We start from the raw sequence: 54,513 nt of genomic DNA, 5'->3' as shown, positions 1-54,513 counted from the left end.
AGGTCTATGCCATTTTCAGACATCGGTAGATGTTCATTCGAGCACCACAGCCTTTCGATGCGCGCGCCGGAATTCCCCACATATGGGCTAAAGCGTATCCGGCACCGCGCAGCTTAGGAGTGGTCGCCGGGCGTCACGTTGGCGAACTGCGAGATAATTGCCCATTTTCAGCCGCCTAACCGGGATCGCGTCACTCCGACACTCCCTGCGCCGCCGGCTGTCCACCACGACTGCGGCAGGACGTCGATGCTAAAGCTAGAACAAATCATCAAGAATTCAATGATCGCGGGAGTCGAGCCGGGACAGATCGCGCGCATCGTCAACGTCGAGCCAGCGGGGCCGGATTGCCTGAGCATCATTTACCGGACACAAGACGGCAGGTTGGGCGATCGGCAGGTGTTTCGCCATGAGGAGGCGACCCTATCGATCGCCGATGAGGGGCGGCCATGGGCGTTCGATGCGCCCGGCGCAGACTTCAAGCTGGCCGCCGAAGCGGGAAGGATCAGCCTCGCACACTTGTTTGATCCCATGATGGCCGTGCACACGTCTAACGTGGTGCCCCTCCCACATCAGATCACGGCTGTCTACGAGTCGATGTTGCCGCGCCAGCCCCTGCGGTACGTGCTGGCCGATGACCCCGGCGCCGGAAAAACCATTATGGCCGGACTCTTGATTCGCGAGTTGCTCATGCGTGCCGACGCACGCCGCGTCTTGATCGTCTCTCCCGGCAGCTTGGTCGAACAGTGGCGCGACGAGCTTGACGAGAAGTTCGGCCTGCAGTTCTCGATTTTTTCTCGCGAATTTGAGCAGTCCAGCCGCGGACCCAATCCATTTGAAGAAACCGAGCTGATGATCGCTCGGCTCGACATGCTTTCGCGCAGCGACGAGCTTCAAGAAAAGTTGGCGCTTACGCGCTGGGACTTGGTGGTGGTCGACGAAGCCCACAAGCTGTCGGCCACCTGGTATGGAATGAAGGTCAACGAAACGCGACGCTTCAAGCTCGGGAAACTGTTAGGTGAAGTGTCGCGACATTTCCTCTTGATGACGGCCACGCCGCACAACGGCAAGGAGGAAGACTTCCAACTCTTTATGTCGCTCCTCGACTCTGACCGCTTTTACGGGAAATTCCGAAATGGCGCGATGAAAGTCGATGTTTCCGACCTGATGCGGCGAATGGTCAAAGAAGAGTTGCTGAAATTCGACGGCACGCCACTGTTTCCCGAGCGACGAGCCTATACCGTCAACTACAAGTTGTCGCAGGATGAGGCGGCCCTTTATCACGACGTGAGCGCGTATGTGAAGGAGGAAATGAATCGGGCCGACCAACTGGTCGACGGCAACCGCAAGGGCACGGTGGGCTTCGCCTTGACGGCTCTGCAGCGCCGTCTCGCATCGAGTCCTGCGGCGATCTACCACTCACTCAAGCGTCGGCGCGAGAAGCTGCTGCGGCGCGTCGAAGAAGAGAAGATGAACCAGCGAGGCGAAGGCGTCCGCAAGGTGGGCGGGCCACTGGTTTCGGGTGATATCTGGGAGAGTGCAGAGGACCTTGACGCTGACAGTTACGAGAACTTCGAAGAAGAAGTCGTCGATCAAGCGACGGCCGCGCAGACCATCCAGGAGTTGGAAGCCGAAATTCTCACGCTCGCTCACCTCGAAGAGCAAGCGCGCACTTTGGCTCATTCGGAACGCGACCGCAAATGGGAAGAGCTGTCACAGCTTCTGCAAAATAATCCCGCGATGCGGACCGCTGACGGACGGCGGCGCAAGCTCATCATCTTTACGGAACATCGAGACACGCTTAACTATCTGGCCAGCAAAATCGGTGGCTTGTTGGGCAGCGAGGACGCTGTTGTTCAAATCCACGGCGGCGTCAAACGCGAAGATCGGCTGCGAGTTCAGGGCCTCTTTCGAAGCGATGCCAACACCTTGGTGCTGTTGGCGACAGATGCGGCGGGCGAGGGCGTTAACCTGCAGAACGCCAATTTGATGGTCAATTATGACCTACCGTGGAACCCCAATCGCCTCGAACAACGCTTCGGGCGCATCCACCGGATCGGGCAAACCGAGGTGTGCCACTTGTGGAATATGGTCGCCGCCGAAACGCGCGAGGGCGATGTGTTCCAGCGTTTGTTTGCTAAGTTGGAAGTGGAGCGACAGGCCCTAGGCGGCCGCGTTTTCGACATCCTCGGCGAGGTGTTTGACGAGCGCAGCTTGCGCGACTTGCTCATCGAAGCCATCCGTTACGGCGAGGACCCGGCGATCCGCGCGCGGCTTTTGAAAAAAGTCGAGGGCGCGCTCGACACGCAGCATTTGCAGGACATTATCAGCCGCAATGCATTGGCCGAGGAGATCATGGATGAAAAGCGTCTCTTCGCGGTCAAGGAGGAAATGGACAAGGCCGAGGCTCGCAAACTCCAACCGTATTTCATCCGCTCTTTTTTCAGTCAGGCCTTCGATCAATATGGCGGAGAGTTGAAAACGAGGGAAGTTGGGCGCTCGGAGATACGGTTCGTGCCTGCGGCCATCCGGGAACATGGACGCCTGCTCGCGCAGCGCAGCGCGCGCGTGAGCGATCCAGTCCTGCGTAGCTACGAGCGCGTGTGCTTTGACAAAGAGGGGGTGCGGTTGTTGGACCGGCCGGAGGCGCCAATGGCGGCTCTCATTCACCCCGGGCACCCACTGATGCAGGCGCTGGTCGATCTCACGCTGCACGATCACCGCGCGAAGTTGAAACAGGGCACCGTTTTTGTCGATCCGAACGACGAGGGCATGACCGCGAAAATCCTGTTTATCCTAGACCACTCAGTGAAGGAGGCGGGTGCGGCCGATCGCGTCATTTCCCGCCGGATGCACTTCGTCTCCTTGGATGCCGAAGGCCGGGCGATCAACGCCGGCTGGGCGCCTCACCTGGACTTGATCCCCGTGGACGCGGTAGATCGTCCACTGTTGCGCGATGTGTTGGAGTCGGCGTGGATTCAGCGCGATCTGGAGAACATCGCGCTTACATATGCGTCGACCGAACTGGTGCCCGAGCATCTGATGGAAGTCAAAGTCCGGCGCGAGCGCCAAGTCGACAAAACGCTCGCAGCGGTGCACGAGCGCTTGATCAAAGAGATTGACTACTGGTCGGAACGCTACGCCAAACTGAAGGACGACCTCGCAGCTGGCAAGGACGTGCGTCTGACGATCGAAAACATTCGCCGCACCATTGATGAATTGACCGCCCGTCGTGAGAGCCGCGAGAAAGAACTTCGCGCGATGCGGCAAGTGATCTCGGCGACGCCCGTAGTGGTCGGGGGCGCGCTTGTCATTCCGGCAGGCCTCTGGGCGCAGCGGAAGGGCAGCCAGGAGGCGACGACCTGGGCGGTGGATGCCGTCGCGCGAAGCCGCATTGAGCGAATTGCGATGCAGGCAGTGTTTGATGCCGAGCGAGCGATGGGGCACGTAGCCCTAGACGTTTCGGCACAGAAAATCGGTTGGGACATAACGTCCCTTCCTCCCACCATCGGCGACGCGTCGCCCGAGCCTAGACACATCGAAGTAAAGGGGCGGGCCAAGGGGCAAACGACAATCACCGTCACGCGTAACGAAATAATTGAAGGTCTAAACCAGGGCGACAAATTCTTCTTAGCAGTCGTAATGGTGGATGGCGATCAAGCGGGCGAGCCGCTTTACATCCGAAGACCATTTCAGCGCGAGCCGGATTGGGGCTCGACGAGCGTGAACTATGATATTGCCAAACTGCTGGAAAACTCAACGGGCAACGCATGATTGAAGCTCGCAAGAGCGCTTTGGGTTCGGTTTTGGGCAAAGCCGAGGCGACCCCGAACAGGCTGTCGCAGAAAAAAATGACACACCCTACGAACCGAATTAGAAATTTTAGATGACCACGACCATTAAATCGCCCAAAAAGCTTATCGAAGTGGCATTGCCCCTCGATGATATAAACGCCGCATGCGCTCGCGAGAAGTCAATTCGCCAAGGACATCCGTCCGCGCTTCACCTATGGTGGGCGCGTCGGCCCTTGGCCGCCGCTCGTGCGGTGATCTTTTCTCAGCTGGTCAATGATCCGGGCTATGAGCGATCGCTGGGCCGTGGTGTCAACAAGGAAAAGGCGCGGATTGAGCGAGAGCGTCTTTTTGACATCATCAGGAAATTAGTTCTATGGGAGAACATCAACAACGAAGCACTGCTGCGAGAGGCGCGCGAGGAAATCAAGCGTAGTTGGAGAGAGACGTGCGAGCTCAATCGCAACCATCCCCAAGCCGCGGAATTGTTCAACCCGGATAAGATGCCGGCTTTTCACGATCCGTTCGCCGGCGGAGGCGCAATTCCTATTGAGGCGCAACGACTCGGCCTTGATAGCACAGCATCCGACCTCAACCCCGTTGCGGTCATCTTGAACAAAGCCACGATCGAAATTCCTGGGCGGTTCGCCGGGAAGGAACCGATCGGCCCGGTTGAGGTCGGTCAAAGCACCGATCGCGTCGGTGACTGGAGACAGGCGCAAGGCCTCGCCGAGGATCTTCGTCGTTATGGCGCTTGGCTGCGCGCGGAAGCGCTGAAGAAGATCGGCCATCTTTACCCCAGCGTCGAGGTGCCACGAAGTATTGGTGGCGGAAAAGCGACGCCGATTGCATATCTTTGGGCGAGGACGGTCAAAAGTCCGAATCCGGCTTTTTCGCATTTGGAGGTTCCGCTCGCGTCCACGTTTGTCTTGTCCAGCCGCGAGGGCAAGGAGGTTTATGTGGAACCGGTCGTGTCGAAAGAGGGTTACACGTTCGCCGTCCATCGCGGAACGCCGCCGGATTCCGCCAAAATGGGCACAAAGCTCGCCCGGGGCGCGAATTTCCGCTGTGTAATGTCGGACACGCCCATCAATGGCGACTACATCAAAGCGGAAGGAGTTGCCGGGCGCATGGGCACAAGGCTCTTGGCCGTCATAGCTGATGGGGAAAAACAACGCGTTTATCTGGCGCCCACCCCAGAGATTGAGGCGACAGCAAGAACCGCGATTCCGGAATGGGTCCCTAGCGGTGAAGTACCGTCGCGCTTGACGGGTGGCACTTGCGTGCCATATGGGCTTACAGAGTGGGGGAATCTCTTCACAGCGCGGCAACTCGTTGCTCTGAATACTTTTTCCGACCTTGTGGCGGAGGCTCGCGAAAAAGTCTTGGCCGATACCGCTACCAAAGGCTGGGGCGATGATGGTGTTCGGCTTGCCGATGGGGGGCGCGGCGCAACCGCATATGCTGATGCCATCGCGCTTTATCTCGGCGTCGCTGTGAGCCGAACGACAAACACCATCAACGCATTGGCGGTGTGGTCGCAAAGTCGTGAGCAAAGCGTCAACTTGTTCAGTCGGCAAGCTATTCCAATGGCTTGGGACTTTCCGGAGGTCAACCCATTTGCTGGGGCCGCTGGGGATTTCGGATTGACTACGAAGTCAATGGCCAAGGCGTTGGATGCCGTTTGCGCGAGCGAGGGAACGGCCGTTCAGGCGGACGCCCAGACACAAAGCCTAAGCTCCGGCAAGGTGATTTCCACGGATCCTCCCTATTATGACAACATCGCATACGCCGACCTGTCGGATTTCTTCTACGTCTGGTTGAGGCGGTCACTGCGTCCGATTTTCCCGGACCTCTTCGCGACCATGGCGGCTCCCAAGGCGCCAGAATTGGTTGCAGCTGCCTACCGCCACGGCGGCAAGGCAGCCGCCGAGTCGTTTTTCCTGAACGGAATGACCAACGCGATGCATAGGCTTGCCGAGCAAGCCCATCCGGCGTTTCCAACAACGATTTACTACGCCTTCAAACAATCGGAAACGTCGGATGTCGGGACATCCAACACTGGCTGGGAAACGTTTCTCGCAGCGGTCATTAGTGCAGGTTTTTCAATTTGCGGGACTTGGCCCTTGCGCACCGAGCGGCCCACCGGCGTGAAAGTCGGCAAGAACGCGCTCGCGTCGAGCATTGTTCTTGTTTGTCGCAAACGCGAGGCCACGGCGGCAACCATTTCCCGACGCGAATTTCTGCGCGAACTGAAAGAGGAAATGACCGAGGCGGTTGAGGCGATGATCGGGGGTGTCGAGGGTGTGTCTCCCGTGGCGCCGGTGGACTTGGCGCAAGCGGCCATTGGCCCCGGCATGGCCATTTTTTCAAAATACTCGGCGGTGTTGGAAGCGGACGGGAGTCGCATGTCCGTGCACACAGCGCTCACTCTCATCAATCGCATGTTAACGGAGGGTGGAGACGAGTTTGATGCCGATACCCATTTTTGCCTAGGATGGTTTGACGAAATGGGATGGGGCGCTGGCGAATTTGGCAAGGCTGACGTTTTGGCTCGTGCCAAGGGAACGTCGGTGGACGGCGTCCGTGACGCCGGGGTGATCGAGGCGGCCAGCGGCAAGGTCCGTCTGTTGAAACCCGTCGAATACCCGGGAGACTGGTCTCCGGAGACGGACGCGCGCACGCCGGTGTGGGAAGCTTTGCATCAACTGATTCGTGCGTTGCAATCGATTGGCGAAAGCGCTGCGGGCGAATTGCTCGCTCGCTTGCCGCAAATGTCGGAACCCATCCGTAGTTTGGCCTATCGGCTCTACACGCTCTGTGAGCGCAAAGGGTGGGCCGATGAAGCCCGCGGTTATAACGAACTGATCACCTCTTGGCTTGGCATCGAGATGGCCTCCCACGAAGCGGGGCCGGTGGGGTCGCAAACACAACTGGACATCTGAGCGAGTAGACCATGAGTTTGAAGAATTGGCGCGCCATTGCAGTCCCGCACGAAGACGTGTTGAAGGGCACTTTCCAGCAAGCTGAGTTTGCTGCGGATATTTCTCGGGTCCATGAGGGTACGGCGACACCCGAATACCAAGATCCAACGTTATTCTTCCAGCGCACCTTCGTGACCGAAGGTATGCGTTTGCTGCTCGACTCGGTGGTCAAGCGGCTAACCGGCAAGGGTGGGGATCCCGTTATTCAACTGCAGACGGCGTTCGGCGGCGGCAAGACCCATACGATGCTGGCGGTTTATCACCTGGCCAAGGGCGAGAAGACTGCGAGCACGCTGCAAGGGATCCCACCGATTCTCGACGCGGCGCACATCACCGAATTGCCGCGCGCGCGCATCGCGGTGCTCGACGGGATCCGCTTGTCGCCCAACCAGCCGCAGCGACGCGGAACGGAAGACAATGGCGTCAAAGTCAATACCATGTGGGGAGAATTAGCGTGGCAGTTGGGCGGCTCTGACGCTTATGCGCGCGTGCGGGGCGCCGATGAGTCGGGCACGTCGCCCGGCAAGGAGGTGCTCGCACAGCTTCTCGCCGAGCACGCGCCGTGCGTCGTGCTCATCGACGAGTTGGTCGCCTATATCCGGCAGTTTGAAGAAGGGCGGTCGGTCTCGGGCGGCACCTTCGATTCCAACTTGTCCTTTGTCCAAGCGCTGACGGAAGCGGTGAAAGCCGTCCCGAACGCGGTGCTGCTCGCGTCGTTGCCGGAGTCCGACAAAGAGGCGGGCAGCCAGAAGGGCGTCGCGGCGCTGGCCGCGCTGTCGCATTACTTCGGACGCGTACAAGCCCTCTGGAAGCCGGTGGCAACTGAAGAGGCTTTTGAAATTGTGCGCCGTCGTTTGTTCGCGGACATCAACGATCGGCTGGCCGCGGAAGAAGTGTGCCGCGCCTATGCGGACCTCTACGCGGACAACAACTCGGAGTTTCCGCCAGAAACTCGCGACAGCCACTATTTCGAGCGCCTCAAACGCGCCTACCCCATTCATCCGGAAGTGTTCGATCGGCTCTATGAGGACTGGTCTTCGCTGGACAATTTCCAGCGCACGCGGGGCGTTTTGAAGCTGATGGCCAAAGTGATCCACCGGCTGTGGAAGGACGGCAACAATGACCTGTTGATCCAACCGGCGAGCCTACCGCTCTACGACCCGGACACCCGTAATGAGGCCATTTATTACCTGCCGCAGGGCTGGGATCCGGTGTTGGAGCGCGACATCGACGGCGAGCGGGCGGCCACGACCGAACTCGACAGTGTCAAGCCGATTCTCGGCGCCATTCAAGCCTGCCGGCGCCTCGCACGCACAATATTCCTTGGCAGTGCGCCAGATGCGGGAACGGTGGGGGGGGCGAAACATCACCGAGGACTGGAGCTTGAACGGCTGTTGCTGGGCGCCGTGCAGCCGGGACAAGTACTCGGGCACTACAAGGACGGCGTCCGGGCCATTGTCGACCGCTTGCAATATTTGAACAATGCGAACAATCGGTATTGGTTTGACACGCGCCCCAACCTGCGCCGCGAAATGGAAGACCGCAAGCGCCGCTTCGACGACCAAGAAGATGTGTTTCCGCTGATCCGGGAAAAGCTGCGTTTCGCGCCCGGCCTCTTCGAAGGTGTGCACGTATTCACGCACAGCGCCGACATCCCCGACGATTGGGCGTTGCGCTTGGTTGTCTTACCGCCTGTGGCCCCATTCAGTCGAACCACCGATCGACTGGCCATTGAGCGCGCAACGGCAATTCTCAAGCACCGCGGCGAACAGCCGCGCCAAAAGCAAAATCGCCTGATCTTTTTGGCTGCCGACGCAGACAGCCTGGGGCGGTTAAAGGACCAGGTCCGATCGGTGTTGGCGTGGCAATCGATCGTCGCCGACGTCAAGGAAGCGCGCCTCAATCTCGACCAGTTGCAATCCAAGCAAGCCAGCAAGAGCTTGGACGATACCAACGAGGCGTTGGGACGCATGATCAAAGAGTGCTACAAATGGCTGCTGGCCCCGATGCAACAGGCGAAACCGGGCAGTGGCGTGGGCGAAGTGGAGTGGGAGCACTTTCAGGTCAATCCGGCCGCAGCCAACCGCACGCAGGAGATCGAGCGGATTCTTAAAGAGAATGAGCTCTTGATCACGGAGTGGTCTCCCATTCATCTGTCCACGCTAATGCGTAACTGGTTCTGGAAGGACGACTGCAATGCGGTCGGCGCGCTCGAGGTATGGCAGAAGTCCTGCGCTTACCTTTATCTGCCAAGGCTGCGCGACGCAGATGTGTTGCGCATGACGGTGGCCGCCGGCGCGTCCTCGCGCGACTTTTTCGGGCTGGCTTACGGCCGCGACGGCGATGGGTTCGTAGGGTTCACGTTTGGCAAGGGCACCTCGCCCATTCTGGACGATTCGTTGCTCGTAGTGGAGCCGCAGGCCGCAGCGGCGTTTGCCGCCGTGCTGCTTGAAGAGGAGCGCGCTCGCTCGGTGCCTCAGGGCGCTGGCAGCGACGACACTTCATCCGGTGGCACCAGCGCGCAGACCGGAACACAATTCCCGGGGAAACCGTCCGGTGGCGCGTCGAATGGCGCAAACCTCGGCGCAGGTGCGACGGCCGTGTCCGGAGTGAGCGTCACATCGTCAGCCCCTGCGAAGCGCCTGTTCTTTGGCACGGTGGACATCGATCCCGCACGGGCAAAGTTCGATTTTGGGGAAATCGTCGACGAGGTGTTGATGCTCTTCGCGAGACGAGCGGATACGAAAATCCGCGTGTCCATCGAGATCAACGCGGAGACGGACGGGGCGTTCGATGAGAACCTGCAACGCGCAGTGCGCGAAAACTGCGCACATCTAGGATTCAAGGACAGCAGCGGGTTCGAGAGCTAAACAGGCCAGCTTAGCGCTCGAAAAACGATGGCGCGCTCGTTTATCAGCCAACACTGCCGCACGGGCTCGACTTCTCGGTAAAAGCCGCACGAAACAGGAGCGCTGCCTAGTCCGTGCAGGGCACCAAACGGTAATGTGTCAGCTGATAGCAGTGATGATCTACGCTTAAAGGAGATGCCATGGCCCCAGCTGCAACCCTGCGCCTGACCTTGGTGAGGTCAGAAGACGATCAAGCCGCCTTCAGCCCTGGATACCAAGCCGAACTGCGGCAGTTCTACCATCTGGTGCGGGCTGATGGCACTCGGGTCAGCGCCGTAGCGTTCACGATGGATACTGTCGGTGCCAGCGGAGGTTTGGTGGGCGAGTTCGTCATTCCGCTCGCGCAGGTGATCGGTCCAGTACTCGGGAGCGCTGCGGTCGCCTGGCTGCAGGGGCGTGCCGGCCGCAAGCTACGCCTCAAGGTTGGGGACATCGAGGTCGAAGCGAACACGCAGGCCGAGTTTGACGCGCTTCTTGCGAAGGCCATCGCGGTGAGGGCTGGCCAGACCGAACCCCTGCAAGATCATGAGTGAGATCACGCTTACGACCAAGTCACTGGAGCCACCGCCCGCGCGGGTGGTCAGCGCCGATAAGCGCGCTAATATTCGTTTCTCACTGACAGCCAGTGGGAAAACGTCAGAATAGATGCCTGTGGACAACAGTGGGAATCCGCCCGACTAAGTGGGTAAACGTCATTTTTCAGTGGGAAAACGTCAGATGAATGCGCCGCAAACCTGTTCCTGGTAAGGCTTTCGCGCGTATACAAACCTCTACAAACCTATTTACAAACCTTGCCCACGGCATTCAACGCCGGTTTGGACATCATTACGCGATAGCGTTTCGGCTACGCTTCAAAAAGCGCCTACCCTCCGGACCTACGGTCCTTCGCCCCGACGCTCTGCGTCGGCCTGCGCGTGCTACGCACGCTTCTATCCAGTCCTCAAAGAGGACGGAAGAAACCAAAACCGTTCACGAAGACTTCTACGGGGCAGGCACTAAGGGCTACGCCGGCCTCTGGCCGCCGAATCCCTAAGTGCGCGATAAAAGATTTACGGGCGCGCCTGCGTCGCACCCGTAAATCAACGCGCTCGCGTGCTCGCCTGATTGCCCTGCAAGCGTTATTGCTCACCAAGGCCCCAAGAAGTCTCCAGAAAAGGCAATAATTCGCCATCGCGAAAATATCAAGTGGCATTGGATATTTATACGCAGAAACGGCGATAAAAAAGGCCGCACCTGGTTAAGTGCGGGCTATAAAACAACGCCATTCCGAGGCGGCGAAGGGGCATTACCCAAAAACATAGTGCTGTTTACAAATCAATTGGTTCATTCAACGTTGGCCGATTATCCCGATAATCGGATTAATCACCGATTTCTGGCCCGGCACGCCCGCGCGATGCTGTTCGCTCACGCAGTGGTTTATCTCGCTCGACCGGCTGGCCAGCAGCTTCGCGCAGTTGAGCCTTGAACTCGTTGCGCCGTCCCTGGCGTTCTTCTGGCGTCAGGTCGGCGAAACGCCGGGACGCGGTAGCTGGCGACGACGCTTGCGGGTATCCGGCGCCCGACGTATCGATGCTGGCGCGCTCGGCTCGGGCCTGTGCCACCTCGTTGACAAGCGCCGCGGCCCGCGCGGGGCCGCTGAGCTCAACGAGCGCGCGCCAGGCGCGATCATCTCGCTCGACTACGTGGCGGATCTCGCGGCGCATCGCCGGATCGAGCCGGTTCAGTCCGACACTTGCCCGCTTCAGCGCCGCCCGATCCTTCGCGGGCACCGGCTTGCCTGTCCGGTTTGCGGCCGACGCGGCGGAGAGGGCATCGGCATACTGCTCGACTGCACGGCCAAGCGGTTTTTCCGCACGTTGAGGCCGCGGTGCATTCGAGAATTCGACGCGCCGCTGGTTCAGCGTGTGCCGGTAGCCCAGTTCGGGACGGCGATCGCGCTCTGGCTGCAACTCGTGTTGCGCGCTGAACGATTTTTCGTCAGCACGCGACAGGCTGCGTATCAGCGCCGCGCCGTCCGCGAACTCGTCCCGTCCTGCCGCCACAATCAGATTTTCCTTGTGCCGCGTCATTGCGACGTAGGCCAGCTCGGCGTGCATGCTCTTCGTGGCCAGCACGTATGCGCGATCGACTGTCACACCCTGGCTCTTGTGGACCGTGAGCGCATAACCGTGATCGAAGTGGCCGTACTGCGCCGTATCGACCGCGAGCTGTCGGCCATCATCGAGCCGCACGTGCAGGACGGCGCCGGGCGCTTTCCTGTCAGGCATTTCGATCTGTTCGACTGTGCCCAGCGTCCCGTTCTTGACCTGCATCACGTATTCGTTCTGCAGGAACATGATCCGCTCGCCTGCGGCGATCGCGATGTGTCGGTCCTCGGACCGCACGGTTTGTTCGGCGCCCAGTTCACCGGCAGCCCGTCGCAATTCGCGCACGCGCGCATTCAGCGCGCAGCGCTCTTCGTTGGTATGCGTCAGCAGCAGCTGGGTCTTGCCGGGACTGACCCGGCGATCATCCTGCCACTGCGCGATCAGCTGTTCGCGCGCGTCGGCGACGGTCGAATACAGTTGTACGCCACCGCGCTCCGCATACGCGGACACGGCCGTTGACACATCGTGCCGGGCCAGCGCCGACGTTGCTTCCCGCTGCCAAGGCTCGTTCTGCCGCTTGATCTCGGTCAGGCTTTCGAGGCGGTTTGCTGCGGCCGCTTCGCGCGACACTGCGCGGAAAGCATCGCCGGCGTCGACCGCATGCAGCTGCCATGCGTCGCCCACCAGGCGCACACGCGCCCCGGTCGTCTGCGCGTGGCCTAGCAGTTTCTCCATCTGCCTCGAGCCGACCATCCCGGCTTCGTCGATCACCAGAACGGTTTTCGTGTCCAGGGTGACCGCGCCACGCTCGATGCCCGAAAGCAGACTGTGCAGCGTCCGGCTCGCGATGCCGGCGTCACGCTGCATGTCGTCGGCCGTCTTGCCCTGCAAGGCCGCGCCGATCACGCGCAGGCCGTCCGCCTCGAGCGCTTCGCGTGCGGCCGCGAGCACATAACTCTTCCCGGTCCCCGCCGCACCATTCACCACCACCAGATGGGCGCTGCTGGCGAGCGCGACAAAAGCCGCATCCTGTCCCGCATTGAATTTTCGGGTTGCGCGCAGCATTTCGCGCACTGCGGCGTCGCCCACTGCACTGTCGCTGGCGCGACTCATTTCGCGCGCACGTTCGACCAGTCGCACCTCGATCGCACGCAGATCCGCCGACGTGAACCACTCTCCGTCCCTGCCCGTATCCTTCAGTGCCAGCAGTTCCTTCGAATTCATCAGGCGCGCGTAAACCTGCCGGAACTGCTCGGCGCCGTCGGTATTGCGAAAGACGAATTGCTCGACGTCGCGACGTGAGAAGGTGGATTGATTGATCGTCAGGGCGGCGACACCGATCGCCGGATTGATGAGCAGCCGCTGCCCATTGCGGTACGCGCGTTGGCGATTCTCTTCGAGCACGCCGGCCATCACGCCACGCTCACCGGCGTAGCGCGCGACGCCCACTTTTACTGACGGCTCCAGCTCGATGCCGAGGGTCCGGTAACTGCGATGATCGATACGGGCCTCGATGCCCGCACGCGCCATGAAGTGATTGGCCGTGACTGCCCATTCTTCCCGCACGTCGCGGACGAACTGGCGGCTGCTCAGATAGCGATCTTTCCCTGCCCCGCCTTTTTCCGGTTCCTTCGCATTCCAGCGCTTGAAGTATTGCGCCGGATCGCGTGCGATGCCGTCGTTCACGCGTTCTGTGAACATGATGTGTGCGTGCGGCTGTTCCAGTCCGTCGCTTGCCGCCGGATTGTGAATTGCCCAGGTGTACGCGTGCCGTTCGCCGAGCGTGTGTTCAACGAACTCACGAACGAGTGCGACGCGCTGTTCATCGTCTAGTTCGCGCGGAATCGAAACCTCGATCTCCGTGTACGGCCGACCGTTTGCCCGCTCGTAGATGTCCGCCGCCTGCCAGAAAATGCTCGCGTCGTGGGCGGCCCACGCTGGCATGTTGCCGCTCTCGGTCATCTTCAGGTCGCCGCGCTCCTCGAACTTGCCCCCGCGAGAAATGTAGGCGTAGTGATCCTTCCGCGCGATGTATTTGGCGTGTTCCCCTGCAGCGGCCTTCCTGCCTGCTTTCACGCTTAAATGGTACGTTGACATTGGCGGCTGGGCATTAGTCTTATCATAAGCTGTTTCTATGCTAGCATAGAAACGCGGAAGCGCGCTTTGACTCGCTTTGCTCGCCAGATACTGCCGGGTCGCGCCTCCCTACTAGCTCGCTTTTGTGGTTTTCATAATCCGGAATTGCTTGCAGGAAGGGGCCGAATGGTCGGTCTGCGCTGTCGCTCGATGCAACGTGAATTTGATCCAGGAGAAAAATGATGGCAAAGGCCGAATGGCTCACGGAACACGTCCAGTACATCAAGGGTTTGAAGTCGCCAACCGCTACGCAATCGCTGCTGGTCGAACTGGCGGCGATTGCGAATCCCACCGCACAGGAGTCCCGCCAGCTAGACAAGCTGGTCCGGCTGGAGAAAATTAACCAGAAGGCCGACGCGATGAAAGCCGAAGCGGCCCGTATGCTGAGCGCACGGCGCGAGGATCAACGCAAGGCCCGCACGCGCGAATTGATCGAACTCGGCGGCATCGTTTCGATGGTTAATTTTCCGGTGGATCGCGGCACGCTGACCGGCGCGTTGTTGTGGGCGCTCGATCAGTTCAGGACTGACGATGACTTGCAGCGCACGCTCAAGAAACGCGGCGACGCTTTCATCGCTGAGCGCGAAAATGAGAAAAAGGCGGAATCGCAGGCCAGCGCGGAGGTAGCGGCTAAAGCGGCTGCGGCGGAGAAAGTTCCCGCGTAGTGTGCGGGTGCCCAGCCAGATCGTCCCTGCGCTGCGCTCCGGGTCGGCGCTCTCCCCGCACCTGTCGGCGCGGGTCCCCGTGCGTCTCGATCCGGGCGCGCAGGCGCGCGCGATATCGCAGCGGTCTGCGTGGCGTTGGGCTTGCAGGAAAATAAAAAGCGCGTCGTGGGGAACGACGCGCCGGAGGCATAAAAAGGGATTCTGGAAAATGAACCGGTATCGATCAGCGCCCCGATACAGCTTCTTCCAGGGCGCTGCACCCGGCTCGCTTAGGCGGCTTCTTCCTCCTCCTCGTCTTCGTCGTCATCCCATACGACCGGCGTTTCCCGGCTTACCAGAACTTCGGGCAACCAGCGTGCATTGGCCAGTAATCGTTCTGCCGTCTCTGCGGCTGCGTCCTTCTTTAGTTTCTCCAGCGGTGCCGCCGCTTCGGGGGAGACTGCTTGCGCTACCACGTCAACGATACGTGCTTTCGAAACGTGGTTCAGATAGCTCGTTCGCGTCGGCGTCCAGTACTGCGTCATATCGACGTTCAGCAGATTCATCAGCACGTTCACCGGGTGTGCGCCATCCGATTCGCTCACGCCGTTGACGGTCGCGGCCACGCAGAAGGCGAACAGGTTGCTCAGCACGTCTTCGCTCTGCGTCATCAGCCAGGGCAGCACGTCACTGAAACGCTTCGGCAGAAGCGCGGCCCACTTTTCGCGTTCGGCCGAAATCTCTTTCCATGCCGCGCTGGCTTCCATGTCGTCCGCTGTCTGCAACAGGCGGTTATGTGAGCATGTGGCCCGCACCTCGGCGGCATGCTGGTCGTAGACGCAGACATAGCGGTCATCGAACACAACCGGGATCAGGCGGTGCATCAGTACCGCCAGCGCGGCCACCGGGTTCCGGGCAAGTTCGATCTGGACGGCGGCGGTGCGGTGCGCCGTCAGTCGCTTGCTGAGGTCTTTGCCGTGGAGCGGCTTTTCTGCTGGCGCTGGCAGTTCGTCAACACCCGTCACACCTTCGCGGTTCACGCTGGCCCGGTCCTCGGGTTTGACCAGTCCGCGCTCGATCACGGCGTGGCCGTCCTGGTCGAGCGTCACGAATGCACCGGCCCGCGCCTTCTGGTCGTCGCTCCAGATTTCAAGGCGTTCAGCAAAGTCGTCCAGCGCCTGGGAAGCGGCGTCCGCTACGGTTTCCAGTGCGTCGCGGCGGGCGTCGTCCTCGGCTTCGTCTTCGGCGTCGTAGTACGCGTTCAGTTCCGCTGCGGCCTGTTCGCTCGCTTTCTTCAGCGCGCGAAGCTCGGTCTTTTCCTTCTTCGTGTACTCGCGCGATGCCGACGGCAACCGGCCAAAGCGGGCCATTTCGCCAAAGTCACGGCGCACGCGGGTCTCCACCCAAAGCCAGCCCTCGGCGCTCAAGGTCTGCGCGACAGAAACCAGCTTTTCTGCCACCAGGCGATGCAGCAGTTCCGCGTCGGTCACATACCCGGCGTTCTGCGCGTCACTGAACAGGTCTCTCCGTACGTGGCCGCCTGCTGCCTCGTATACGTCGAGCGTGACGAACGCAACCAGGTTGCTGTCGGCCACATCGATCTCGCTGTTCGTGATCGCGTCGCGCAGCTGCGCCGGGTTGCGTTGCCACGCCTGGGCGGCGTCAAACCACAGGCGTTCCTGCAGTTCGTGATCGTCCGTCAGTGCAAGCGTGCGGATCTGTTCCAGCGTCATGCCGTCATCGCGGAAGACGTCGATCAGGCGGGGAGACACGTTCGCAAGCTTCAGGTGCCGTTGCACCTGAATTTCCGACAGCGAGAACAACGCGGCAATGAAGGTGACCGTACGGCCTTCATTGACCAGCAGGCGGAATGCTTCGCAGGCGTCCGCCGGATGCATCGGCTCGCGCTGCTGGTTCTCGATCAGCGACACGGCGACGGCATCGGCTTCGCTCACAACCTTGACCGGGACGGGGTAGCTGTCATCGATCCGGCCAGCCGTGCGCAGCAGTTCCAGTGCGAGCAGGCGACGCTGACCCGCGCATACGCCCAGCTTGCGCTGCTTGCCGCGCGCCTTCATTTCATGGGCGACGAGGTTTTGCATGACGCCTGCCGCGTCGATGTTCCCGGCCAGCGCCTCGATGCCGGTAGGCGCTTTGCGGCGCACGTTGTGCGGCGACTTGCATAGCAGGCCGAGCGGCACGTACTCGATCTGGGTGTCGTTGCCGAAACGGCTTTCGACAACGGTTTCGGTTGCACGGTTTTCAACGATTTGATCCACGGTTATCTCCGGTTATGGCCATCGCACCACGCGAGGCACATAACCATTATAAGGACAAAATGACCTAAGTAAAGAATATATCAACAGGTGCCGTTTGGAATTATTAATTGGACTTCAGGATTGATTTAAAATGAAAATCAAAATACTAATTTGTTAGGACAAAATGTCACTATAATGGTTATGTGCCTCGCGTGGTGCGATGGCCATAACCGGAGATAACCGTGATTGCTAATGAAACCAGAATCTCGTCAAACGTTGTTGTTGATGAGTTGCGCCTGAATTTCCTTCCTCACTACCTGGGCGCGCAATACCTCCAGGGCGAGGCGTTGGTGTACGACTGGGCCGCGCGCCTTTCGAGTGCCTACAACGGCGGTTCGTGGGACTTCTTCCAGTTGTCGAACGGCGGCTTCTATATGGCCCCTTCGAACTGCGGACGGGTGCATGTGCGGTGGCATATGAACGGCTACAGCGACATGATGGGTGCGGACGCCTTCGGCATCGTCGTCACGCTGTTTGCCCTGTGCCATCTGGCGGAAAAGTGCCTCGATGACAGCATCATCGAGCACTACCACGAACTGCGCGCCTACGCGACGCAGCACGTAGAGGCCGCGAACATTCTCCGCGCTATCGACTAATGAATTGACCACCTGCGGCCCCGGCCTGCGGGCTGGGGTCTTTCGCCCTATCTGAAAATCAGTGAGGAAGAAATGGACCTGACGCAAATTCGCCCAACCTGGCTGACCGCACTGCTGCCTTTACTGGCCGTCTACCAGTACGGTGACCGTGAAATCGTGCGTGCCGAACTGTTCCGTATGGCGCTGTCGGCGGATGCGGCGGCGAAGACTGCCGACGCGCTGCATCGCATCGCCAACATGCTCGACCGGGACGGTCATGCGATCGACATGCACCGCGAAGATCTTCGCGCGATCGCGCGTGCCGCGCTTTCGGAGTTTGACCGCGTACCGCCCCGCGCGCCGCTGGTAGCGGTTCACGAAGCGGTCCGCCACACGCGCGAGCGTGCCGCATGACGGCAGCACTGAAACGGGGTTGCGAACTGAAGCGCGGCGACGTGCTGCGCACATGGTTCGGCAATCAGACGATTCTTGAAATGCTGCCGTACAGCGGCCCGTTCGACTTCATCTGCGGTGTGGCGAAGTTGCCGGATGCCGAAATGTCGATCAACCAGGGCGGACTCTACGAAGTGTTGTGCGCCCAATAACCTGAACCCTGAACCGCCCGCGTGTACACGCGCGGGCTTCGGAGCCTGCCATGCCAACCTTTACAATTGCCGAGATTGAACAGGCGATCAATATATGGCGCAACCGCCAGGCGTCAGGAGAAGACGCGGCGCTGTGCCCGAAAGCGCGTCACCTTGCCGATATCTATGGCGGGATGATCTACGCACACGCAACAGCCATCGACGTGTCTTCGCTGTCTGCCGAGCAGGTGGAAGCTGTGACCACTGCCCTTTGTCAACAGGAATTGCCGCTATGACCGACGAATCGAAGTTTCCCCCCGAAGTGCTCGAAGAGTTTCGCCGCGAGATGGAGGAAAGCGACGCCCACTTTAGTACCGCGCCTGCGCGGTTTTTTGAGGCATGGAAACAGGCTGTCATGCTGGCCGGTTCGGTGTATTTCGGCGATGGCACCAGAGAGGCCGTTGAGAAGGCGAAAGACAAGTGGGCGCTCGCGCCCAATGGGGCGGTCATTCTCGACGCCTTCGGTGTTCTCAGCAGCGGCGAGCGCACTTTCCTTGCCGCGCTGTATTCGTTCTACAACCCGGACGATAGCGTTGTTCTGTGGGAGAAAGCAGGCATCAGGGGTTTCGCCGACCTGTCGGGGCTGGACCTTGTTCGTCGCAAGCTGATCGCGGAGCTTTTGCTGAACTACGTTGGCTGGTAACGGGCAGGCGTGTCTGTGTCCGAGGCTGACAGGCTCCGGCTCGCCAGCCCGATCGTAGACACCGGTGCCAGGGAACCCCCTTCCTGCTAAACCAGAACTTGTATTGGCCGGGAGTGTATCGCGCGCGCCTGCGCGCCCGGATCGAGGCGCACGGGGACCCGCGCCGGCAGGCGTGGGGAGAGCGCCGGCCCGTAGCGGCAGCGGAGGGACGATCCGGTGAGGCGCCGTGCGACTGTGGCCGGGGTCGTCAAGCAGCCGCAGGCTGCGTGTTTCCACCGCGGCGAAGCCGTGGGGGCTGGATCGAGGACAGAGGCACCAATGAATCGTTCAGGATCAGGAGGGCACCATGTTTCGAGTGCAGGTCTGGGATGACGACGCGAACCGCTACGTCGATGTAGTACTCAGTTTTGACCAGTGGGGGGCGGTCGGATTCAGGCATGCGCAGCCTGGTGATACGCCGGCGGAATACGACGATTCAGGGAAGGCATGGCGAGATGCAGTTGACCTGCAGGGACGATTCGGCGACGCGATCGTTACGCTGCTCGACACGTCGACGGGAGAGCGACACTTTGATGAGCGCAACCTGCCGGAGGTTGACGCTGATGCCATTGAAGCCCCGGCGGCCCCCGAAATCTGGACGGACGACTGGATCATCCAGCGTGCCGTGCGTATACGGGTGGCGAGTGCAGGCGGCGACGTGTACGAACCATGGCCGGGGTACACGCACCCGATGACTCGCGATCAGGCAGTCAAGGCGCTCGAGGAGTGCGAAGCGCGGTGGCCGGAACATGAGTTCCGCGCGCATCGATTACGGCTGGAGGAAAAGGTCGCGGCGGACGCGATCGACCGGGCGCGAAGATCCGTCCAATCCAGGAAGTACGACTAAGAGAAAAGGCGATAAAAATGACGGTTGATATTCATACACCTATTCGGGCCGAGTGCTTGCTCCCGGCGGATGAGGGCTGGGAGCGGCCCCGGGGCGCTGAAGTTCAGGAAGCGGTGCGACGCATCGGCCTGTCAGGTCGGGCTCTTGCCCGGGTGCTCGGGCTGAGTGAGCATGGCGGCCGCCAGGTCAGACGCTGGATCAGCGGTGAAACGCCCGTCCCCTATATAGCGTGGGCACTTCTCTGTGATATGGCGGGCCTGGGCACAATCTGGCGTGGCAAAACCCTTGAAATTGGGTTGAGTGGTATGGCTGAATCAGCGCCCGATGACGAATGACCGGGCGTTACGCTTTGCTGTCACCACGTTGCGCGGAAAAAGAAAAGCCGGCGCACCGAAGCGCGCCGGCTGAATGTCCTGGCTACATTTCGAGGGCCGGCCAGAACCTGAGAGGCTTTCAGGATACTCGAACATGCTGTCGATGCGATGCGCTGAACAGGCCCGGAAAGACACCAGTTTTCCCAGGTTGAACAGGTCTGCTATTCTTATTTCGTCTGATGTATTCAAAGAGTCTTGCCGATGGCGTTCGCCGGACTGTGTCGCGCCGGGCCGTTCCTTTTGGGGGGAGAAAATGATGAACACGTTTTTGATCAGCGTTTTGCCGACTCTGAAGCGCCTGACACGCTTCGGCAAGTGGGGGCTTTTCGTCGGCGTCTTTCTGTTTATCGCGGCTGACATGGCCATGCGGGCAGCCGGTCAACCGACGGACGACAAGGCGTTTGCGCAGGCAGTGGCGCCGATACTGGTTCTGCTCACCGCGATCGCTGTGATCGGCGAACTGGCGATCTCGATGATAAAAAGTCATCTGGACCAGCAAGCACGGCACTGACCTCTTAGCTATCGGTGCTGGCCGGCGGTGTTGTGCGTGCGAGAAGACTGTCGTAGCCCTCCATGTAATACCGGTTTGATTCATATTGCTTCGCATCTTCGCCCGTATCTCGTCCAAAACGGGAAAGCAAGCCGGTGCTTAGCAATAGCGAATTTGCCTTGGGAATATCCCTCTCTGGAACGCCAATGTTGTTCCATGTCGTTTCGAACGAAGACTGACTATAAGGCTTCGTTCTGTCGCGCACGGATGCGTAGTACAGGTGAAGCTTCAATGCGTTTAACTCATGTTTGCTGCGCAGGCTGAATCGCGTGAGCGGCAGAAACTCAGTTTTCGCAGGTGAAAGCAATGCTTGCCCCGGCAGCTTTGCCCATCGCTTTCCCTCTTCTAGTCCTTCAAGGCAGTAATCTCCCGTCCGCGCAGAGCCGTACCGCGTAACCATCTTGCGGGTTTCGAGCAATTTAAGCCCTCCAGAGATCAACTTTCTTGAAAGCCCCGTAAGTGCGCTGAGTTCGTCGTAGGTCAGGTGAGCCACCATCTGAACACGAACCTGCTCTGGCAATTGCACCCCAACCAACGCCAATGCGCCGGCCGAGAAACCCGTAGCAGGTGTGACTACTAGGTGTGCGCTGTAGGGATTCGCGTCGCCCGGAGCTACCCCGGCCGATACTGGTTCTGCACTGCGTCTTGCCCTGGCGATCCGTTCACTAGAAAAATGGCAGAACACGAAGAAGAGCATGAGTGCGGCGGTTCCTGCGGAACCATCCGACGGCCAAGTGAATTTTTTTATCCGCTCGTCTGTGACCCATTCGACGGGCATTCGTGACCATGGTTTGATGCTCATCAACGATTCCCCTTCCAGACCATGAGTCCGATCACGACCATACCGACGATGACTGCAACTGTCTGCAGCAGCGGCGTCAAGTTGTTAGCTTTATCTGAGAGCTTCACGATGCAAGAAGTAATGGCGTTTATAAGTTCGCTCATTTCGATCTCCAAAAATAGAGTGAGCGAAGTTTTTCATAGCGTAGAGCCTCTATCTAGAACGAGGTGCAAAAAAGTAGAACAGTTTTTTAATGCAACACATTGATTATAAAGAGAAAAAATGCATAAAAATGCAGTTCATGTCGTCACTTTTTCAGTGCATGAAGCGAGAATTTTGCGGCCTTAAGCGCAACTATCGACTGAGCAAGTGAGTGTGTGCAGCCATGATCGCTGTGTTTAGGTAGTGTTTTTCGTCATTCACTCCGCCGCCACAATTGGCTCGCCGTTCTTAACGGTGATCTGACTGAGTGTCGGATCCAACGCATGCACGGCAACGATGTTCAGGTGGCCCGCGGGAAAAACACGGTAGCCGAAACCGCCGAGAAATCTCTCGATTGCCGCGCGATCAGATTTGAGGACTTCAATGAGCATGATCGGCCGGTGCTTCGCAAGCACAGACCGACCACCACCCAACACCTCGAGCTCCATTCCTTCGACATCCAGTTTCAGGAGGTCCAGACGTTCTAAACCAAGGGAATCCAAGCTGACCATCGGAACGACGTTGCACGCTGAGGCATCGTAGGCGATGTGCTGCCCGATGAATTCGTTGTCGGGGTTGGGGCGCAGTTCCAGGCTACCGAAGCTCGCCGGCTTGAAATAGTCCGGCTGCGGTACAACCAGCTCACCGCACTGCTCGCCGAGCGCCGCAAGCTTCACGCGGGCATTCATGCAGTTATTCAACGCGACGTTTCCCGCTAGGGCGTAATACAAAACCTCTTGCGCCTCGAATCCCAGGACGTGCCCCCACCCGTACATGTGCCGTGCCCACTCAATCGTATGCACGCCGATATTGGCTCCTCCGTCCACGGCGACGACACCGTTGCCGAAATGATTGCGTCGACAGTCGAGCAATGCCAGCACTAGGCTTACTTCGCTTTCGTCAAAGCCCGATTTGTCGAGTATCTGGAAGCCAACCCCATAGGGACGACTCTTGTCATCTACGTGATGGTCATTGCGATTCACGATCATGCTTCCGTGATTGGATGCAGCCAGAACGAAAGCAATGGGACGAAGCGGCAAGGGCATGACTCTGATCCTGAAAATGTTCTCGTGGTACAGCGACTATCTGGCAAAAGTATTGCTTCTATTCGGTCCGGCCCAGGGATTGAAGCTTTTCCCGAACGCGCATGATCGTTTGCCGGGTCGTCTTGTACTCCCGCGCAAGTTGCGACACTGATGCGCCCTGCGCGAGTCGTTGATGCGCCTCACGCTGCTGCTCGATAGTCAGAGCAGACGGGCGGCCCATCACCTTCCCTTCGGCCCTGGCACGCTCGATACCTGCGGTCGTCCGCTCGATCAGCAAATCGCGCTCGAATTCAGCTACCGCTGTAAGCACACCCATGGTCATACGGCCCGCGGCTGAGGTTAGATCGACGCCGCCAAGGGCCAAGCAGTGAACGCGCACCCCCATGCCCGCCAAGCGCTCTACCGTTGACCGCACGTCCATTGCGTTACGCCCGAGTCGATCGAGCTTTGTCACGATCAGCACGTCGCCGTCCTCGAGGCGATCAAGCAGTTTGGCAAAGCCGGGGCGCTCGCTCGCCGCGACACTACCTGATATGTGCTCTGTCACCGCGCGGCGCACATCAACTGCAAAACCCGCTGCACGGATCTCGTGCAACTGATTTTCGGTCGTCTGGTCTGCTGTCGAGACACGGGCATATGCGAACGTGCGAGACATATGATGCTCCATTGGTGTACGGTATCCACGTACGAATCATACGTCATGTACGAAATATGTTAATGCTTATTTTCGTACACCGTCAGGACGGGGAGTCCTAAACCGATCGGTTTCGTACATGGCTGCGGTCGAGTTTCGCAACAGGACGTAAGCATTCCGGCAAATGGCTATACTGTATATTTATACAGGTATTAAGTCTGCCCCGAACATGCCCCGCTTTTCCGAGTGCAAGCCGCCAACGATCTACGAGCTCCGCGAACTGTGGCGTCGCTATCGCGGCAACGGTGTCGTCCAACGTCTGATCCTCGAGATTCAGCACCTTCGCGGATTCGTGCGCGAGGTCGAGGCTTTGCGTGGGGTCATCCAGCGTTGCTGGAACGATGAGACGGGCAGTAAGCTGGTCGCGCTGGAATGTCTGCGCACTGAGTTGCAAGCGGAGTTTTTCCGCGCCGGCGTCGTCAGCGACGCACCGAAGTCGCGCCCGCTGCCGGCATTCACACCTCCATCCCGATATGATCTGCGCGCACTCGCGCAGCACTATTCCGACGACGAATCCATCCAGACCCTGATTCAGGAGATCGACCACGCGCGCGCATTCGTCCTGCGTGTGGAAGCGTTGCGCCTTGTCATAGAGCGCTGCTGGCGTGCGGAAACGGATTGCGACCTCGCTGCACTGATAGACCTGCGTGTGCGCCTCGAAACCGAAAAGGAACGTGCAGGCGTCATCGTGTCGGCCGAGCCTGCCCAGCGTGAACAACATGGACTGACCGCGCGCATCGCGCTTGATTTTGATGGGCTACCCGAGCGTGGATCGCCGGGCGCCGGAGAGGCGTGATGTGTCACGATTAATAGGTCCGACTTCTCCGGGCTATCGCATGTAATGCAAATGAATTACAATGTGGAATCCGGAGTTACGAGTAGGAGTAATGGCCATGGCTGCTAGTGCATTGGTGCAAACGCGCATCGACCCTGTGCTGAAAGAGCGCGCGGCCGCGGTGCTCGACAACATGGGACTGACCGTCTCGGATGCCGTCCGTATCCTGCTGACGCGCGTTGCCAACGAAGGTGCGTTGCCGTTCGCCTTTGCGACCGACCCGGCCGTACATGACGCCTGGTTTCGCGCGAAGGTGCAGGAAGCATTGGACGATCCGCGCCCCGCTACCGCGGACGATGACGTTGAGGCCCATTTCGCCAGGCGCCGCGCCGCGGCCCTTCGCAAAGCAAGTGAAGGTGACGCGTGAGGCTTGAATGGTCCGCTTTCGCAATAGAGGATCGCGACGCGATTTTTGACTACATCGAAGAGGACAGCCCGCGTGCTGCTGTGGTCGTGGACGATCGGATCCGGACGCAGGTCAGGCAACTGCTTCAGTTTCCTGAGACTGGCCGTCTAGGCCGCATCGAGGGCACCCGCGAACTGGTCATCAGCCGAACACCGTATATCGCGGCCTACCGCATCACGGGCGACACCGTGCGCATCCTGCGCGTGTTGCACGGCGCGCAGCTATGGCCCGATGAAATATTGGATTAACCATGTTCACCGGGTAATCAACCATGACCGACGTCGAGCTGCTGCAGCGTCTCTCAGACCACGAAGACAACTTCATTGAACGCAAGTCGGCCGGCGTGAAGTCGCAAGAATTGCGGCAAACGCTCAACGCGTTCGCCAACTCGTTGACGGCCGATCGCGAAGGCATCTTGTTCCTCGGTATCGACGATCGGACCGGGGCTATCACAGGTGTACCGGTCGGCCAAACCGACATGCTGCAAAAGCGTGTACGCGAAGCGGCCGAGAGTGATTGCTACCCGCCCATCAAGACTGTGACCTGCAGGGTGCTGACGGTCAACGGCATGGCCGTCGTCGCGGTAATCGTGCGCGCTAGCGCGGACCGACCACATTTCACGGGACCGGCCTACGTGCGCCGGCTGTCGGAGTCGGTTAAGGCATCTCCTGAATTGTTCAATGAACTGATCGTGAGCCGTAACGACAAGGCCCAGGCAATCTTGGCGATGCGAGGCGGTGTGGTCACGTTCCAAAGCATCGGGCACAAGATTGGCGAAACTCTTGCTATTGCTGATCAGGGATACAGGCAAACGGGTGAATGTCGGGTGGAAGCCTGCGACGCTCACCTAGTGCATTTAATGATCCTTAGTGGGGGGATGTCGGGGTGGCCAGTTGTTGAGCCACTGTCTCACGTGCAGATTGGCTTCGATGTTAACAAGAACCGTCCCATGCTGGTCATTCGCGTTCACCCGGGGTGACGCCCCATCGCCACACGCGCGGGATACAGGCGGAAAACGATGCTGCAAAGCGCTGACATACTACAATTTCTTGTTTGTAATTAGCGGGGTACGACGGGCAAGCGTTCCGCCGGCACACTTCGTCCCACAACCAACGGGAAACCACACGATGCCTATGGACTACAAGCAGTACCAGGACGAGGTCACTGCTGATATCGCAAAGGTTCTTGCTGACGCAAGCTGCCAACCGATCTTGTTCGTCGGCTCTGGCTTCACGAAGCGGTACGCTGGTGGACCAAACTGGGAAGAACTATTGGGCTTGCTCGCCAAAGGGTGCCCGCTGATCGACAAGGACTTCGCTTACTACAAGCAGGCTCATGGCAACGACCTGAAAAAGATCGGTTCGGTTTTTTCGGACCTGTACCGCGAGTGGGCGTGGAGTGCCAAGGGCAAGACGAAATTTCCGGACGAATACTTCAGCACTGCATATGGAAGCGACATCTTCATCAAGCACACAATCGCTGAGTTGCTGAAGGCACTTGGACCGCACAAGGGTTCGTATGGATCCGCGGACCTCGATACCGAGATTGCTGCCCTCAAAAGCATTAGCGCTCACGCCGTCATCACCACGAACTACGATGAGGTGATTGAGCCGCTGTTTCCAGATTACGAGAGAATCATTGGCCAACAAATTTTGCGGAAGCCGTACCTCGCAATTGGAGAAATCTTCAAGATTCACGGCTGCAGATCCGACCCGAAGTCCATCGTCGTCAACGAGGCCGACTACCAACGTTTCGAAGACGATCACAAGTATCTCAGTGCAAAACTGTTGACCTACTTCGTTGAGCACCCCCTGATTTTCATTGGCTATCGGGCGGACGATCCAAACATCAAGAGCATCCTGTACGACGTGGACCGCATGGTTCGAGCCGACTTTCAACTCGTGCCCAACATCTACATTCTGGAATGGGACAAGGCGATCACGGACGCGTCATACCCCGCTCGCGACAAGGTCATCTCGGTCGCAGCCGATGTAAACATTCGCATCAAGAGTATCTCCGCGTCGTCATTCGAGTGGGTCTACAAGGCGTTCGGTCAAGCTGGTGATCTGGAGAAGGTCAACACCAAGCTCTTACGATCGCTCATGGCTCGCTCGGTGGAATTGGTTCGTTCAAGCATTCCAAAGAGGCACGTTGGAATCGACTTCCAGACCCTTGAGCATGCCGTCGATTCGGGCGAAAACTTCGCCAAGCTGTTCGGCGTGACATCATTGTCCGATCCTTCGCAGGTCAACCTGAGTTACCGATTCCTTCTTACCGGCGTTGGCGCCGAGCTTGGCTTCACCGGATGGAGCAAGGCACAAGACTTGATAAATGTCTTGAAAGAACAGGACGGGTTCGACATGAAGGCTTCGGACAACAGGTATCACATCACAGTCCCTTCGGGTAAAACGACCGTCGTCCACCGGTACTCGGAAGCGGCGGTCGATTTGCTTAAGAAGGTCTTGAATGGCGACGAGTACACGCTCGACAAACAGATATTGAAGGTCGACGAGGCAGCCAAGGCCGCGGCCGCCTAGGCTACGCGAATTGGGGACCGGTCGAGCGCTTCACATTCCTTAGGCCGCCATCTGATGCTCGTAGTACGGACGCTCCCGATCGTCCAGAATCGCGTATAGCGCCGCCAGATTGGACGGATCCGGATTGAGCCATGCGTCGACGTTCTCTGGTTTGATCGGGACAATGCATCGGTCATGTCCGGCCGCGAGGACTTCTGGTGGAGGTTCGTCCGTAATCGCGGCAAAGGACAATAGGTCTGGTTCTCCGGGTATCGTTGTGCGCGACCACAGACAGGCGACGAGCATTTGCTGCGCCGGCGTCGGATCGAACTGCAAAACCAGTTTTTCCCCATTGCGTTCGACGTGCTCGTAGAAATGATCGACGATGATGATGCCGTGGTTATAGCCGAACAACTCTCCCCATACTCTCCGCAAGTTGTTTCGCCGGGCGTTGTACGTCCCCGGCTTTTCTCTTTCCATCTCTTCGGTCCAACCCGGTAACCGGCAACGGTAACGCATCGGGACAACGACGCGGTGGCCGTCCTGAACGATCATGACTGGGGCATACCAGCCAGGATAGATCCGAGAATCGGCATCCTTCAGGGTGGTGCGCTTCAGGTCTGCCAACCGGCGCACCGCGGCGTCGATCTTGTTGGAGGCGATCCGTTTGCTTTCGGCGGCCGCTTTTGTCGGCTTCGCTTCCAGAGTTCGCTCCGCTTTGGCGAGTCGCGTGCGTTGCTCGAAAACCTCCTGCTCGAGCTTTGTCGCCCGCGCGGAGTTGTTTTCAGCAATCAGCGCCTGAATGCGCCGCTCATCGTCGGTCTGGGCATCCGAAAATGCCGCCTCCATTGCCAGCGGAGCTTTCAGATCCCGCCCGCCATGTTCCCAGTACAACTCTGTGAACTCCTTGATGCTCATGTGGGCGCCGAACATTTTTACGTACTTGCGATAGTCCGCCACGATTTGGGCCGAATAGCACATGTGGTTGAACTCCCCTATTGGATTCGCCGCTGCATCATGACCGAAAACGCGAATTCGGCTGACTTGTGTCAGCCAATACATTTTACGTAGCTGTTGTTACGTCGAAGGAGCGGCGAGCGAGGTGACCGTCAAAAAACACGTTTTAGCTCGAAAGTTCGGCGGCAAGATCGCGCCTCGGCGTACGATTGCCGTGAAACAATTTGGCAGAAATCCCCGTACTCCTTTCCTGCATTGCATTTCGTCGCACCTGTCGTCACGAACGGTTGTTTCACGGGCCGTCGCGACCAACGCTGAGGTGTCCACCTTCAGTCACTGCGTCAAGCAAAGATACTACCTACCCGGCGCGACAGCGCGCCCGACAGATGACGACGTGGCCGGGCGGGCACGGGCCAAGATCTGCCGAATCTCCGCGAGGTGCTGTTCACCGATCGCTTCATGTGCTTCGCGCGCGGCGTCACGTAGTCGCGCGCTTCTTATCGTCCACGGCGGCAGTATGCCGAGTCGTCGGCACACCTGTGACAGATACGGCTTGCCTCGGCCTGCGCAGTCGCGCGCAGCGGCCGCTACGGCCGCCTCCCCTACCCGGCCGAGCAACCACGCAAGAATCTGCCGATCAGATTCGTTCTGTACGCGCACCAGGTGTTCCATGGTCGGCCTCATTGGACTGTATGGATAAACAGCTACTGTAAATATATACAGTGTTTGAGTAGGCGGCAAGGACGTTCGGGTCTTCTAGGTGCTCAGCAGATGGATATCTTTTTGGATTCTAAAAAGAATTCTATAAAGAATTCCGGTAGGAATTCTGAAATGGTTCCAGCGATGGTATCTGGCGAAATCCACGTACCATCGGGGATTCGGCTGTTGTACCTGCGCGTTATAGAGTCATCTTCCAGAGGAATTCATATTGGATACCAATGTGGATTTCTTGGTTGAATTCTTGTGGAATTCCTTAAAGGTATCGACTATGATTCCGATGATGAATTCCGATGGAATTCCTTTTTGGAACCCATAGGGTGTTCGACCACCCGAACCTTTGAGGTCCTGTCTATGCCAACTATTGTTTTCGTCAGCCCGAAGGGCGGGGCGGGTAAAACCACATCCGCGTTAGCGCTGGCAACGCAGATCGCTCAGCGCGCAGCAGTGGTGGTTATTGATGGCGATCCCAATCACCCGATCAAAACGTGGGCTGAGGGAGGCGAGGTTCCCCAGAACATGACAATCATCTCGGACGTCACCGATAAAACCATTGGGGATACGATCGCAGATGCTGCTACAAAAGCGCCTTTTGTAATCGTGGACCTGGAGGGCACGGCGGCGACGATCGTTGCGTATGCAATCGCGGAGGCTGATTTTGTCGTCGTTCCGACACAAGGCTCGCAGCTCGACGCGGAGCAGGCGAGCCGTGCATTTGGGCTGATTCGCGCACACGAGCGCGGTATCCAGAAACACAAACCTGACTACAAGCTGCCTTACGCCGTTCTGTTTACGCGTACGGCGGCCGCAATTCAGAGTCGCGATACCAGGCACATCCGCAAGAGCTTCGAAGCCGGCGGCATTCCATTTTTTGAGACTGAGTTGAACGAGCGAGCCGCGTTCAAGGCGATGTTTTCATACCGGCAACCGCTCGAAACGCTCCCGCGTGACGAAGTTTCGAATGTCGACAAGGCGATCGAGAACGCTGAAGCCTTTGCCCGGGAAGTCATATCCAGAATCATGCAGGACGCTCCGCAGCAACAGGAAAAGGTCGCATCATGAGCCGTGTAGATCCGTTGGACAGCCTGAAGAATTTCACGCCAAAACCGGCCGCCGAACAGAAGCCTAAGCAGAGTAAGGCGGATATCGAAAAGCTGGCGAACCAGCACGGGTTCACGGGCCGACAGACAGCTCCCGTTGCTCCCGTTGCGCGTTCCAAGCGCCGCTTTAAAACCGGGCGAAATGTTCAGATCAACATCAAGGGCGAGCAGGACACCAAGGATGAGTTGTACCGCCTTGCCGATGATATTGATGAGCCGCTCGGCGAAACGCTCAAACGGGCGCTGGCCGCCTTGCGTCGCGAGCTTGATGCGGGACGAAGCGGAAATTAGGCACGGAAACGGCGATCCGTCGCATTCGGGCGAGAGGGGCAGTGGTTTGAGTGGATACCAATAAAGAATTCATGTTGGAATTCCTTATTGGTAGCTGAAAAGTTGGCCGCTGCTGGCCACCTGGAATGGTTTGGATTTCCTTGCCGACCCCAACCGGGTCGGCATTTTTATGCGCGCCAATCTCGTCAGGCGGAAACGGCGCGCCTGCACTCCAGCGCCAAATTTTGAATGTCTGCCTTGACGTGCAGGATGTCTTCAAAGTCAGGGTCGCGATGTTCCTCGCCTTGCGGCCACAAGGCGTGGCCTTGGTTGGCGAGGCTATCGATACGCGCCAACATAGGCGCGCTATCAACGGTCACACCCTTTGCGCGAGCAGCCGTGATTTCATCCTGGCATGCACGGAGGTCCTGAAGGATGCGGTTTAAGCTTTCGTGGATCGGTGATCTGTCGTTTGCCATGCAGGGTGTTGAATTTAACTTTGTGGTGGTGATTTGATGGTAGCAGATACCCTCAAATGCCTCCTTGTGTTGTCAGCTTGCCGAGCTCGAACGGGCCGCGGCGTCGCAGATGCCTTATATTGCTGCGAAATACCGGGCAAGTGGGGAGCGGAGCTCCCGGCCCGGCTTACATAGTCCGCACACAAGCACAAATGGAGGCTGTGGTGAGATATCTCGGATTTGCATTGTTGTTGTTTGTGTCCAGCTTTTCTCAGGCGCATGCCCAGACTGCCCCGTGGGGCTTGGACGTGACAGGAAACATTGCGAACGTCACTGATGCCAGTACGCATACGTACCATTTCACCAGTGCCGATTTGCTTGCGCTTAGTACCAGGACAATCAAGACTTCGACCAACTGGACGCCCGTTAGTGTGTGGCGCGGACCGACCTTGGAGAGCATTCTGCAGAAAGTTGGCGCACGCGGGAAGGTGCTGCACGTGTACGCGCTCGATGACTACAAGCACGATGTTCCGCTTTCGGACGCGAAGCAATACGGCGTGATCGTGGCATATGAGCGGGACGGCAAGCCGTTGGAACAGAAGGGCTTTGGGCCGTTGATGCTGATTTATCCGCGCGATGACCATCAGGATGACTTGAACCGGGCGTCGATCGAGGCTCGATTTGTGTGGCAAATTTATAAGATTGTCGTTGAATGATTTTCCTTCGCCGACTTGGTGTCAAACGGGTCCTCGGCGTCGCGATTGCTCTCCTACTTTGCGTATCCGGGGTATGGGTCTATTTCGCGTATTCGCTGCTCCTGTCGCCAGCGAGTCTCAAGGCGCTGGCTGGTCCTCAAGAGAATTACTACTGGCCCGTGGCGCAACTGGAAATCGCAGCCAACAAGGCCAAGAACGCCTTTCTCCTGTACGGCGCCGGCAGATCGGATTTTCGGTCGGTGCAGTTGCGCTTTGACGTGTTGCAATCGAAATACGCGGTGTTGGCCACACCGTCCGATGCCACCCAGATCTTTAATGGCAATGCTTCCTTTCGAGATGCGATCGCACAAATAGGTGCGGTGATCGAGAGGGTGAGGCCTGCCGTCGAACAGCTGCCGCAAGATCCAGGCAGGGCCGTGGACCTGTCGCTTAGCCTAGGGCAGATAGATGAGCCTCTGGCAGTCATCACGGATCACGTGAGCGAGGCCGAGATAGACCGGCGCGATACAGTCTACGAAGACTTGATCGGAAAGCGGCACCTTTTTTTCCTGAGCAGCCTGCTACTGTTGATACTCCTGGCGGGAACGGCTGTACTCGCCCTGATGTTAGGCGTCGATCGAAAGCGGCTAACGCGTCAGCAGAACGCGGCGATCAAGGCAGAACAGGACGCGGTCCGCGCAAAAAATGCATTCCTCGGGATGATCGGGCACGAACTGCGGACACCGCTGCAAAGTATCGTTAGTGTGGCCGATACACTTTTGGATCGGCGATTTGCCGAACGAGACGCGACGTTGATCAAGAGGCTGGCGGTAGCCGCAAGTAGGCTAGAAACACAGATGAAAGATCTTACCGACTTCGCGCGACTGGACGCCGGACGCCTCACGTTGCGGGAGCGGGAATTTCAACCCGCCGACGTTATTGGCTCGATGATTGACGACGTGACGGCGTCTGCCAGGAGCAAGGGGTTGGAGGTCGTCGCGCTGGTCAATAACGGCGATGGTTGGTATCTGTCGGACCCCGATCGCATCAGGCAGATAGTTGGGAACCTGCTGTCGAATGCGGTCCGGTATACGGATGCCGGTCGAATTCTTGCGCGTCTCGATGTAACGCCGTCCAGGGGTGGGGCCGTCCTTGACATCACTATTGAAGACACCGGACCCGGCATACCTGCGGCATCTGTTAGTCAGCTCTTTCAGCCATTCACGCAACTAGACCAATCCAATACGAGGAAGCACGACGGTGCAGGCATTGGCCTCGCGATCGTCAAAGGGCTGGTCGATCTGCTCGGCGGATCGATCAACATCGAGACTGAGCCGGGGCGGGGAACGATAGTCACAGTGTCGATGCCCGTCAAAGCAGCCGCAGCTGCTACAGAGGCCGATGGAACAGAGATGCAAGTTACGGCGATCATCGAACGGAAGAGGGTGCTTATCGTAGATGACCAGGAATCTGCAAGGGAGTCATTTGCGGATGTGCTGTCATCGTTTGGCGCGTACGTGGATGTTGCTGTCGACGCCGGCGAGGCTTTGGCTGCATTGAGTGAGGCTACGTATGACGCAGTATTGCTGGATGTGCAGATGCCAGGGGAAGACGGGATCGCCGTCGCTCGAAAGGTACGAGCGACGCCGGGACCGAACAGGGATGTTCCTATCATCGGCATCAGTGCGTTTTCCAGGGAGCTGCTGAAAGACAGTGGGGCCGAACTCTTCACACAACACCTGCACAAGCCTGTGCGAAACTCGGTATTAAAGCAGGCGCTACTGGATGCGCTTGCAGCTAACAAGCGGCACTGAATTCAACCGAACGTGATTGATCAATGACTATCCTTGATGAGGTATCGGCGCTTACGAATGCAGGTTCACTGCTTTCGCGCGATCGTGAGATTGTTGCCTCCTATGACCTTGAGGTATCCGATGTGTCGGCAGAAGGTTATAGCGCGCTTTCTGCTGTGCAGGCAATCAAGAATGCGAATGTTGCTCCGTTTGAAGTCGACTACTCGCGTCTAACGCGCGTTCATGTCATCAACGGAATGGGCGTCACGCTGGGGGACTCGATTATTGGACTCACGGCGCTGGCGTCGATCAAGAGGCGGCACCCGGAAATTTCCTTTGTTATCTATCGTCCGAGTCGCGCCCCTGCGTACGTCAGGCAGCTATACGAACTGGCGGCGCCGATCTTTGGGAGTGTTGTGGATCTTCCCGTCGATGTCGATTCTCTGCCCGACGATGAACTCCGGATCGATCTGGGTAACCATCTGTTCTGGCCGAACTTCTCGACGATGCCCATGATAGATTTTTTCCTGTGGGCGCTCGGGATCGCACCGGCTGACGTTGGCCGGGACCACAAGTCGAATGACTGGCTTCAGCGCGTAGCTCTGCCGGCGTTGAGCGCGGAATGGTCATCGAAGGAATATACGTTGCTCTGTCCGACAGCCAGCACGCCTGTGCGCAGCATTCCGCATTCGTTTCGAGTCGAGGCTGTAAATAGTCTTTGGGAAAGGTTTCACGTTCCCGTACTTGGCTTCGGCAAGGTCGACCACCAGCACTACACAGACATTAAGAGCCTATCGACGGACACGGCCGCCTTTATTGCATGGGTGAAAAATGCCCGCTTTGTTGTGACGTCTGACACGGCCGCCGTTCACATCGCAGCTGGGTTTGACGTGCCTACAGTGGCATTTTTCACTACGATCTCGTCTGAGCTGCGCGTGCGCGACTACCCGTCGTGCAAAGCTATAAACCTTCCTCTTCCGGAAATTCAGGGAATCCAGGCAAGTGGGCGGGCGGGCGATCTGGAGATAGTCGACCGCGCGTATCAGAAGTTGATTGCGAGCAACTGGGCGCTGCACCTTTGCGGTTAGCTCGATGAGCGGCTCAGTTCGTTAGAGATTTGCGAAAACAATATGGGCATGTGAACCGGTTTCTCGATCCACTTGCAGCCAAACTGCTTAACCACCCGGGCAATGTCGTCAACACGGGCCTTACCACTTTGCAACTGCCCGGTCAGCAGGTAAATCGGTGTCGATGGATTCTCGGCCTTCCGGATATCGACAATCGCGGCCTCGGCGGTGTCATCGTTGATGAGCCAGTCGATTATGAAAGCGTCGAACGCGTTGCTCTTCAGGCTCTCGCGAAAACTGGCCAGATCATAGAACGGTGTGGCGTTCAGACCGTGGTCGTTAAGATAATCACAGACGTTGTCTGCCGCCTGCGTATCGGTATCGTCGTCGAGAACCGCGATAGCCGGCTTCTCGAGGTGCGGCAGGTCGGGGCGTATTTCGACCGACAGCACATTGAATATTCGTCCGGCCGGAGCAATTTCGGCTGGATATACGTTCCATGTGTCGCCCGACTGGATCGCTACCAGGTCAGCTGATCGGTCGCCACTCAGCTCGTCGCCAATTAGCACGGAGCAGGGCAGCGGACGCGGGCTCACCATCAGCATCCCCTCACCCGTGATCGAGTCTTCAAAATCTTCGTTGTTTTCCACCAGAACACTCGGAGTTTCGCCGAAGTGCGTAGCAACTGCCCCGAGTTGCTTCAGATCCCATGGCAATTGGCCTTTCATCTTGCGGCTTGCAGCCGAGAAGCTGAGATTAAGTATCCGGCTTAGCTCGCTCGCCTGAGCGCGTTTGGTAACGCCGTGCCGCTCCATCAAATTGCGAACGCGGCTGGCGATGGCCGTTGAGTCGGTCTGAATGTCGTTATCAGGCATATCTAGATACCCCTCCTTTGGTTGCCGACTTTATCCATAACTGACCTGACACGCAAGGTTTGGGAAATTTTTTGCAAAACATGACTTGACACGCTCGTTGTGACTAGTAAAGTGACGCGGTAGGTAATCTTCATTCCATTGGATGACGCGCGAGGGTAGGAGTTGACGGCGCGGCACCGCCTAACCACGAATCACTGAAGAGGTTTGATATGGCAGACGCCGTTGTGGGTAAGAGTGTTGAGAAGCGGCTGTTGTCCTTCATTTGCGCGAAGACTCGCGACGCGCGGGCGGTTTTCTGCAGTGTCGAAGCGAGCACATCGCGGCGCATGTCATTGTTGGTTGCTTTGCTGTGCGTAGCTGTTTTCCCTGAATTCGCTTATGCGATGGACTACAGCACTGGTACGGGCCTGGTTCGCGATTTCGTTAGCTGGCTGTTCGTCGACGCGGGTCCCTATGTCTTCATGGCGATTCTCGGCATCTGTGTGCTCGGGGTGCCGAAGGGTTGGATTCCAATGAAGGGTGCCGTGATCGCAGTTATCTGCTCATTTGTATTCTTCGCGGTCCCTTCCATCGTCCGCTATGCGGCGTCGGTCGCTTCCTCGCAGATCTGAGGTGAGGCCATGCGTGAAGTACACGAAATCCCGAAAGGCATGGTGCAACCCTGGATGATATGGGGCTGCCTGGCTGAGCTGTTCCTCGGCTCGTTCGTATTGCCCGCGGTTGTTTTCATGTTCCTCAAATGGTGGCCGGTGATGCTCGCCGTGCCCTTTCTGGTCATCGGCTCCTATCTGATTACTGCGAAAGATATGTTCGCGTTCTCGGTCGCGTATCAGAGCTTTGGCGCGACGGCGAAGCCACGCAGCATCAAATACTGGGGCGGGGCCAAGACCTATGCGCCACGATAAATCTTCACGCTCTCGCCGGCGTGTGTCGTCTGTCTCGCAGCCGACGGACAATCCTCCGGCTCTGTCGATGCCGTCGCGCCGTGTCGGACACACGAACCTTTGGGCAGAGGGTGGCACTGGCAAGACGCTCTTCGTGCCGGAGCTGCTCATGCGAGCGGGCGGCTCTCGCGGCGCGAAGCGATAGGAGGAGCACGTCACTATGTCTCTCTCCACCTTTCTCGACCGTCATTTCGGCGCGTCGCCATTCGTTCAGCGGAGCGAGTCAGACAAGGATGATGCGGCTGATCTGCACGCCTCGCGCGAACTTCCGTTTGGCCTGAACGCGTACTACAACGGCCATACGTTGCGCACGCTCGACAGCGGACTGGTGCAGATTGTGCGTCTCCAGGGCCTCTACGCGGAAATGCTCGATGACACCGGCGTCGATGCGTACAAGCATCAGCGGAACACCGCACTGGAATCCATCGCTGACAGCAATGTGGGCATCTACGTGTACGAGATCCGGCGCAAGGCCAACCGGTGGCCCGCCGGCAAGTATTCGAACTGGTTTCCGAATTTCCTCAATGAAAAACTGAAAGCGCGTTTTCAGACGCGGTCGTTGTATCAACACGAAATCTATATTGCCATCGTGCGCTACCGGCACTACAGCGGGGTAGTGGGGCGGCTCGATCGCGTATTCAATGCGTTCAATCCCTCTGGCACAAACGACAAGCTTGAAACGGAGTCGAGACAGGCGCGTGACCTTGAAGAGAAGGTCAATTCGCTGATGAAATCGCTGGCGCATTACGCGCCTCGGCGGCTGGGCCGCGTCGAAACGGAAATCGGACCCTGTTGTGAGATGGCGCGTTTCCTGCGTTATCTGCTCACACAGGAAGACGGCCCGGTGCTGGCTGACTCATACAACCTGGCCCAGGCGATCGCGAGCGCGTATCTGCATTTCGGTCGCAATCCGATCCTTGGGAAAGATGTTTTTGAGGTCAACGGGCTCAACCACCGGCGCATCGGCCAGGTGTTGGCCATGTCACGCTGGCCCGATGGCGTTGTCGCCGGGATGGCCGACCGGTTCCAGCGGCTGCCTGCCGAACTGATCGTCACGCAGAAGTTTTTCCCGATCGACAAGCTTGACGCGAGCATGGCGACGTCGACCAGTGAGGCGCGGCTATCGCACGACCGGACGACTGCCGGTATGTCGGCGGAAATTACGGCACTGCGTATGCGACAGGCTGCTAACAAGGCAGTGCTCGGCACACACCACATGAGCGTCCTCGTTCATGTGCCGATCGAAGGGCGCTCGCAGGCGGCGGCGCTCAAGGCGCTTGAAGCGCTGGATGATGCCGTGGGTAAAACGGGCGAGTGCTTCAAGAGCTGGGGCGTGAAACCGGTTGTCGAGACGACCGGCATGGAGCGTGCCGTATGGTCGCAGATACCTGGTGCCAGAAAGCGGCACAACGGCCGGGTCGGCAAGGTCGAGACGCTCCAGTTCGCTTCCTTTGCATCGCTGCACAGCTTTCCGCAAGGGCGTTTTGACGGAAACCTGTGGGGTGAATGCCTCATGGTCCTGCCGACTGAAGGCCAGACCGGCTACTACCTGAACTTTCACGAGGAACGCGCCGGGATGGTGCCCGGGCATGGCAATTTCGCGGCGAAAACGGGCGTGGGCAAGACGTTGTTTGTCGCGATGGTTACCAGTCAGGCCGATAAGGTGGAGCCCCGGGTGCACTGGTTTGACCGTGAGAACGGCGCGACCGTGTTCATGCAGGCAATGAACGGTGCCGACATCGTACTAAGCCTGTCACGCTCCCTTGGCAATCCTTGCAAGATGCCCGACACGGAACAGAACCGCGCGATGCTGCGCGAGCTGCTGCAGATGATGGCGACGTGCTACGGCTACAGGCTCACGGTCGACGATATCGAACGCATTGCCACGGCGGTTAATGACAACTTCGATGACAGCAAGACTAAATTCGAGGACCGGCGCCTGCGGAATCTGGCCTGGCGTTTCGGCGCGAAGAATTCGGATCTGTATCGGGCGATTGCCGTGTGGCATGGCGATGGCGCGAATGCTGCAGTTTTCGACAACGAACACGACACGCTCGATGTGACAACGCATCGTCACTATCGCTACGAAATGCGGGAGCTTATGAAAGACAAGGAGGGAAGGCCAGAGCTTCCCATCCTGCTCAACTACCTGACACACCGTATCGAGCAATCGCTTGACGGGTCGCCCGCGATCATCGTGTGGGACGAAGCCCAGACGTACATTCGCAATCCGTTCTGGCAACAGAAGGTCGAGTTGTATCGCGAGACATTCCGTCGGCGCAACTGCGTAACGCTCTTTATTACGCCCGAGCCGAGCGCTCTCTATCGGCCGGTGGCGGCAGTCAAGAATCAGGCGGTGACGAGCTTCTATTTCGCGAATGACAAGGCCGATCGACGGGACTACGTCGATAACCTGGACTTTTCGCAGAGCGAGTTCGAATTCATCGAGCGCGCACCGCCCACCGACTACAAGGTACTTATCAAGAAGGGCAGCGGAGTCAGTGTGCGCGCCTCGTTTGATATGTCGGACATGCCTGAGCTCGTGGCCGTCCTGTCGTCGAATGACAAGTCGGTTGAGCTGATGAACCGTGTCCGCGCCGAGTTGGGCACAACGGACCCGAGCCGATGGGTTCCAGTGTTCATGAAACGTGCGCTATCTGAACGGACGCACAACCTTTGAGTTGAGTGGTGAGGTGAACCTGTGATCGGACAGATTGCAATCGGTGTACTCGGTGCGGCGAGCATTTTTCTGTCGCAGGACCGACGCGAACACTGGCGTAAGTGGGCCTGTATCTGCGGGCTTGCAGGGCAACCTTTCTGGTTCTGGATGGCGTGGGAATCGCAGCAGTACGGCGTGCTAGCGCTTTGTTTTGTGTATGCGTGGTCGTGGTCGCGAGGCATCAGGCTGTACTGGATGGGCAAGTCAGGGAGCGCAGCGCGATTGGCGAAATCGACCTTACAACCGGAAGTGGAGGTGCAGAAATGAAAGGACCATTCGTAGCGGCCATCGCAGTGATGGCCATATCGACGTCAGCGTTCGCAACGGGCGTTCCGGTTGGCGATGCCGGGACCTGGACAGCGCTGGCCGCGCAACTCGCGCAGCTCAAGCAGGAATACGACACGCTCAAGCAGCAATACGGCGCGGTAACCGGGTCGTACGGGCGGGGTGGGCAGGGGCTGACCGATGCAATTGACGCGTCGTCCATTGTGCCGGGCAGCTGGCAGGACGTTGTATCGCAGCAGAAGAGCGGCATCTACGGTAGCCGACAGGCGACGTATGAAAAGGTGATGAACACGATGTCACCCGATGACTTCGCGGACAAGGGCGCGGGCGCGAACTACAAGATGAGTACCGACTCGGTTCGCTCGGCACTGGCCGGCGGAGAGTCGCTGTACGACGAGGCCCAAACCCACCTGCAGAACTTCCAAAGCCTTTCACAGCAGGTCGACACGACCCAGAACGTAAAGGACGCCGCGGATCTGCAGAACCGCATGTCGGCCGAGCTGGGGATGGCCCAGTCCGCGCAAACGAAATTGCAGGCCATCAACGCGAATCTGACGGCGAACCAGCTCAACGAGAGTAACCAGGCCACCGCAGAGCGTGAGAAGTTTTTCAGCAACGTATCGAAGTGAGGATCGACATGCGAAGCATCGTTTTTTATCTCCTGCTCGCCGGCGCTACGTGTCTGGCTGGCTGTGCACATTCCGGCGCGATATCGAAATCGCCGTGCGCGTGCGATTTTCATCCTATCGGCCAGCAGGCGTGACGGCGCGCCGTGGGCCTGCTGGTCCACGGGTGAAGAAACTGGAGACAGGCATATGACGTGGACAGGCAAACTCAGTTGGTTCCTTCTCGCAGTCGCAGTTGTTGGAAGCGGCGGTTTGATCGTTTACGTCGTGCATACGAGCAGCACGGGAGGCGGCACTGTCGAACCCCCTGCGCAGACTGTGCCGACGTTCGAGCCGAAGACGGAAGCGTATTACCTTGCGCATCGCGCCGAGATGAAAGCGCGCGAAGACGATTGCACAAACCGCGGCATTAGCCCCTTTGCTGACACCCCGGAAGCACGCGACTGCAACGCCGCCGCGGAGGCCTCCAAGCAGATATTTTTTGGCCCGGGGAAGTGACATGGCTGATCCGGTAGATCAATTCATCCAGACCTTGTTCGACAGCATCCCGTCGCGAACGGAAGCGTTTCTGTCGACCAATTACCCGGTGCTGGGGCACGCAGTCACGCAACCGGCGCTCTACCTCGCGATGATCTGGGTGGCAGTGAAGGTAATCCGGGTTCATTCCGGGCGGGATCCTGCGGACGTGTGGCCTCTCGTGAGAATGCTTTTGACGATCATGTTCGTGTTCGCGGCATTGAACTGGGGCGGGCTTGCCGGACAGATCTTTCACTCATTCCAGGAGTTGCGTGACGACACGGTAAGTTCGCTGATGGGCGGACAGTCAATGACGCAATATCTGGAGAACGACTACAACAAATTCTCAGCCGCGTCGGGTCAGATGATGAAGCAGTCGATGCTCAAGATTGGCATCGTTCTTCTTGGATTGGCTTTGCAGATCGTCAACTCAGCCATGGTCTTGATTGCTCTCGTCCTGAAGGTTGGGTCCGACATGGGCTTTGCGGTCACGATGCTGCTCTTCCCTTTGTTCGTGCCGACGTTGATGTGGAACAGCACGCGCGGATTCGGCATGAGCTGGTTTGCGGCGATGGCGAAGTTCGCTCTGGTCGGAATCCTGCTCGGTGTCATCGTGAAATTCAGCTTCGATATCACCGACCAGTTTGTCTCGAAGATGGATCCCAATGCGATGACGGCGCAGGATGCCTTCGCCGCAATCATTATCGCCGGCGCAATAGCGCTTTTCATGGCCTTTACCATTCGCCCCCTGGCGTCCGCTCTGACATCGAGCGGCGCCGCCGGCAGCGGCATGGCGGACATGATCGGCGGCTTCATGATGTCCCAGATCATGTCGAAGCTTTCCGGGGGTGGTCGAGGCGGCGCCGGCGCAAATCCGGGCGCGGCGAATGCGCTGACCAGTATCAGCAACACTCAAACTGCTCACGGCAACCAGCTTGCGCGAATCGAGCGGGCGCTTTCCTCGGGCGGTGCTACGAGCCCTTCAAGCATGTCGAGCCCATCGGGTGCCGGTCAACCGGGTGGCCCAGGCGGCACAGCGCCGTCGAGCGGCACATCTGATGGAGGTCAATGGTGAGCGCGATTTTCCAGAAAGCATCCAAGGTACGTAAGGCGGCAGCGCCTGACGCACCGCCAGCCGAATCCTATGAGGCGATTCGCTTATCCCGGAATCGCGCTTATCTGCTCGCGTTGGTAGCGTGGCCGATCGCGGGCCTCGCACTGGCTTCAATGGCCTACGACAAGGCCAATCAGGAGTATGTGCCACCTGTGGTGCTGACTCTTGACAGAAACAACCACGTCGCAAAAAGCGAGATCGGCACACCTGCGGTGCTCAGCTCGAAGGATGCCGTGATCGAGAGCGAACTTGCCCGTTACGTGACTGAACGCTACACGCTGGATCGCGCGTTTCGCCAGGACCATATTGATTACGTCAGGCTGCATTCAGCATCGGACGTGGCAGACCGCTTCAATCACGAGATGGACGCGAAGAACAAGGACAACCCGTACTACGCGATCGCAGAGACGACGGTTCGTCGCGTGAAGGATCAGCGCATCCGCATTCTCGACCGTGACGACCACAAGGCCGAAGCAACCTTCACGACCTACAACGACGGCAACGGCGACAACAAGACGGTGTACTGGCATGTGCTGTTCCGCTACGACTTCGTGAAGCAGGCGCTAACGCCGCAGAACCGCTACATCAACGGTACGGGTTTCATGGTGACCGGCTTCGAGCCAAACACAGAGCCGGGTGCGCCGGCCCCATCTGGAGGTTGAGATGCGAACAGTCAGGAGAGCCTTGACGGCAGTAGCGATAGCAGTGGCGTTGTCGGCCGTGGCTCACGCAGTAACGGCTGCTGATCCGGTCCTGCGGGGAACGGAAGGCAATGTGCAGCGCCTGCCGTACATGCCGGATCAGATCTACGACCTGACCGTTGCTGACAGGACCTTGCTGGCGATTGACTTTCCGCGCGACGAACACATCAAGGCCATCGCGCAGAGCACGGCACCGGTCTTTCATGTTCAGCGAACTGGCGACACGCTGCAGGTGACGGCCGACAGGCCGGGCGAAAAGATGGGGCTGAATGTCACGACGACGCGCGGCACTTACCACCTGCAGATAGCGTCGATTGACGATGCATTGCAGGCCGCGCATATCGTGCATTTCGTGACGCCCTCGGCGTACTAACCAGGAGAGGGAACGACATGAAAACGATTCGCCACGGCATGCTGGCATGGTCAGTGGGTATTGCGTGCGCCGTTATGGGTGTGAATGCGCAAGCGGCCAAAAATCCACGCTGCGTGATCACGGACAACCGGGTATGCCAGCTTCAGTTCGATCCGAATCAGGTGTACGAAATCACCGGTGTCTATGGTTATGCGACGACGATCGAGTTTGCGCCTGGGGAAAAGATCCTCAACAAGGCGATCGGCGATTCGATCGGCTGGCAGGTTCTGAAGTTTCGCAATCATCTTGTGCTCAAGCCGGTCGAGCCTGATGCGAGAACCAATCTGACGGTCACGACCAGCAACCACGTCTATTACTTCCGCCTGTCCAGTTCGAAGAATCCGGAACGCGCGACCTATGCGGTGCGCTTCCTGTATCCGGCCGACGGAAACGATGGATGGGGCGACGATTCGGGCGGCGTCTCTGATGCATCCTATTCGCAGCCGCGCATGGTCAACAAGAATTATCAGGTGTCGGGTGACGAAAATTCGTTCGGCCTGCAGCGCGTGTTTGACGACGGTCAGTTCACTTACTTTCTGACCACCATCGGCAAGCCCAAGCCGAGCATTTATGTCGTTGACCGGGACGGCACCGAGGCGCTTGCGCCCATGCGCAGGGAAGGCCCGTACCTGGTGGTCGAGCAGATGGCTGACCGGTTTACCCTGCGCGATGGCGATCGCACCTTGTGTGTGAGTCGGTCGCAACAGGGTGCGGCGACACAGGCGCAGCGCTCACCCTGGGGAGGCGGAAATTGAATATGCCTGATAACCCGAATGATCTGCCTCGTGACAGCGGGCAGCCAGGGGGCGAGCCGGGCGATGCAGGCGACAGCCTGAACGAGCGCCGGCGTGCAGCTGATGCGCTGCGTCAGACGTCGCTCGCGGCCGATCCGGGGCGCGGCCGGCGTCAAACCTTTTTCACGGTCGCCGGCACGATTCTGTTCCTGCTGTGTGCCGGTGGGTTCTACGCGATGAAGCATGATGCGCCGGCGCCATCGAGCAGTTCAGACAAGCCGAAGATCGACGAAGACACGACGAAGGCCGCGCCGCTGGATGCTGGCCGGCAGAAACTTCCGGCGTCGATGGCGGCAGCTGCGTTGGCACCAGCGGCAAGCTCGGGCGTGGATCCGGACGAAGCGCGACGGGCTGCAGAGCGTCAACGTCAGGCGGCCGCAGCAGCTGAGCAGGCGCGCAGAAAAGCCGAGGCAATGCACGAGGCGCGAATGAAGTCGGGTCTGTTTGGTTCAGACACGGGGGGCGACGGTTCGGACGATGCAGGTGCCGCTTCCGCTGATGCACAGCAAGGTGAGGCAGGGCTGGGCCGCCGTTCTGGCGGTGACGGTCCGAATGATCCGAATTCGGCCTTCGCGCGCAGTGTTTCGAGCGCCGACGACTCTACGTCCAAGGCGCAAAAGATCGACAACCTGCAATGCAAGATGGAGCCGGGGGCCATCCTCGAGGGCCACCTGGTGCCGCGCATTATCTCGGACCTGCCAGGTTCAATCACGATCATGCTGGATCGGGATGCTTATGGGGAGCAGGGCAGGATTGCGCTGCTGCCGTGGGGCACGCGCATTACAGGCAAACCGAATTCGTCTGTGCGCAAGGGGCAGGAACGAACCTTCATTGCAAGCGCCGTCGCCTTGCGCCCGGATGGCGTCAAGATCCATGTCGACTCACCGGTTGCCGATCAGCTCGGATCGGCGGGCATCGACGCCGATGTTGATAACCACGTTGGCCAGATCCTAGGTATGAGCGCGGCGCTGTCGCTGCTCGGCGCGGGTTCATCGACCTACGGTGTGTCGTCGTCAGACCAGAACAACTCGATGGCGATGTACCGCGCGGGGGTGCAGCAGTCGATGGCGCAGTCTTCGCAGCAGCTGCTGGGCGGCTACGTCAACATCCCGCCGACACTCAAAAACGACCAGGGCACGCGCGTGCGCATTCAGGTCGAACACGAGCTGGACTTCTCCGACTACTGCAAATCGGGCGACGGGGAGGAATGATGACAACGGATATCTCGCACGTTCAATGCGAAGTCGCCGCAGGCGAACTGCGCCGCCAGCTGGACGACGCGGTTGCCGACGCGTTGCAGGCACAGATATTCAGGGATTTCGCCCGGGATGACGGACGGTATCTGATGCTCGCGCAGGCAAAGCTTAAGGCCGTTGCCCGCCAGTGTTTCGATGCGCAGGTGTGCCTCGATCGTCCGTCCGTGCAGCAGGCCGGCGCGGTGGCTCGCGCCGAACGCATCCGGGGGCGCTGACATGTCGATCGTGCCGGCATTCTTCAATCGCACCGAGTCCATCCGTCCGCTCTTTGATGACGTCGATGTCTCGGAGATCGCTGTGAATGGTCCGGGCGTCGTATGGGCCGGCCGGAAGGGCATGCGTTTCATGGAGCGGGTGGATACGCCAGTATTGACCGAAAGCACGTTGCGGGACTTTGCCGAGCTGGTGGCGCATCACTCCGACCAGGAGACGGATGCGAAGCGCCCGCTTCTCGCGGCCTCGATCCCCTCGGAACTGACTGGGCCGGGGAATCGCGATTTCCGTATTCAGGTTGTCCAACCCCCTGCGGTGCCGCCCGGCACGATCGCGATTGCGATCCGCAAACCGTCAACGCTTGATTTGACGATGCAGTACTACGAGGAGAGCGGTGCTTTCAGGCGAGTCAATGAACCATTGCCCGACGCGGAAGACACTGGCAGGAAGCTGGCGATGCTATACCGCGACGGCAACTGGTCAGCCTTCCTGCGGCTCGCCGTCAAGGCGAAAAAGAACATCGTTGTGAGTGCACCGACTTTTGCTGGCAAGACGGAGTTCATCAACATGCTCCTGAAAGAGATATCGCCGGCTGAGCGGATCGTGACGATTGAAGACGCGCGCGAGCTGCGCCCGCCGCAGGCCAATACGGTGAACCTGCTGTATTCGCGGGGCAATCAGGGCACGGCAAATGTGACGCCAGTTGAACTGATGGAAGCGTCGTTGCGGTTGTCGCCTGATCGCGTGATTCCGGGCGAGCTGCGTGGCGCTGAAGCATACGTCGCGCTCGAAATGCTCAATTCCGGTCACGGCGGCTGGATGACGACGCTGCACGCAACCAGCCCCGAACACATGTTCGAACGGCTTGCGCAGATGGTCATGCGCTTCGGTTCGACCTTGCAGCGTGCCGAGATTATCGACTATGCCCGCAGTCTCATCGATGTCGTGGTGCAGATGCATCGCTATGACGATGGGGTGCGGGGAATCAGCAAGGTGCTCTATGTCTCCCATTAAATCGCTCGTCGCGCCTCTGGCGCTGGGTGTGATGCTGCTGTCCGCGCAAGCGTCACAAGCGGATATGCAGGTCGCTTCCCCGCCGGTTGCAGCCTCCTTTGTCTCGCTGGCCCAGGAGTGCGCCCCTGATGTTCATCACGCGCTGTTGGGGCGCGTGGCGACAGTCGAGAGCAGCGGCAATCCGTTCGCGATCGGCGTCGTCGGTGGTCATCTTGCGCGACAGCCAAAGAACCTTCCGGAAGCGCTGGCCACCGTCAAGGCGCTCGACGCCGGAGGCTGGAATTACAGCATGGGACTGGTGCAGGTCAACGTACACAATCTGGCGCGTTACGGACAGACCACAGAGAGCATTTTCGAGCCCTGCGCGAACCTAAAGACCGGTGCCGCGATTCTTAAAGCGTGCTACGCCCGCGCGAAACCGCAGTTTGCGCAGGCTGATGACGCGGTACGTGCGGCGCTCTCCTGCTATTACAGCGGCGATCTGACGCGGGGTGCCGCATACGCGCAAAAGGTGGCGACTGCCGTCCCGGCGTCCGGTGTGCAGGGAGCGCAGCCAATCGATGTTGTTCCGGACGTTCGCCCTGCAGGTGGACCCGCGCGACGCGCGGTGGCACGGCCGGAGCGCGCCGCAAAGTCTGCGGCCAAAGACGACTGGTTCACGACCTATGGGGACGACGACGAAGACGGTCAGGCCAACGGGCAGGCGAGCGATACGCGCAAGGCAGTAAAGGCGTCTGGAGCCGTCGATGACCAGTAACCAGTTTCGCATGCTTGCTGCCGCCCTGGTGCTGGACGGCTATGCCGTCACGGCGGGCGTGGCGGCGTCCCAATGGTGGCATCACCAGCCTGGGGCCGGCGCGCAATTCGCGGCGCTCATGGTGCCTATGTCCTTTTATCTGATGGCCCGGCTGGTGCGGGAGAGCGGCGGCTGGGTCCTGCTGCCGCCCGTGCTTGCCTTGATGTGGTTGGGTGCGGTGGCTGCGTCGCCGTTCTGTTTGCTGGGTCTGGCCGTGCGCAACACGTGGAGTGCCTGGCGAACCATGAGGGTCGGGCGCAGGGCTCCTATTTTGGAAGGGGGTGGGGTATGGCGATGAAAAATGGAATCAGGCTGATGCTGGTGATGTCGGTGCTCGCTGCTGGCGGTCACGCCGGCATGGCCCGTGCCGATGACGACTACGGATGCCGCATTGTGATCTGTCTGGGCAACCCCTCATCGAATGGCGGGCCGTGGGCGCCGTCTACCTGCGGACCGGCAATGGATCATCTGATGGACGATCTCCGCCACGGCCGCGGCTGGCCGCAGTGTAAGGACTCAGACATGACCGTCCGCCAGAACAACACGCCTTACGATCCGTGCCCTGCTGGCACAACGGCCGCGGCGGCTGGCGCCTGGGTGGCCGAAGGGCAACGCAAGGCCGGAGCCCGTCCGTACAGCGGCATGGGTGGTTTCGCACTGGTCGGAACGCCGAAGCCTTCCGTGGCGGATCTCAGTAGCGGATACGCGTATTACGGGCCGCAGGCCTGTGTGGGCAGCCAGGTCGGTGCGTATCAGGTGTATGGCGATCCCTCGGTCGATGCGTCAGCGGTGAGCTGGCGAAATGGGCGTGACGGTGGTGGATACGACGGCGACCCAGTCACCGTCACGGTGTATGACCACATCGTCTGGCAACAGCCGCAATCGTCGAATGCGGTCGACGTGTACGAGGCCGGCCAGTTCCAGACACGAATTCATTACTAACAGGGTGGCGGGGATGACTTACGCGGCGGCGCATGGCTGGACACGGGTTGGTCCGTATGAACTGGTTCATCCGACTGGATGGCGAATTGCCAGCTGCATTATTCAGGGTAAGCCTAGACACATTCTCTGGCACGGTGGCGAGACGCAGGGCAATTTTCCCAGTGTTGACGTCGCCGTCGCGAAGCACGTCGAGTTACTGGGTCAGGGCAGGTGAGGGCAAGGATGATCAAACTCCATCGCCCTCTCATGTCTGCGGTCGTCACGGCGGCGCTGACGGTCGTTGGCTTTCCCCTTCTGACGTACTCGAGCGGTGCCCAGGCCGCATGCGTAGCCCCTGACGGTCCCGCGATTGACACGGGGTTTTCGCCGGAAGGTTCTGCCGAACGTCTCGTACTTAAAGCCATCTGCACGGCCCGGCACTCTGTCCACCTGTCGGCGTACAGCTTTACGTCGCCGGCGATCGTGCAGGCGCTGATCGACGCGCATCGGCGCGGCGTTGACGTAGCGGTCGTTGCCGATCGGAAGAGCAATCTGGTTGAGGATCGCAGCGGCAAAGGCCGCGTCGCACTCGATCTGCTGTCGGGTGCGGGCGTCAGTGTCCGGACGATCGACGTGTATCCGATCCATCACGACAAATTCATGGTAATCGACGGTGAATCGGTCGAAACGGGCAGCTTCAATTACACGACGTCGGCGGCCAGGTACAACAGCGAAAACGCTGTGGTGATGTGGCATGTGCCGGTCGTCGCGCAGGCGTATCAGCAGCACTGGCAAAGCCGGTTTAACCAAGGGCGCCCCTGGTCCGGGCAGGCGTCGAACTGACGGAGGTTTTTATGTTTGAAGACACCGTATTGCGGTTTAGCGACAAGGAGCGTCAGCAACAGCTTGCGGAGCAGGAACAGGCGCTCGCGCAGCGTCGCGCGAGTCTCGAGGCCCGCCAGAAGAATCTCGCATACCGGCAGGACTGGCTTAAAAGGGAGCCGCACGCGGTCGCGCAGGCAGTTGAGCGCGAGGACCAGCAGCGCCGTGAAGACAGGCAGCTCGCGACCGATGCCAAAGCGCTCAAGAAACGCTTCGGACTGAAAGAGGGTGAACTGATCGACACGGCCGCGATGCGGGGCGCGCTCGAGCAGGCGTTAGCAGAAAAAGAAGTCGAGCAGGCACAGCGGGCTGAGCAGATTACCGATCGGGCGTCGCTTCTGTCGGGTCTGAACAAGCTTGCGTTGATCGATGCGTGGAAGACCGCCGAAATCCTGCACGCGAACAAGGACCTGAATGTGCGGCGTGAGTGGAGCCGGCAGGAAGTTGCCGATATGTTCGCGAAAGCGCAGGCGCGCGTCGACGACAAGGGCGCCACGCACACCTATCCCAAGACGCTCGATGGCTGGGCGAAATCGCTGGAAGCCCGCAATCGTGAGCTGGAGCTTGCGGAGATCAAGCTCGATGCACAAGAGCAGGCATTACGGGCGCAGGTGCGCCGCGCGATCGAGGGGCCGGAGAAGACCGCGGCGCAGCCCGTCGCGGAGATCGTGCAGAAGGGCGCAGAACGCGCGGTAGAGGTAGGGGCGGGAGCGGCCGCGAAAGAGAGCGCCAGTATTGATACGTCTCTGGAGACATTGAAGGATCCGGCCAAATTTGCAGCGACGGTCGACACGGTCGCGAAGACCACGGGGGTTAGTGCTGAACAGGCCAAAGCCACACTCGAAATGCTGCGTGAAGCGAAAGAGGCCAGCGCCGGCAGAGCACCGGATGCGGCGACATCTGACAAGGCCGCGATCGAAGCTGCGCGCAATGCGTTCTTCTCACGCGGCAGTGGGAAGAGCACGGCGCCGGTCGAGAAGGTAGCAGGGAAGGCCGCGGAGAAGTCGGCGGCGCAAAAGTCGAATGTCATCGAAATGGGAACCGGCAAGCGAACGCCGTCAGCTGCGCCAGTTGAGAACAGCGGCCAGGCGCCGGAGGCAAAGAAGTCCGTCGACGGGGTTGCGGGTTTCAAGAAACTTGGTCGGAACAAAACGAAGGATGCCGCCGACCGGGGCGCTCCAGATGCCGGCAAGTCGGCTGATGCGGGCAAGACACAGCAGGTGGAAGGTGCCAGCGTCGTGCGCGCAGAGGCGGGACCACGTAGGAAATTTGCGGAGCTGAATGCGCATGAAAAACTCGAGCGTCGTGCCGAGTTCTTCGGGAACCTGCGCGAGTCGGCTGGCTTTACGCGGGACGGCAAGCAGGCAGTCTCTGAGCGGGCCAAGGAGGCCGTCAGGCCGGGAAAGCAACGTGAAGGGCACGGGATCGGCTGATTATGCAAAAGCACGAAATCGTGATGATGCAGTGGACGGGCGCGGTGCTCGCGCTCGTTCTTGGCCTTTGCGTGTCCTTCACTTTGGCAGGGTATCCGCCGCTGCCGTTTCCTGCGGGAATCATTCACGGCTTCATTGCGGCCGTGCATGATCCCCTGCTTTTCTGGGGTGCGGTGCCGGGTGCGGCGCTTGCAGCGGGTGCCGCATGGGCATGCCACGAATACCTGTTCAATGGCTTCGAAGGCTACCGGTATGCCAGGTTTATCCGTGGCACGAAGATGGAAAACCGGCACCAGCTGAGCAGCCGCATCGCGCGACATAACAACGAGTACCGCAAACAGGCCGTGAAACATGGCGATGCGCCGCGCGTGCCAGTCGCCGTTTGTGGTGTCGAGATGCCGACGGATCTCGAAACGCAGAACCTGATAGTCGTGGGTGCGCCAGGCTCCGGCAAGAGTCAGGCGATTAATGGATTGATCGCATCGGCACTGCGCCGCGATGACCGCATGGTGGTGGTTGATCCGAACGGCTCGCTCATGTCGCGCTTCTATTTGCCCGGCGACATCGTGATCAACCCGTACGACGCCCGGTGCGTCGGCTGGTCGCTGTTCAACGAGGTCGATCACGGTTTCGACTTCGAACGGCTCGCACATTCGGCGATTCCGCCGCAGAACGGCGATCAGGCCGAAGAGTGGGCGGGCTATGCACGCGCGCTGCTCGCGGACACGATGAACAAGCTCGCCGGCGACGACATGCGCGACATGGTGACGCTCACTGATTTGCTGGTGCGCGAGCAGCGCCCAGTGTTGCAAAAGTACCTTGAGGATACGGATTCAGTAGGGTTCTTCGCGAAGGATGCGGATAGGGCAACGGCCAGCATCATCTTTACGCTGAACAAGTACATCCGGCCGCTGCGTCGCATTCCTGATGGCGATTTCTCGATCCGGCGCTGGATGAGTGACGAGAACGGCGGGAACATCTGGATTACGTGGCGCGAGGATCAGCGCACGGCTCTCGGCCCGACGATCCCCGTCTGGCTCGACCTGATCTACGCGATGATTCTGAGCGAGGCGCCGACGTTCGACCGGCGGCTGTGGGTGTTCAAGAACGAACTGGCATCCCTCGGTCGCCTCTACAGTTTCGAGGCTGCAGTATCGAAGGGGCGCAAGCATGGCCTGTGTGTCGTGGGGGACCTGCAGGATCTGATTCAGTTGCATCAGCAACTGGGAGATCTACCTGCGAAAGCGACGCTCTCGTGTTTTCGCAGTCTGCTTGCGTTGGGAGGGGCCAACGCACTGACAACCAAAAATGTTGCGGAGATGATCGGCTGGCACGAAGTAGAGCGCCACCCGATCGGTGTGCAGGGCCAGTGGCGTATCAACACACGCGAGCGCAAGCGCGATCCGGAGCTCGTCGTCACGTCGTCGCAACTCTCGAATCTGCCTGACCTGAACGGTTATCTGAAATACGGCAAGGACTGGCCGCTCGCGAAAATCAGGTTCGGTGCGCGCGACTATCCGGTACGCGTGCCTGCCTACATCGAGGCGCCGCCCCGCGAAGCCCAGCTGTCGGTCGCGGTCCCCGCGCCGGTCAATCCTGCGCCTGCGCCGGAGGGTGGCGGCACACCCGCAATCATTATCGGCGCCATTAAATTATGACCGGGCGCACGACCAACCTCATGCCGGCATCTACCCGACCCACCGTGATTTTTCACGGCACGCCGTCGCAGCTTATCAACGTGCCGGACCTGTTTGGCACCAGCGTCGCGATCGGTGGGCTGGCCGTCGTCTTTTCATGGGCAGCCTCGAGGTGGACTGTGTCTCCCGTCATAGTTATTGCGCCTGTGTTGGTCTGCCTGGCGCGGCTCGCGTTTGTATTCGTCGAAACGGCGTTCACGGAAATCGTGATCGACATGGAGCGGATTACCTGCCGACAGGGAATTTTGAGCCGGAAGGTTTCGAGCCTCGAGCTGTTCCGCATTCAGGATGTGATCTCGCTTCATCCGTGGTGGCAGCGCGTGTTTAACGTGGGGATGGTCGTCATCCTGACAAGCGATTCGAACAACCCGCGCTGGTGTCTGCCGGGCATGGTCAACGCGGAACAGATGCGTAACGCGCTCAACCGCGCTGCGATCGCGCTGCGCGACTACAAGGGTATTCGGGAAGTGAATATGGGGCGGGTCTGACACGTGGAGAGCATCATGCATGAATATCGATTTGACGATGTGATCGTCGCGGCTAATTCCGATGACCTGCAGACGTACTTGGCCGATGCGCATGGCGAGAAGATTCGGCCTCTGTGTATGTGTACGCCGGCTGGCGTCCCGATGTACGTCGCGAAGGTAGGCGAGCACTACGCGATCAAGCGCATGCCGAACACGGGTAGCGCGCACTCGTCGGATCCAGGCCGTTGTTCGTCCTATGAGCCGCCGGCGGAGCTGTCAGGCCTCGGCGAGGTCAAAGGTGAGGCTATTCAGGAGAACATCGAGGATGGCATCACGACACTCAGGCTCGATTTCAGCCTCTCGAAGACGGGTGGACGTACAGCGCCGGCACCGTCGGGCGTTGCGGCCGACACGGTGAGAACGGATGGCGCGAAGCTGACGTTGCGCGGCACGCTGCATTACCTGTGGGAAGAGGCAGCACTGAACCGTTGGTATCCGGCGATGGCCGGCAAGCGCAGCTGGTACGTGGTGCGTAAATTCCTCCTGCAGGCCGCGGCCGGCAAGGTGTCGAAAGGCGAGCCGCTTGGCAGATCGTTGTACGTGCCCGAGTCGTTTTCGACGGAACGCGCAGGGGGCATCACGCAACGGCGCATCGCGCACATGGCCGAGCTGGCCACCAGCAAGAAGACGCGCAAGCTCATGATTGCGATCGGCGAGATAAAGGAAATCACCGAGTCGCGCTATGGCTTCAAGATCGTCGCAAAGCACCTGCCGGATTTTCCGCTGATGCTTAGTGAAGATCTGCACCGCCGCCTTCAGAAGCGCTTTGTGAACGAGCTGGCGCTGTGGGACAGCATTGAAGACTCGCACCTCGTCTTCATCGCGACGTTCGGCCTGTCGTCTACCGGTATCGCGACAATCGAAACGCTGGCCGTCATAGTGGTGTCGGCCAACTGGATCCCGTTCGAACATGCATACGACAAGCTGATGCTCGATGCGCTCACAGCACAGAAGCGCCGCTTCGTGAAGGGGCTGCGCTACAACCTGGCGGAGAACAAGCCGCTCGCGTGCGTGGTGCTGGCTGACGTGTCGCCGAAGCCCGTTGCGTTGTACGTGCAGCCGCCCGGTGTGGAACAGGAAGATGAAGACGCGCTGACGACGCTGATCGAGGAAAGCGACATGCCGTCGTGGATCTGGCGCGCGGGGGAAGAAATGCCGGAACTGCCGTCGCCGACGGTAAGCAGTGAAGCGAAGCCATCGCCGCGTGCCGGCAGGACGCTGGACAAAGGCAATGCCGCTGCGGCGGATGCGGCCGCTTCGTCGGCCGCGCAGGAGCTTGCATGGAAATGAGGATCGCATTGCTCTGGCGTGTTGGGCTAAGCCCTCCACGGAGGCGCGAACGTGCAAAAAAGGTTCCGGCCATGCACTACTAGCGTCGACGCACGTCAGATTATCGAAGCAACGAAGTAGGGGTTCCGCTGCGCCCGGAGCCCCTATTCTGACGTTTACCCACTTAGTCGGGCGTCATCCGTTCGCGTCAGAGAAGGAATAGTTGCGGATTCGGCTTAAACCGGAACTCCAGTCCAGTGACCTTTCGTCCGCCCTGCTTGGTTGGCTTCCACTCAATAAGCAGGCCATCCTTGCCCGTTAGCTCGTCGACGGCGACGTCGATTACGCGCCGGCGCATCTGGCCGAAGTCTTTGACACAACTCGGGGGCGCATCCATCGCATGACAAAAGTCATCGAAGCTAATACGGACCAAGCCGGTGTCCCGATATTGGGCGAACATCTCCATCAGGCGCCACGAGTAGACGGAGCGCAGCGCGGCGGTGTGCTTGAGCTTGTAGGTTGTGAATTCCTTGCGCAGGCCCAATAGGAACGGTGCGACCTCAGGCGAGAAATTGACGTCGACCCACCCTTCGCCTTCGTGATACGTATTTCCGGAGACCCACCGGTATTTGCGCTCTTTTTCTCCTCGACGTGTCTGTTCTACGGTGCGGATGTACTTGTTGAAGATGGACTCTGCAGCCTCGCGAAGCTGGACGTAAGCCGTCGGCTGGTCGACGGCAAAGGCCGCTGCGTATTCCTGCGCGGACAGTTTTACCCGCCACCCCTCGTTTGGTCCCAAGGCGGCCGCCAGCTTGCGTAGCTCGACTGAGTCGCTTTGAGCGATAGCTGCGGAAATCAGCCGCTTTTCGATCAGTTTGAGACCCTGCGCGGCACGCGTCAGAGCATTGCTCATGTTCACGAACCGCTCCGAAAGAGCGCTATCGGGCAATTCTTGAAGTGCAGATGGTGTTTTCATTCTGACGTTTCTCAGCTTGGTCTGACACGGTCAAACGATGACAGACAGCGTATATTCTGTCAACATTCGATATCGTCAGAAACTGGCTCAGTGGGAAAACGTCAGAATTCGCCAGCTATCCGCGCCAGTGTCATTGTTTGAAGTCGACTGCACCATTCCATTGGACGACAGCCTAGTGTGCATGCGACTTGTGGACACTCGCCGATCAGGAGTAGGGTGCACAAAACAACTTTATGGCCCTGATGCATGTTCACGACCGCATCGCAAAGCCAGCTTCCAGTGCACGGTTTTTGACAGCCTGTGTAGCCGCTTTCTACAAAATGGGAATCAGTGGGAAAACGTCAGAATTCGCTGCCTGAGGTCTATGCCATTTTCAGACATCGGTAGATGTTCATTCGAGCACCACAGCCTTTCGATGCGCGCGCCGGAATTCCCCACATATGGGCTAAAGCGTATCCGGCACCGCGCA

At 59.1% G+C, this 54,513-nt stretch carries 52 protein-coding genes; 41 read left to right on the top strand and 11 right to left on the bottom strand.

Translation table 11 applies throughout. From position 1 onward, the window contains the following. The first annotated feature begins 246 nt into the window (after positions 1–246). The 4 genes from KHO23_RS31740 (at position 247) to KHO23_RS31725 (ending at position 10,214) form a co-directional block, all read left to right on the top strand. Positions 247–3,771, top strand: a complete 3,525-nt coding sequence (locus tag KHO23_RS31740) for a helicase-related protein (RefSeq protein ID WP_211616589.1) — start codon at positions 247–249, stop codon at positions 3,769–3,771. A gap of 112 nt (positions 3,772–3,883) precedes the next feature. Then, entirely contained in the window at positions 3,884–6,733 is a 2,850-nt protein-coding gene (locus tag KHO23_RS31735) for a DUF1156 domain-containing protein (RefSeq protein WP_211616587.1), read from the top strand. Positions 6,734–6,744: 11 nt separating this feature from the next. Next, complete coding sequence (locus tag KHO23_RS31730; protein WP_211616585.1) at positions 6,745–9,642, top strand: ATP-binding protein; 2,898 nt, start codon at positions 6,745–6,747, stop codon at positions 9,640–9,642. Positions 9,643–9,821: 179 nt separating this feature from the next. Then, entirely contained in the window at positions 9,822–10,214 is a 393-nt protein-coding gene (locus KHO23_RS31725) for a hypothetical protein (protein WP_211616584.1), read from the top strand. Between the two features lie 825 nt (positions 10,215–11,039). Here the strand turns inward: KHO23_RS31725 and traA are convergent. Further along, positions 11,040–13,865 carry a Ti-type conjugative transfer relaxase TraA gene (gene traA, locus KHO23_RS31720; protein ID WP_211616582.1) on the bottom strand — a complete coding sequence of 942 codons (2,826 nt, stop codon included), beginning with the start codon at positions 13,863–13,865 and terminating at the stop codon, positions 11,040–11,042. 218 nt (positions 13,866–14,083) lie between these two features. Between traA and KHO23_RS31715 the strand changes: the two genes are divergently transcribed. Continuing rightward, positions 14,084–14,569, top strand: coding sequence for a conjugal transfer protein TraD (locus KHO23_RS31715; RefSeq protein ID WP_211616580.1), 486 nt, complete (start codon positions 14,084–14,086; stop codon positions 14,567–14,569). A gap of 269 nt (positions 14,570–14,838) precedes the next feature. Here the strand turns inward: KHO23_RS31715 and KHO23_RS31710 are convergent, their stop codons facing one another. After that, positions 14,839–16,827 carry a ParB/RepB/Spo0J family partition protein gene (locus KHO23_RS31710; protein ID WP_236067070.1) on the bottom strand — a complete coding sequence of 663 codons (1,989 nt, stop codon included), beginning with the start codon at positions 16,825–16,827 and terminating at the stop codon, positions 14,839–14,841. Between the two features lie 221 nt (positions 16,828–17,048). On the opposite strand from KHO23_RS31710, the gene KHO23_RS31705 reads away from it, so the two are divergent. The 8 genes from KHO23_RS31705 to KHO23_RS31670 all read left to right on the top strand — a co-directional run bounded on the left by KHO23_RS31705 (position 17,049) and on the right by KHO23_RS31670 (position 20,499). Beyond that, positions 17,049–17,462 (top strand): antirestriction protein, encoded by a 414-nt coding sequence (locus KHO23_RS31705; protein WP_211616578.1) that lies wholly within the window; start codon positions 17,049–17,051, stop codon positions 17,460–17,462. Between the two features lie 72 nt (positions 17,463–17,534). Beyond that, positions 17,535–17,855, top strand: coding sequence for a hypothetical protein (locus tag KHO23_RS31700; protein ID WP_211616576.1), 321 nt, complete (start codon positions 17,535–17,537; stop codon positions 17,853–17,855). Then, a complete protein-coding gene (locus KHO23_RS31695; protein ID WP_211616574.1) occupies positions 17,852–18,046 on the top strand; it encodes a hypothetical protein in 195 nt (64 codons plus the stop codon). Before KHO23_RS31700 ends, KHO23_RS31695 begins: the two co-directional genes overlap by 4 nt. A gap of 50 nt (positions 18,047–18,096) precedes the next feature. After that, a complete protein-coding gene (locus tag KHO23_RS31690) occupies positions 18,097–18,321 on the top strand; it encodes a DUF3717 domain-containing protein (protein ID WP_211616572.1) in 225 nt (74 codons plus the stop codon). Then, positions 18,318–18,728 carry a hypothetical protein gene (locus tag KHO23_RS31685; RefSeq protein WP_407946088.1) on the top strand — a complete coding sequence of 137 codons (411 nt, stop codon included), beginning with the start codon at positions 18,318–18,320 and terminating at the stop codon, positions 18,726–18,728. Before KHO23_RS31690 ends, KHO23_RS31685 begins: the two co-directional genes overlap by 4 nt. A 346-nt stretch (positions 18,729–19,074) precedes the next feature. Further along, positions 19,075–19,614, top strand: a complete 540-nt coding sequence (locus KHO23_RS31680) for a hypothetical protein (protein ID WP_211616597.1) — start codon at positions 19,075–19,077, stop codon at positions 19,612–19,614. A 17-nt stretch (positions 19,615–19,631) separates the two neighbouring features. Beyond that, positions 19,632–19,949 carry an XRE family transcriptional regulator gene (locus tag KHO23_RS31675; protein WP_211616570.1) on the top strand — a complete coding sequence of 106 codons (318 nt, stop codon included), beginning with the start codon at positions 19,632–19,634 and terminating at the stop codon, positions 19,947–19,949. Between the two features lie 133 nt (positions 19,950–20,082). Beyond that, positions 20,083–20,499, top strand: coding sequence for a hypothetical protein (locus KHO23_RS31670; RefSeq protein ID WP_211616568.1), 417 nt, complete (start codon positions 20,083–20,085; stop codon positions 20,497–20,499). A 4-nt stretch (positions 20,500–20,503) separates the two neighbouring features. Here the strand turns inward: KHO23_RS31670 and KHO23_RS31665 are convergent, their stop codons facing one another. From KHO23_RS31665 to KHO23_RS31650, 4 genes are all read right to left on the bottom strand, one after another. Then, positions 20,504–21,340 carry a hypothetical protein gene (locus KHO23_RS31665; RefSeq protein ID WP_211616566.1) on the bottom strand — a complete coding sequence of 279 codons (837 nt, stop codon included), beginning with the start codon at positions 21,338–21,340 and terminating at the stop codon, positions 20,504–20,506. Then, complete coding sequence (locus KHO23_RS31660; RefSeq protein ID WP_211616564.1) at positions 21,340–21,483, bottom strand: hypothetical protein; 144 nt, start codon at positions 21,481–21,483, stop codon at positions 21,340–21,342. Before KHO23_RS31660 ends, KHO23_RS31665 begins: the two co-directional genes overlap by 1 nt. A gap of 255 nt (positions 21,484–21,738) precedes the next feature. Continuing rightward, complete coding sequence (locus KHO23_RS31655; protein WP_211616562.1) at positions 21,739–22,566, bottom strand: FkbM family methyltransferase; 828 nt, start codon at positions 22,564–22,566, stop codon at positions 21,739–21,741. 58 nt (positions 22,567–22,624) lie between these two features. Further along, positions 22,625–23,221 (bottom strand): recombinase family protein, encoded by a 597-nt coding sequence (locus KHO23_RS31650; protein WP_211616560.1) that lies wholly within the window; start codon positions 23,219–23,221, stop codon positions 22,625–22,627. 163 nt (positions 23,222–23,384) lie between these two features. Between KHO23_RS31650 and KHO23_RS31645 the strand changes: the two genes are divergently transcribed. From KHO23_RS31645 to KHO23_RS31625, 5 genes are all read left to right on the top strand, one after another. Further along, the gene (locus tag KHO23_RS31645) at positions 23,385–24,056 is read left to right on the top strand and encodes a hypothetical protein (protein ID WP_211616558.1); all 672 of its coding nucleotides are present in this window, start codon (positions 23,385–23,387) and stop codon (positions 24,054–24,056) included. A 97-nt stretch (positions 24,057–24,153) separates the two neighbouring features. Next, the gene (locus tag KHO23_RS31640; RefSeq protein WP_211616556.1) at positions 24,154–24,462 is read left to right on the top strand and encodes a type II toxin-antitoxin system RelB/DinJ family antitoxin; all 309 of its coding nucleotides are present in this window, start codon (positions 24,154–24,156) and stop codon (positions 24,460–24,462) included. Beyond that, complete coding sequence (locus KHO23_RS31635) at positions 24,459–24,749, top strand: type II toxin-antitoxin system RelE/ParE family toxin (RefSeq protein ID WP_211616554.1); 291 nt, start codon at positions 24,459–24,461, stop codon at positions 24,747–24,749. Before KHO23_RS31640 ends, KHO23_RS31635 begins: the two co-directional genes overlap by 4 nt. 23 nt (positions 24,750–24,772) lie before the next feature. Continuing rightward, the gene (locus KHO23_RS31630) at positions 24,773–25,480 is read left to right on the top strand and encodes an AlbA family DNA-binding domain-containing protein (RefSeq protein ID WP_211616552.1); all 708 of its coding nucleotides are present in this window, start codon (positions 24,773–24,775) and stop codon (positions 25,478–25,480) included. A gap of 154 nt (positions 25,481–25,634) precedes the next feature. Further along, on the top strand, positions 25,635–27,038 hold the full coding sequence (locus KHO23_RS31625; RefSeq protein WP_236067069.1) for an SIR2 family protein: 1,404 nt from the start codon (positions 25,635–25,637) through the stop codon (positions 27,036–27,038). 39 nt (positions 27,039–27,077) lie between these two features. On the opposite strand, the gene KHO23_RS31620 is transcribed toward KHO23_RS31625, so the two are convergent. Then, positions 27,078–27,998 carry an SOS response-associated peptidase family protein gene (locus KHO23_RS31620; protein ID WP_211616591.1) on the bottom strand — a complete coding sequence of 307 codons (921 nt, stop codon included), beginning with the start codon at positions 27,996–27,998 and terminating at the stop codon, positions 27,078–27,080. Positions 27,999–28,937: 939 nt separating this feature from the next. On the opposite strand from KHO23_RS31620, the gene KHO23_RS31615 reads away from it, so the two are divergent. Together KHO23_RS31615 and KHO23_RS31610 are read left to right on the top strand one after the other, a co-directional pair. Continuing rightward, the gene (locus KHO23_RS31615) at positions 28,938–29,753 is read left to right on the top strand and encodes a ParA family protein (RefSeq protein ID WP_211616548.1); all 816 of its coding nucleotides are present in this window, start codon (positions 28,938–28,940) and stop codon (positions 29,751–29,753) included. Then, complete coding sequence (locus KHO23_RS31610; protein ID WP_211616546.1) at positions 29,750–30,082, top strand: hypothetical protein; 333 nt, start codon at positions 29,750–29,752, stop codon at positions 30,080–30,082. The genes KHO23_RS31615 and KHO23_RS31610 overlap by 4 nt, the downstream gene beginning before the upstream one ends. A 185-nt stretch (positions 30,083–30,267) precedes the next feature. Here the strand turns inward: KHO23_RS31610 and KHO23_RS31605 are convergent, their stop codons facing one another. Continuing rightward, positions 30,268–30,540, bottom strand: a complete 273-nt coding sequence (locus KHO23_RS31605; protein WP_211616544.1) for a hypothetical protein — start codon at positions 30,538–30,540, stop codon at positions 30,268–30,270. A 203-nt stretch (positions 30,541–30,743) separates the two neighbouring features. Between KHO23_RS31605 and KHO23_RS31600 the strand changes: the two genes are divergently transcribed. The 3 genes from KHO23_RS31600 to KHO23_RS31590 are packed head-to-tail and all read left to right on the top strand — an operon-like array spanning position 30,744 to position 34,095. Beyond that, positions 30,744–31,235, top strand: a complete 492-nt coding sequence (locus tag KHO23_RS31600; protein WP_236067068.1) for a molybdopterin-dependent oxidoreductase — start codon at positions 30,744–30,746, stop codon at positions 31,233–31,235. Beyond that, complete coding sequence (locus KHO23_RS31595; protein ID WP_211616540.1) at positions 31,232–33,028, top strand: ATP-binding response regulator; 1,797 nt, start codon at positions 31,232–31,234, stop codon at positions 33,026–33,028. The genes KHO23_RS31600 and KHO23_RS31595 overlap by 4 nt, the downstream gene beginning before the upstream one ends. 23 nt (positions 33,029–33,051) lie before the next feature. Continuing rightward, entirely contained in the window at positions 33,052–34,095 is a 1,044-nt protein-coding gene (locus tag KHO23_RS31590; protein WP_211616538.1) for a glycosyltransferase family 9 protein, read from the top strand. On the opposite strand, the gene KHO23_RS31585 is transcribed toward KHO23_RS31590, so the two are convergent. Next, positions 34,092–34,949 (bottom strand): helix-turn-helix domain-containing protein, encoded by an 858-nt coding sequence (locus tag KHO23_RS31585; protein WP_211616536.1) that lies wholly within the window; start codon positions 34,947–34,949, stop codon positions 34,092–34,094. The two genes, KHO23_RS31590 and KHO23_RS31585, sit on opposite strands and share 4 nt — an antisense overlap. A gap of 209 nt (positions 34,950–35,158) precedes the next feature. Here KHO23_RS31585 and KHO23_RS31580 point away from each other — a divergent pair, with 209 nt between their 5' ends. The 9 genes from KHO23_RS31580 to KHO23_RS31540 all read left to right on the top strand — a co-directional run bounded on the left by KHO23_RS31580 (position 35,159) and on the right by KHO23_RS31540 (position 44,271). After that, the gene (locus KHO23_RS31580; protein ID WP_211616534.1) at positions 35,159–35,560 is read left to right on the top strand and encodes a mating pair formation protein; all 402 of its coding nucleotides are present in this window, start codon (positions 35,159–35,161) and stop codon (positions 35,558–35,560) included. A gap of 9 nt (positions 35,561–35,569) precedes the next feature. Further along, positions 35,570–35,854 (top strand): VirB3 family type IV secretion system protein, encoded by a 285-nt coding sequence (locus tag KHO23_RS31575; protein WP_211616532.1) that lies wholly within the window; start codon positions 35,570–35,572, stop codon positions 35,852–35,854. 199 nt (positions 35,855–36,053) lie between these two features. Next, positions 36,054–38,573, top strand: coding sequence for a VirB4 family type IV secretion/conjugal transfer ATPase (locus tag KHO23_RS31570; RefSeq protein ID WP_211616530.1), 2,520 nt, complete (start codon positions 36,054–36,056; stop codon positions 38,571–38,573). A gap of 302 nt (positions 38,574–38,875) precedes the next feature. Beyond that, positions 38,876–39,526 (top strand): type IV secretion system protein, encoded by a 651-nt coding sequence (locus KHO23_RS31565; protein WP_168795948.1) that lies wholly within the window; start codon positions 38,876–38,878, stop codon positions 39,524–39,526. Between the two features lie 529 nt (positions 39,527–40,055). Beyond that, complete coding sequence (locus tag KHO23_RS31560; protein ID WP_211616528.1) at positions 40,056–41,114, top strand: type IV secretion system protein; 1,059 nt, start codon at positions 40,056–40,058, stop codon at positions 41,112–41,114. Next, positions 41,108–41,815, top strand: coding sequence for a type IV secretion system protein (locus KHO23_RS31555; RefSeq protein ID WP_200653569.1), 708 nt, complete (start codon positions 41,108–41,110; stop codon positions 41,813–41,815). Before KHO23_RS31560 ends, KHO23_RS31555 begins: the two co-directional genes overlap by 7 nt. A gap of 1 nt (position 41,816) precedes the next feature. Then, entirely contained in the window at positions 41,817–42,227 is a 411-nt protein-coding gene (locus KHO23_RS31550; RefSeq protein WP_211616526.1) for a TrbG/VirB9 family P-type conjugative transfer protein, read from the top strand. 17 nt (positions 42,228–42,244) lie between these two features. After that, positions 42,245–43,021, top strand: coding sequence for a TrbG/VirB9 family P-type conjugative transfer protein (locus KHO23_RS31545; protein ID WP_211616524.1), 777 nt, complete (start codon positions 42,245–42,247; stop codon positions 43,019–43,021). 2 nt (positions 43,022–43,023) lie between these two features. After that, positions 43,024–44,271 (top strand): TrbI/VirB10 family protein, encoded by a 1,248-nt coding sequence (locus tag KHO23_RS31540; protein ID WP_211616523.1) that lies wholly within the window; start codon positions 43,024–43,026, stop codon positions 44,269–44,271. Here the strand turns inward: KHO23_RS31540 and KHO23_RS31535 are convergent. Continuing rightward, a complete protein-coding gene (locus KHO23_RS31535; protein WP_211616521.1) occupies positions 44,241–44,558 on the bottom strand; it encodes a hypothetical protein in 318 nt (105 codons plus the stop codon). The two genes, KHO23_RS31540 and KHO23_RS31535, sit on opposite strands and share 31 nt — an antisense overlap. On the opposite strand from KHO23_RS31535, the gene virB11 reads away from it, so the two are divergent. The 9 genes from virB11 (at position 44,533) to KHO23_RS31490 (ending at position 53,089) form a co-directional block, all read left to right on the top strand. After that, the gene (gene virB11, locus KHO23_RS31530) at positions 44,533–45,543 is read left to right on the top strand and encodes a P-type DNA transfer ATPase VirB11 (protein WP_211616519.1); all 1,011 of its coding nucleotides are present in this window, start codon (positions 44,533–44,535) and stop codon (positions 45,541–45,543) included. The two genes, KHO23_RS31535 and virB11, sit on opposite strands and share 26 nt — an antisense overlap. 31 nt (positions 45,544–45,574) lie before the next feature. Then, a complete protein-coding gene (locus tag KHO23_RS31525; protein ID WP_236067071.1) occupies positions 45,575–46,300 on the top strand; it encodes a lytic transglycosylase domain-containing protein in 726 nt (241 codons plus the stop codon). Further along, positions 46,290–46,637, top strand: a complete 348-nt coding sequence (locus KHO23_RS31520; RefSeq protein WP_211616515.1) for a hypothetical protein — start codon at positions 46,290–46,292, stop codon at positions 46,635–46,637. The genes KHO23_RS31525 and KHO23_RS31520 overlap by 11 nt, the downstream gene beginning before the upstream one ends. Further along, positions 46,628–47,281, top strand: coding sequence for a hypothetical protein (locus tag KHO23_RS31515; protein ID WP_211616513.1), 654 nt, complete (start codon positions 46,628–46,630; stop codon positions 47,279–47,281). The genes KHO23_RS31520 and KHO23_RS31515 overlap by 10 nt, the downstream gene beginning before the upstream one ends. A gap of 222 nt (positions 47,282–47,503) precedes the next feature. Further along, complete coding sequence (locus KHO23_RS31510) at positions 47,504–48,103, top strand: phospholipase D family nuclease (protein WP_211616511.1); 600 nt, start codon at positions 47,504–47,506, stop codon at positions 48,101–48,103. A gap of 11 nt (positions 48,104–48,114) precedes the next feature. Then, on the top strand, positions 48,115–49,575 hold the full coding sequence (locus KHO23_RS31505) for a hypothetical protein (RefSeq protein WP_211616509.1): 1,461 nt from the start codon (positions 48,115–48,117) through the stop codon (positions 49,573–49,575). Positions 49,576–49,577: 2 nt separating this feature from the next. Further along, positions 49,578–51,233, top strand: coding sequence for a type IV secretion system DNA-binding domain-containing protein (locus KHO23_RS31500; protein ID WP_211616507.1), 1,656 nt, complete (start codon positions 49,578–49,580; stop codon positions 51,231–51,233). Beyond that, positions 51,230–51,760 carry a PH domain-containing protein gene (locus KHO23_RS31495; protein ID WP_211616505.1) on the top strand — a complete coding sequence of 177 codons (531 nt, stop codon included), beginning with the start codon at positions 51,230–51,232 and terminating at the stop codon, positions 51,758–51,760. The genes KHO23_RS31500 and KHO23_RS31495 overlap by 4 nt, the downstream gene beginning before the upstream one ends. Positions 51,761–51,775: 15 nt before the next feature. Further along, positions 51,776–53,089, top strand: a complete 1,314-nt coding sequence (locus tag KHO23_RS31490) for a DUF1173 domain-containing protein (protein WP_211616503.1) — start codon at positions 51,776–51,778, stop codon at positions 53,087–53,089. Positions 53,090–53,276: 187 nt separating this feature from the next. On the opposite strand, the gene KHO23_RS31485 is transcribed toward KHO23_RS31490, so the two are convergent. Next, positions 53,277–54,044 carry a replication initiation protein gene (locus tag KHO23_RS31485; protein WP_211616501.1) on the bottom strand — a complete coding sequence of 256 codons (768 nt, stop codon included), beginning with the start codon at positions 54,042–54,044 and terminating at the stop codon, positions 53,277–53,279. Positions 54,045–54,513: the final 469 nt, after the last annotated feature.

Source organism: Paraburkholderia haematera, assembly GCF_905220975.1.
Lineage (GTDB): Bacteria > Pseudomonadota > Gammaproteobacteria > Burkholderiales > Burkholderiaceae > Paraburkholderia > Paraburkholderia haematera.
Note: the sequence above shows the minus strand (reverse complement) of the source record. Positions and strands in the feature narration are given on the sequence as shown.

Excerpts from the sequence above, each read along its gene's own strand:
- KHO23_RS31640 (WP_211616556.1), top strand. The coding sequence starts at position 24,154 with ATGGCTGCTAGTGCATTGGTGCAAACGCGCATCGACCCTGTGCTGAAA.
- KHO23_RS31485 (WP_211616501.1), bottom strand. The coding sequence starts at position 54,044 with ATGAAAACACCATCTGCACTTCAAGAATTGCCCGATAGCGCTCTTTCG.
- KHO23_RS31715 (WP_211616580.1), top strand. The coding sequence starts at position 14,084 with ATGATGGCAAAGGCCGAATGGCTCACGGAACACGTCCAGTACATCAAG.
- KHO23_RS31575 (WP_211616532.1), top strand. The coding sequence starts at position 35,570 with ATGCGTGAAGTACACGAAATCCCGAAAGGCATGGTGCAACCCTGGATG.
- KHO23_RS31610 (WP_211616546.1), top strand. The coding sequence starts at position 29,750 with ATGAGCCGTGTAGATCCGTTGGACAGCCTGAAGAATTTCACGCCAAAA.
- KHO23_RS31730 (WP_211616585.1), top strand. The coding sequence starts at position 6,745 with ATGAGTTTGAAGAATTGGCGCGCCATTGCAGTCCCGCACGAAGACGTG.
- KHO23_RS31595 (WP_211616540.1), top strand. The coding sequence starts at position 31,232 with ATGATTTTCCTTCGCCGACTTGGTGTCAAACGGGTCCTCGGCGTCGCG.
- KHO23_RS31510 (WP_211616511.1), top strand. The coding sequence starts at position 47,504 with ATGATCAAACTCCATCGCCCTCTCATGTCTGCGGTCGTCACGGCGGCG.
- KHO23_RS31500 (WP_211616507.1), top strand. The coding sequence starts at position 49,578 with ATGCAAAAGCACGAAATCGTGATGATGCAGTGGACGGGCGCGGTGCTC.
- KHO23_RS31630 (WP_211616552.1), top strand. The coding sequence starts at position 24,773 with ATGACCGACGTCGAGCTGCTGCAGCGTCTCTCAGACCACGAAGACAAC.
- KHO23_RS31725 (WP_211616584.1), top strand. The coding sequence starts at position 9,822 with ATGGCCCCAGCTGCAACCCTGCGCCTGACCTTGGTGAGGTCAGAAGAC.
- KHO23_RS31625 (WP_236067069.1), top strand. The coding sequence starts at position 25,635 with ATGGACTACAAGCAGTACCAGGACGAGGTCACTGCTGATATCGCAAAG.
- KHO23_RS31580 (WP_211616534.1), top strand. The coding sequence starts at position 35,159 with ATGGCAGACGCCGTTGTGGGTAAGAGTGTTGAGAAGCGGCTGTTGTCC.
- KHO23_RS31655 (WP_211616562.1), bottom strand. The coding sequence starts at position 22,566 with ATGCCCTTGCCGCTTCGTCCCATTGCTTTCGTTCTGGCTGCATCCAAT.
- KHO23_RS31680 (WP_211616597.1), top strand. The coding sequence starts at position 19,075 with ATGTTTCGAGTGCAGGTCTGGGATGACGACGCGAACCGCTACGTCGAT.
- KHO23_RS31545 (WP_211616524.1), top strand. The coding sequence starts at position 42,245 with ATGAAAACGATTCGCCACGGCATGCTGGCATGGTCAGTGGGTATTGCG.
- KHO23_RS31665 (WP_211616566.1), bottom strand. The coding sequence starts at position 21,340 with ATGAGCATCAAACCATGGTCACGAATGCCCGTCGAATGGGTCACAGAC.
- traA (WP_211616582.1), bottom strand. The coding sequence starts at position 13,865 with ATGTCAACGTACCATTTAAGCGTGAAAGCAGGCAGGAAGGCCGCTGCA.
- KHO23_RS31740 (WP_211616589.1), top strand. The coding sequence starts at position 247 with ATGCTAAAGCTAGAACAAATCATCAAGAATTCAATGATCGCGGGAGTC.
- KHO23_RS31675 (WP_211616570.1), top strand. The coding sequence starts at position 19,632 with ATGACGGTTGATATTCATACACCTATTCGGGCCGAGTGCTTGCTCCCG.
- KHO23_RS31690 (WP_211616572.1), top strand. The coding sequence starts at position 18,097 with ATGCCAACCTTTACAATTGCCGAGATTGAACAGGCGATCAATATATGG.
- KHO23_RS31660 (WP_211616564.1), bottom strand. The coding sequence starts at position 21,483 with ATGAGCGAACTTATAAACGCCATTACTTCTTGCATCGTGAAGCTCTCA.
- KHO23_RS31590 (WP_211616538.1), top strand. The coding sequence starts at position 33,052 with ATGACTATCCTTGATGAGGTATCGGCGCTTACGAATGCAGGTTCACTG.
- KHO23_RS31515 (WP_211616513.1), top strand. The coding sequence starts at position 46,628 with ATGGCGATGAAAAATGGAATCAGGCTGATGCTGGTGATGTCGGTGCTC.
- KHO23_RS31700 (WP_211616576.1), top strand. The coding sequence starts at position 17,535 with ATGGACCTGACGCAAATTCGCCCAACCTGGCTGACCGCACTGCTGCCT.
- KHO23_RS31555 (WP_200653569.1), top strand. The coding sequence starts at position 41,108 with ATGGTGAGCGCGATTTTCCAGAAAGCATCCAAGGTACGTAAGGCGGCA.
- KHO23_RS31735 (WP_211616587.1), top strand. The coding sequence starts at position 3,884 with ATGACCACGACCATTAAATCGCCCAAAAAGCTTATCGAAGTGGCATTG.
- KHO23_RS31650 (WP_211616560.1), bottom strand. The coding sequence starts at position 23,221 with ATGTCTCGCACGTTCGCATATGCCCGTGTCTCGACAGCAGACCAGACG.
- KHO23_RS31565 (WP_168795948.1), top strand. The coding sequence starts at position 38,876 with ATGAAAGGACCATTCGTAGCGGCCATCGCAGTGATGGCCATATCGACG.
- KHO23_RS31695 (WP_211616574.1), top strand. The coding sequence starts at position 17,852 with ATGACGGCAGCACTGAAACGGGGTTGCGAACTGAAGCGCGGCGACGTG.
- KHO23_RS31540 (WP_211616523.1), top strand. The coding sequence starts at position 43,024 with ATGCCTGATAACCCGAATGATCTGCCTCGTGACAGCGGGCAGCCAGGG.
- KHO23_RS31550 (WP_211616526.1), top strand. The coding sequence starts at position 41,817 with ATGCGAACAGTCAGGAGAGCCTTGACGGCAGTAGCGATAGCAGTGGCG.
- KHO23_RS31620 (WP_211616591.1), bottom strand. The coding sequence starts at position 27,998 with ATGTGCTATTCGGCCCAAATCGTGGCGGACTATCGCAAGTACGTAAAA.
- KHO23_RS31525 (WP_236067071.1), top strand. The coding sequence starts at position 45,575 with ATGCTGCTGTCCGCGCAAGCGTCACAAGCGGATATGCAGGTCGCTTCC.
- KHO23_RS31495 (WP_211616505.1), top strand. The coding sequence starts at position 51,230 with ATGACCGGGCGCACGACCAACCTCATGCCGGCATCTACCCGACCCACC.
- KHO23_RS31520 (WP_211616515.1), top strand. The coding sequence starts at position 46,290 with ATGACCAGTAACCAGTTTCGCATGCTTGCTGCCGCCCTGGTGCTGGAC.
- KHO23_RS31505 (WP_211616509.1), top strand. The coding sequence starts at position 48,115 with ATGTTTGAAGACACCGTATTGCGGTTTAGCGACAAGGAGCGTCAGCAA.
- virB11 (WP_211616519.1), top strand. The coding sequence starts at position 44,533 with ATGTCGATCGTGCCGGCATTCTTCAATCGCACCGAGTCCATCCGTCCG.
- KHO23_RS31570 (WP_211616530.1), top strand. The coding sequence starts at position 36,054 with ATGTCTCTCTCCACCTTTCTCGACCGTCATTTCGGCGCGTCGCCATTC.
- KHO23_RS31645 (WP_211616558.1), top strand. The coding sequence starts at position 23,385 with ATGGCTATACTGTATATTTATACAGGTATTAAGTCTGCCCCGAACATG.
- KHO23_RS31490 (WP_211616503.1), top strand. The coding sequence starts at position 51,776 with ATGCATGAATATCGATTTGACGATGTGATCGTCGCGGCTAATTCCGAT.
- KHO23_RS31685 (WP_407946088.1), top strand. The coding sequence starts at position 18,318 with ATGACCGACGAATCGAAGTTTCCCCCCGAAGTGCTCGAAGAGTTTCGC.
- KHO23_RS31585 (WP_211616536.1), bottom strand. The coding sequence starts at position 34,949 with ATGCCTGATAACGACATTCAGACCGACTCAACGGCCATCGCCAGCCGC.
- KHO23_RS31670 (WP_211616568.1), top strand. The coding sequence starts at position 20,083 with ATGCTGTCGATGCGATGCGCTGAACAGGCCCGGAAAGACACCAGTTTT.
- KHO23_RS31605 (WP_211616544.1), bottom strand. The coding sequence starts at position 30,540 with ATGGCAAACGACAGATCACCGATCCACGAAAGCTTAAACCGCATCCTT.